Source organism: Paenibacillus glucanolyticus NBRC 15330, assembly GCF_004000885.1.
Taxonomy (GTDB): domain Bacteria; phylum Bacillota; class Bacilli; order Paenibacillales; family Paenibacillaceae; genus Paenibacillus_AQ; species Paenibacillus_AQ glucanolyticus.
Genome location: NZ_BIMC01000003.1, coordinates 288,357 through 346,027 on the forward strand (window position 1 = coordinate 288,357; position 57,671 = coordinate 346,027).

Below are 57,671 nucleotides of genomic sequence, written 5' to 3' on the forward strand. Positions count from 1 at the left end.
GAGCTGGACGCGAATTACATCAACAAGAACGGCTACGTTCGATATTGGGACGAGGAAGCCTGTGCGCCGTACCTGTTTAACGGGTCCAGCCTGATTTCTTATGATGATGAAGAATCGATCCGGTGCAAATGCGATTATGTGAAGGATCAAGGCCTGGCCGGGATCATGTTCTGGGAATACGGCTGCGACCCGACTCGCCGCCTGCTGGGTGCAGTGCATCAAGGACTTCAAGGCATCCCTGCTGCAAAATAGAAGGAGCTTGGCGTACGACGTAGTTTGGCTGGCTCGAAAAGTGACCGTTAAAATATACGAAAACCTCCCCTTAACTGTACGGCTAAGAGGAGGTTTTTGATTTATTGGGCGAATCGCTTACCCGATGGGATCTTCGTCGCCGTCGTTCGAAGCCGTTACCCGATGCGCTCTTCGTTGCTGTCGTTCGAAGCTGTTATCAGATGCACTCTCCATCGCGGTCGGCCGAACCCGTTACCCATCACCCGATACACTCCTCTTCGTCATCATCCGAGGAATCGGCCGAGCCGTTGGGACTGTGCATCTTGCGGTATTGTCCGGGCGTATAACCCGTCTCTTTCTTGAATTTACGGATGAAGTTCGGTGTATCCAGGTAACCGACACGCGTGATGATATCCTTTAACGGGTCGGTGGTATGCAGCAGCAGCCGGATGACCTCATCCATCCGTTTCTGCCAGATGTATTGAGTGAAATTCATGCCGATTTTCTCTTTAAAGGAGCGGCTGAAATACGATGAAGAGATGGTGAATTTGGATGAGATCGTGCCCAGGCTGAGGTCGTAATCCGTGAAATTGGCATCGATATAAGCAACGATTTCGTCCATCAACGAGCTTTCTTCCGTCTCGCTCTTCGCCTCGACATGGGCGCAGATTTCGGCGGCCAGGCCTGCCAGTTTCTTCTCCAGATCCTCCAGCGAGTCGTAGGAGGTAACCCTTGGAAGCTGATGAACCACATGATGGATGCCAAGCTCCGAGGCCGTTTTTAGCATCGTATTCAGAATATCGAAGCAGATGCAGCGGAGCAGCGGTACGGACGGCATTTCCGCTTTCAGGTTATTCAGCGCGGTGGATACCATCTGAACCGCCACATCGTAACTGCCCTGTTTCAAGCTCTGAACCAGCTTCAGCAGTACATCCTTGGGAACCCAGAAGGAGGAATCCTGTGTGCCGGAACCGGAAAGGGCGTTGAAGAAGGTGCTGCTGCCCTGTCCGTGCAGCATGGACGACTCCAGAGCGGTCGACGCCTCGATGTAGGACTGATTCAGCTGCTCGGGATAACTGTAGCGGTTGCCTATCCCGATTGCGGGTGCAGCGCCGGTATGCTCTGCCGCCATCGATTGCAGTGCTTCGACGATGGGCTCCATACGGGCATTCAGACTGGCTTCATGCCCGGTTTCGGCATCAAACCCGACAATAAGGGCCAGTTGATCTGGCTGTGGCAGCTCCACACCATAGGCATAGGCGGAAAACTCCGGCAGTTCCACATCGTTCATCAGCTGCATGACAGGTCTCCGCTCAGGGTTATCCCCGATGGGGAAGGCATGCGTTTCCCAGCCCATGGTCACCACAAAATAATGGGACCTGCTGAAGCGGATGCCGAGCTTCTCCGTAAACTCTGAGGGGAATTCTCCGGTATGACCATGCTTCAGCAGCATGAGCAGTATATGATTGCGAGCGTAGGGCTCCTGAAGATCCACGCGCTGGCTGTAATCGTGCAGCGTTTTCTTGATCCATTCCAGCTCGTTGCTGGATGTGGATGGTTCCGGGTTGTTCTTCAGTCGGATGAACTCCATCAGGTCTGATATCGGATGGTATTGTCGCCGGGCCAGCATAATGGCCAGAATGGTGCCCATCACCACCACGAAGGAGAACACCAGAATAATAAAGGTGCGAATATGGACGATCCGGCTGAAAAACTGGTTGCTCGGCATCGCGGTTACATAAGTCCAGCCAGCTTCAGATTTGACGGATACCACCGAATGCGGTTCTTGATTTAGTGAGAGGCTGTGCGTGCCGGGCTCAAGCGCAAACAACGCATTGACTTCCTCTTCGGTAATGGTTTCCCCTTTGTAATTGGCGGCCAGCACCTGCCCGTAATTATCGAAGATATAAGTCATCCCATGGTAGTCGCTGAGAATGGAATCAATCAATCCGGTGAGGTTGGATTCGTGAATCAAGTACATGACGGTTCCGTGGGCGGGCGTGTTGTTAGGTGCAATCGGTACAAGGTAGGCCAGCATGGAATTCTGGATTTTGGTGCCTTGCACGACCTGCTCCGCCGGGCGCATGGTGGGGAATTGCACGTTATTCAGATCGCGGACCATGTCCGCTTCGTTCCAGGTATTGAATTTGTAGCGGCCTGTGAATACATCCAGGTTCTCGAAGCCCTGAGAGGAGTAGATGCTATCATCTCCGCGGAAGAACAGGAATAGTTCATCGATAATGGAACTGTTGGCTTTGTATTTGACCAGGGCTCCAATCGATTCCCGGCTGTAGTAGGGATGGTGGGTCCAATACCGCGTTAACTGCTCGTCATAGGCAATGCGAAAGGCGATGTCCTGCAATTCTTTCATGCGGTCATCAATGACGGTTTTTGCCTGGGTCAGCTGATTGACATTGGTTTGTTCGATCTCTGATCGGAGGGTATTGACGGCATTATGATAAATAATGATGGTTAATATAACAAGAGGTATAAGGAAAATGGAGATATAGGACAGCGTGTATTTAAGCAGAAGCTTGGACTTGAAGTGATTCCATTTCATATCTGCAACCCCCCGTATTTTAAACAGCAGCAGCGATAGCGCTCTCATAAAGACAGCGAAGCTATTGCCATAGTGCCAAGCCGCTAGATGTTCCTACTAAAAATACTAGGAGAACTTCTCTAATAAATCAATGGATCAATGCTAAATTTCAGAGGAATCATGCCAAAAGTCTCAGACCAGGTACGGATGCACATGAGCATTCGGATGTACCTTACAGAAGCAGCTAGGGGTGGAATCCGAGGACATCTGTCAGACATATCATTGCCAAAAAAACCGGAGCCGTCCATGGCTCCGGTTGGTCTGTATAAGCTTGATATAGACAGCGATTAAGGTTTTGCGAGAAGCGTTGGTGCAACGCGGTGCTTCGTTGCCTGTTCATAGTCGTAGGCCAATCCGAGCAGATCGGCCTCGCTCCACATTTTGCCGACAAAAGCGATGGCAAACGGGGAGCCGCTCTTATAATATCCTGCAGGTACTGTAACCAGAGGAACCCCCGCAATGTTAATCTCGGGAACGGTGGTATCCGCGATTTTGTCTTCGCTGTGAAGAAGCGGCGTTTCTTTGTACATTTGAGGAAATACGAGTGCGTCCAAGCGATGTTGATCCATTACACCGTTAAAAATATGAAGATACTTTGTTCTGGCCTCTGTGAATTTGGATAAATCGGGAATGGCATCTGGATTTTTCAGGGCTTCCTCGTATTTAGCGAGTGCCGAAGGGGTCTCGCCGGTCTTCTTGATCAGTTCGTGAACTGATTTAATTGCTGCATTTGGCCCTAAACGCTTTAGATACTGTTCCATGTCATACACGATCGATTCAATGCCAATGGAGCCGGCCGATTTGGCGAATTCGGCAAATTCCGTATCGGCAAATGGATCGGTAACCACGATGGCCCCCTGGCTCTCCAGCTCCTTCACGGCACGGTCATACAGCTGCTGCGTTTCCGCTGTCAGTTCCTCGCCGAGCCATCCCGGTCCATAGAGACCGATGCGCTTGTTCTTGAGCGCGAGCGAGTTGAGCTTGGATGTGTAGCCTTTGCGGGGGATGTTGCCGATCGAGGCCACGGTCTTGGCATCTTCGGCCGTGTAGCCGGCAATGACGTCCAGCATCACGGCTGCATCATGGACCGTTCGGGCATGCGGACCGACAACGTCCCTGGTGCTTCCGGCGAGAGGAACAACTCCGGCATTTGGCACCAATCCGAAGGTTGGCTTGATGCCAACCAGCGCTTGGGCCGCCGCCGGATTCTGGATCGATCCGCCGGTTTCCTCCGCAATGCCGAGCACGGCAAAATTGCCCGAGATGGACATGGCTGTGCCGGAACTGCTGGCGCCCGGCACCAGCTTCCGGTCTACGGCATTATAGGTGTCGCCAGCCCAGCTGGAGCTGGCGCGCGTGCCGTCGGAGCTGAATGCCGGGATATTGGTCTTGCCCAATATAATCGCACCGGCTGCTTTCAGCCGGGCAACGACAGGGGCATCCTTCTCCGGAATCAGCTCGATCCCTCCGAGCTCTTTGCTGAGCGGAGCCCAGCCGAAGGTGGACGGAAAGCCGGCGACGTCAACGGCTTCCTTAATGACAATCGGAACACCGGCAAGGGGGCCGAGCTTCTCGCCAGCCGTCCGGCGGCGGTCAATCTCGCGAGCTTCCTGGAGCGCATTGACATTCATCATGGTAAACGCATTGTAATTGGATTCATAGATGTTGATGCGGTCAAGGTATGCCTTCACGATCTCTTCGGTCTTGAACGCTCCTGCGGCGTAACCCTGCTCTAGTTCCTTCAATGTAATTTCCTCATAGGTAAACCGCTCGGCCGCCGCCGCGGTAATGTTGTTCATCACCAATCCAAGCAGAAGTGTCATGGTCATCGCGCGTTTGAACAGCTTGGTTTGTTTTCTTAACATCAATGGCTTCCCCCATTCGTAGTTTTTTTCGCATCTCCCGTTCGATCGTAGGTGACTCGGAAAAATGGAACATATCGCATATGTTATTATTCATAACATATGTTAATGATCCAGACTCTCGCCACTCGTTTTCACCTCCTGTATCTAACATAATAATGACAATAAAGTAGATAATTCCTTTATTACTAAGTAAAGCTAATGCAATTTCTTGAAGGTGTCAATCATTTTAGAGCAAATTCAGTATAAATTATGTAAGATAATCTTACATTTGGTTCATAAAAAAGAACCCGTGAATATGACACCCTATTCGCATAGGCGTCTGTTCACGGGTTATAAAAGGTTCCGTCCTATTTCGGGGGAAACGAACGGTTTTAGGATATGCTGCCTTCCGCTTGCGACAGCAGCTGCTGCTTCCGGTAGATGAGTTTGGAGATAGAAACGCTGATCTCGTACAGCAGGAACAGCGGAACGATCACAATCAGGTCGGACATGATATCCGGCGGTGTGATGGTGACAGCTACGATACAGAGCAGGAAGTAGGCCGATTTACGTATTTTGGCCAGACGATGCGGATTCACGATGCCAAGCTTTGTCAGAAATACGACGATTGCGGGCATTTCGAACAGGAATCCGAACGGAACGGTCATATGAATCATGAACGTAAAATACTTTTGCGCCGTGTACATGGTCTGGAATTGTCCCTCGGCCATACGTTGCATGAACTGGAGCACCATGGGAAAGAGCACAAAGTATCCAAAGCATATGCCTGCAATAAATAACAGGCTGATTACGGGAATGAGCTGCATGGCAGAGCGGTGTGTCCCATCAGGCAATGCCGGCTGCACGAACCGCCATATTTGATAAGCGGCAATCGGAAGTGTAACGGTAACGGCAACCACACCGGCAATGATCATATACACCCACATTACCTCGGAGGGACCAAGCAGAACGAGCTGCTCGTCCATGCCTCGTACCAGCCAATGGTAGATCTTCTCAACATAGATGAAGGCGGCCGTCATCGCTACGAGAAACGCAATCAGCGTGCGGATCAGGCGCTTCCGCATTTCTTCCAGATGCTCGACCGCGCTCTGGTCGTTTGGATCAGCTGTGCTGCTTACTGGCTGCTGCCGTAGTTTGCGTAGCATCGTCTTTCTTCTCATTCTCATCGTCTCCGTTCATCAAGTTGCGGGTTGCGCCCTTGAATTCACTTAGAGTTCGCCCGAAAGCGCGACCGAGCTCGGGAAGTTTGGAGGGACCGAATATAATGAGTGCAATAATCAAAATGAGAACCAGGCCACCGATTCCGATATTTCCAAACGGCATGATGTTAACCCCTTTCTATGCTGGATTATGATTCTAATTTGAATCCGCTAATCGCCACGACGGCACAGCGCGCCATGTTCTCGCCGGAGCGGTGAGGCCATGTGCTGCTTGGCTTGCTGAGGTCCTCCGTATTCTCACCTGGGTGTTGAACGGACAGGAAGAGCGTCTGCTCATCGGGTGTGAAGAAGGGACCGGTAAGCTCCGACTCTACCGGACCAGAAGCAAATTGCAGCGCAGCTCCTTGATCCGGTCCGCTTGTTGGAATGACGAACAGTCCGTTATTCATAAAGGGTTTGTGAACACCTTTGTTCTGGCTGCTGCTGGAGATGTCCGTCACGACCCACAGATCGCCGTTCGAGTCGAAGGCCAGGTTGTCTGGTGAGCTGAAGCCGGATTGGCGTCCGCCCGCAGCAAAGATTTCAAAGTCGAATTCCATGGCCGCCAAATCGTTGCCCGCTTCAAAAATGCGCGTGATATGGCCGTGGATATTGCCGTGATTGTCGTTGTTTGTATGGCAGATAAACACCGTGTTATCGAACGGAGAAATTTCGATGTCTTCCGGACGGTCTGTCGGCGTTCCACCAACAAAACGCGCAGCTTCCTGACAGTAAGTCACGACGTCGCCCTGGGACTTGAATTTGGCGTGTGCCTCTTTGTCCTCTGCAATGGCTTTTGTTACAGCTTCCAGAGTGACCGGCTGCCATTTGCCCGACTTCAGGTTGGCAACATACAGGGTTCCCTCTTCCAGAAGTGCGGAGTTGGCGCGGCCTTTGCTTTTGTCATATTTGTTCTTGCTGATAAATTTATAGACACAGGCATCCTTCTTGTCGTCGCCCATATAGACAACGATCCGGCCGTCTGCGGCAAGGCCCATGGCCGTATTTTCATGATTGAATCTGCCGAGAGCGGTGTGTTTTTTCAAGAAGGATTTGTCGAACGGATCGACCTCAACGACCCAACCGTAATGGGTATCCGGCAGCTTCGAGACCGCTGCGGTTTCCTCAAAATTCTCTTCACAAGACAAAACCGTGTCCCACAGCGTTACGCCGCCGGAGCAGTTGGCAAATGTGCCTGTTGCGGTTGTGGCGCCTTTCAAGGCTGGAATGCCTTTGGCAGGGCCGGTAATGTCGAATTTAGTGAAGCCGTTGATGCGGCGGGCATGGGTGGAGGTGGTGTCCATTTTCCATACACCCTTCTCGTCGCGGTATACTTCGATCACTGACATGCCTTGGTAATACAGATTTTTATGGATTTGATCCGCGGACATTTTACCGTCCTTCACCGGTCCGATCGAGAATATGGTCGAGTACTCGTGATTGTTGACCAGCAGGCCGCGGACATTGGAGCCCTTAATCGGGAAGAAGGCGTTGTAGTCACAGCCGGAGCCGAATTTTTCGCCAGCGGGATTAATCACATCGTCGAAAGCTGCAATGACATCGTATTTAAAATTTTTAGGCAGGACGAGTTGATCTGCTTTGGTTGGCTCGATAGGCTCGAAATAGCCGCTGACCCGATTCGTTTTGAATCCGAACAGATGATTTGCGGTTCCGGACATAGCGGAAGCCTTGCCTTCTAATACGCCCAAGCCAGCGGATGCGGCTGCCAATGCGGTTGCGCCGGTACCCAGATAAGACAGAAACGTTTTGCGGTCCATTGTTTTACTCAAGCTTATCCACCCCTAATATAAATTGCCATCAGGACAAGTGTATAGGGGAAGTGTTAAGAGAGTATCATCCATTATTGGTGCAATTGTAAAAATAAAGTAATCTGAGGGGGTGTTATACCTTAAAGGGGCGGTCAGAACAGGTTGTTAGCGGCGCCCCCGTACATTTCTGGATTTACGGGATTTGGGGATAGTGCCAGGGGGAGTCTTGCGGATCCAGCGGATGAAGGATTGCATGGCAGGATTGAGCTGCAGAGCTGATATCGTAGTTAGCTCCAGATCAATGAGCTGTTTGTTTGTAAAAAGATGATGAATGTGTCTGTGACATGGGATACACAGCAGGGCCGTAGGAAGGTTAACGCCGCCATATTCCTTGGGTGTCAGATGGTGAATCGTTGTTTCTACACCTGACCTGCCGCAGCATTCACACCGATCTTCCGATGGGTCCACCGGATCTTCACCTCACCTTTATGGTTGCGGGAACCTTGATACTAATGGCATACCCCAGATGGGGGTGCCATTATACCTTTCCGCGGCTCCTGTTGATGGGCCATTCAGTGGCTTGCCCCGAACGGTGCTCTCACAGCGCGCGGGGCGGTGTGGGATGGAGGAGATGAACCGCACGCAACGCAGGCGGTTACATGGAGCCAATTGATTAGCGACCACACGCGGCAAGCAGCTACTAATATCGGTAACTACGTGAGCCGGGTCAACAAGCACTATCATCCCCAAGCATTAGCGACTGCGTGCATGTCACCGCATGAATCCGCCAGCCACATGCAGTGGCATTCCCACCCTTATATCTACTTGTTGTTATATCGCTGCCGCATCTGGTCAGCCATCATCCGGATTTCCTCGGTTGTTGGCATAACGAATCTGGAGGCGACTCCTGTTAAATCTTTGTCCGACTGCCCATTGCGGATAACCTCTCTTACCGCTGTTATAAACTGCTGTACCGCTGCTGCGCCGCTCCCGATATTTGTCAGTTCCTCGAGACTGGCCGTGCTGGTAGTTTCTACGATAGGGTACTGCTTCGGATCTGCTGTTTCCGCTGCAATATCATAGAAAGAACGAACGAGGCGGGCGCGTTCGCTGCCTGAGCCTTGGGCGATGATAAAAGCTTGAATGATAAAAGCTTTTCGCTGCCTGCGCTGGGCTATGCCGCAAAATTTAAGACCTCGAATGCTCAAATCGAATGTCCCGGGGCAGAATGCTCCGGCAATCTCGCCGGTATCGACCCTTTGCCCGGTGCTGTGCAGCGCTTCCCGGATCAGCTCCACCATGATCTCAAAGTCCTGATGAAAATCAGGCGCAGGTCCCTTGGATGCAAACGGAAGAATAAGGGACAGGTTTACGACCCCGGAGTCCAAGGGAACCGCAGCCCCGCCTGAATGACGGACGGCGGTATCATAGCCGAGTGAGCGAAGCAGGGCTTCCCCCTGTGCAGCTTGGGGCAGTCTGCTGTCGCGCACACCCATGACAAAAGCGCGCGGATGCCGCCATATATGGCAGATCGCGGGTCCGCCCTCTCCGGTCAGTCTGCATAGGAGCTCGTCCAGCGCAAAATGGCACAGCACGTCCTGCTGTGTTAAATCATCGGTTCGGTCGAGCAGCAGTATGGGTTGATCTTCAGGTAGTAACAGCGGGATATTCACGCTTTTCTTGCGCCTCCTTTATGAGTCCAGATATAAGTTTATAGATTCATGAATGGATTTGAAGGTAGGGGATTTAAGGAGAATGAAACCTTGTTCTTGTAGAAGAAGTACCTTAGCATAGGGTTTGTCTTCTTCATGCAGATCGAAGGGAATTTTCCTTAAAACAGCATACCATAAAGTCATGGTGGAGCGGCGAGCCATGCTCTTGCCGAGCCAAAGATTTTGCAGCGAGCAAAGGACGTAACACCTGGTGCGTTGTCATCCTGACAGAGTTTGGCGGCATGCTGAGCTTCATTGACAATAGGGGAGGAACTTGCATATAATCCGAGTAAGTTTATTGTCTTTGTTAGAGATTTGGTGGGGAGTTCCTTCACTTCATATATAAAGGAGAACGTCATGGAGATTTATAATAGCATTGTTGATATGATCGGTCAGACGCCAATGGTAAAACTTCAGCGGCTGGCGTCTGCAGAGGCCGCCGATGTTTATGTAAAGCTGGAGAGATTCAATCCTTCGGGAAGCGTGAAGGACCGCGCAGCCTACAATCTAATTCATACCGCGGAGGAGCAGGGCCTGCTCCAGCCGGGCGGCACGATCATAGAGCCGACCAGCGGTAACACGGGCATTGGCCTGGCGATGATTGCGGCAGCTAAGGGCTACCGGGCCATATTGATTATGCCGGATAACATGTCCAAGGAGCGGATTAACATATTAAAGGCATACGGGGCGGAGGTCGTGCTGACGCCGAGCAGCGAGCGTATGCCGGGCTCAATTGCCAAAGCGCTTGAGCTTCGAGAGCGGATTCCGGGAAGTTTCATCCCGCAGCAGTTCGAGAATGCCGCTAACCCGGATATTCACCGGGTGACTACAGCACCGGAAATATTGGAGCAGATGGAAGGGCGGCTGGATGCTTTTGTTGCGACTGCTGGAACGGGCGGTACGGTAACCGGAACCGGAGAGGAGCTGCGAAAGTCTCTGCCGAGCCTGCATATCGCGGTGGTCGAGCCGAAGGGCTCGCCTGTGCTTTCCGGCGGACAACCGGGACCGCACAAGCTGGTTGGCACAAGTCCGGGCTTCGTGCCGAAGATCCTGAACACGAGTGTGTATGATGAGATCATACAGATCGCTGACGAGGATGCGCTGCAAACTGTTCGGGATTTGGCACGCAAGGAAGGAATTCTGGTCGGACCGTCCTCCGGCGCTTCGGTATTCGCAGCCCTTCGCGTGGCAGAACGGCTGGGGGAAGGGAAGCGAGTCGTCTGCATTGCGCCGGATACGGGAGAACGGTATTTGAGTATGGATATTTTCTGAATGATGAACAAGCTGCCCAGGAGCTGCAGAGTACGGAGATGCTCAACCGGTTAGCGGCTGAGTTCGGAACTCCTGAATCGGTGAAACGGAGGCTGGATGGTGACACAAACCGGTAAGCAATTACGCTCCCAGCATACGGAAGCCGGGAAGCCTTTGTTGCGGGCGGGGTGCATGATTGCCCTGGTTTGAATCTCTAATGGACCCAGCGGACGTTATTTACCGTAAAAACGCACAATCCCAAATGTAACGGACACCACAGTCGTTATAAAGAGTTTTCGCTGTTCAAACACCTGTGATATTACGAATTAAGGTACCTCAGGTCCGTTGCGATTTTAAAAGGAGCTTTTTACCTCCAATAGCGTCAACTGTGTCTGTTAGCAGTAGAGGACCTCCGTTAGGAGGTCCTCTTGTGTCTTCTTGTGTCTGCCCATGATCAACGGCCACGCTCTCGAGAGCCGACGTACTGCCCATGATCAACGGCTACGCTCTCGAGAGCCGACGTACTGCCCATCATCAACTCCCATGCTCCCGAGAGCCGAAGTACTGCCCATCAACGGCCATGCTCTCGAGAGCCGAAGTACTGCCCATCAACGGCCATGCTCTCGAGAGCCGAAGTACTGCCTATTAGCAACGGTCATGCTCTCGATATGCCTGCTATGCTGCCCTCACCAATGACCATGTTCTCGAGAGGGCCAAAGCTACCGCCACTAACGGCCACGCTCTTGAAGGGCCGCCTGCCCTGATGCTTCTCTATGTCACGCACAATTCGAAATCGGTACTTTGCGTTCCGGTAGTAAGCATGGTTCCGTTAAGCTATGCCTGCTATGCTGCCCATTTCATCCGCATCTTCTAAGCTCCGTTTTCTAACTTGATCTCTGCGACCGGGTTGTTTCCTCCGGTTGGAGGTGACCACAGCTCCAGCTGCTGCATGAGCTGTTTATGGTTTTTCACAATGAGCACTTTATCGGGATAGCTCCTAAGCGTGTGCTGGATCCGGTGCCTGCCCTCGCGCTGAAAAGACGCGCTCCATTTGAACATGTTCAGGAGCATGATCCAGACGGGTTTATAGTGCGCCTGTTCCAGTCCAAGCCGCTGTTTGATGAATCTGGTGATGATCCGGTAGGTTCTTGTGGAGTAGGGAGGATTCAGGAAAACGATGAGATCCGCCTGCTGGAAGCTGGGGCTGACCCATTCAAGATGGGCGCCTTCAATGATCCAGCGTTCCGTCTTCACGATGTCCAGCAGCAGCGCATCCCGGTCCGCCTCGCTCCTTCGGATATCGTCAGGGTTGGCTCGCTCCCAGACCACATTGTCGAGCTCGTAATAGGGGATGCCATGCCGGGCGGAGAGCGCCCTGGCAAGCGTCGTTTTGCCGCTGCCGACCGAGCCGATGATATGTATTCGATTCGGAATCATACTGTTCATGGAGATCACCGCATTCAAGAGAATTAGTAGCTAATCCTTTCTGCATCGAGACAGCAATCTCCTGTTTCTAACATTCGAGGGAGTTACCGTACCTCGTGAGAATTACCTTAGCGCATCGAAGAACGCCACGATTTGCTGGGCAACCGATGCGGGTTGTTCAGCCGCAATAAAGTGCCCGCCCGAATTCAGATCCTTCCAGCGGATCACATTCGGAAATATTCGCTCCACGTATTCTCTCGGCGGACGCTCGTTTCGCTGTGCATTTAAGGTGACCGCATGCGGTACAGGCGAGGTTTCTCCCGGTCCCGGCCATCTCGTATGCGTGCCTTCATAATAGTAGCGGTTCGAGGCATTGATGGTCTCGGACACCCAATAGATGGAGACGTTGGAGATGAGCAGCTCTTTGCTGAAATGCTGCAATACGTTGTTATCTTCGGGGGATGTCCAATAATGCCATTTTTCAAGAATGAAAGCGGCCAGTGCCACAGGAGAATCATGCAGGCCGTAGGCTGCCGTTTGCGGTTTTGTACCTAGAATATGGGCGTAGCCGCCTTCTTCACGGTACCATTGCTGCTGATATTGGAGGAACGCCCTCTCCTCATCCGAAAGCGGGGAAGTCGAGTCCACGCAGGGGCTCGGGTTGCCGGGGGATGTGGTGTGATAACCGATGAACCGGTCGGGATGGTCAAGACACATGAGCCCAAGAATGCTGGCTCCGATATCATATCCATGGGCACCGAATCGCTCATAACCGAGCCCCGTCATTAATTTCATAAGCAGTTCTCCTGCCTGCCGGTCCTCAAAGCCTGGACGCAAGGGAATACCCGAGAAGCCGTGACCCGGCAGGGAAGGAATGATGAGGTCGAAGGAAATATCCGCACGACCCCCGATTGGCCCAGGATTCGTAAGGCAAGGGATCAGCTCCAGCATTTCATAGAAGGAGCTGGGCCATCCGTGGGCGATGAGGAGCGGGACGCGGTTGTCACCGCTGCCCTTAATATGTATATAGTGAATGTCTACCCCATCGATTTCAGCGACATAACTCGGATAAGCATGAATGGAGCGACGGAAGGCTTCCCAATCGAACTCATGCCTCCAGTAAGCGATTATATCCTTCATGAAATCAAGCGGGATTCCGTAATTCCAGCGGCCACCCGGGATTTCGTCAGGCCACCGGGTCATATCAAGGCGTTGGTACAGGTCATCAATCGCAGCGGGTTCAATTGGATAAGAAAAGGGTCTGATCTTCATTCACTTCACCTCTTAGGAAGATTGGAGTCTGCTATACTGATAACAACATACTTGCAGTGGATAGATATAAACAGGTAACAGGGAGTTCAACAACACGTGATGACTGTTAAAATAAAATTAATGGTTAGCTAACCGATAAATTCATTTTACTGGTTTGTCATGAAAACATCAATAGGAGGTTTGTTTGTTGTGGGAGCAGAATTGGAGCAGCTGGAAATCATAGCAGACTATATTAATACCCATGATAGACGGATGAGATATGAGGGCGATCCGGGCGTGGAGATTCTTAAAGGCGTAAATGACCTACGATCCTGGCTCTTGGAGTATGGCTTTATTCATGATTTGGACAGCGTAACCGAAGTGGATTTGACGTTGGCTCGTGAACTGCGCAGCAGCTTAAGGGCAGCCATTCCATATAACCCGCATGATCCTAAGGACGACGATTTCCAGACGTTGAATCGTATCGCGGGCCAATTCCGTTTCTTCTATCGTTTCGGTGAAATGTCCGATGTGATGGAGTCCGTGGAGGAACAGGGAAAGGGAGGTTTGGCACGGTTGTTGATTCTGGTGTTCCGACTTCGTGAAAACAATCTGTGGAGCAGATTGAGGGTGTGCACGGCGGCGGATTGCCAGTGGGTATTCGTCGACCGTTCCCGGCCGGGGACGGGCAAATGGTGCTCGATGAAAGCCTGCGGCAATCGCGCGAAGAATAAAACGTACCGGGAACGAGCCAAGTCCATGGGATGAATGCATTACAGGAATTCGTGAAGAATCATAGCCTTACAAAGGCCAATCAAGCGATGTACTTGGTTGGTCTTTTTTTCATGGAATCGAATCACGTAAACAGGAATATGTGATCCCATAACGAAATGGTTGTTACTTAATTATTTTTGTTGCTGCTTATTATTTAGGAAGAATGAAGATTTATGAAATGCATGTCGATTAGGCAATTCTCCATTCGTTGTATAAGTATAGAACGGGAATGCAAGGTTCCTATAACAGGAGGGAATATACCATGAGATTTATGATGATTGTAAGGGCAACCGAGGATTCGGAGGCAGGTGTGCTGCCAAGTGCAGAGCAATTGGATGCCATGATGAGGTACAACATGGAGCTGGCCAGAGCCGGTGTGCTGCTTGCTGCGGACGGACTGCATCCAAGCTCCGGTGCCATCCGGATTTCCTATCCGGAGCCTGGAGGCAAGGCGAAGATTACCGACGGGCCTTTTACGGAAGCCAAGGAATTGATTGCGGGTTATACCTTGATTGAAGTGAAGACGAGGGAAGAAGCGATTGAATGGGCCAAGCGCATGCCGGACCCTCACGGCTTCGGTGCAGGCCAGATCGAGCTCCGGCAGGTGTTTGAACCCACGGATCTGACGCAGGATCCACAAGCCCAGGCCAAACAATATGAGATGCGCGAACATATCCAAAGGCAGAATCCCTAATGCCGGCTGCAGATACACATCGTGCGATCGAGGCGATATGGAGAATCGAATCCTCCAAGATTATCGCCTATCTCACGCGAATGGTTCGTGATATCGGTCTCGCCGAGGATCTGGCGCAAGATGCGTTGATCACTGCGCTCGAGCGATGGCCAAAGGAAGGAATACCGGATAATCCTGGCGGATGGCTGATGACCGCCGCGAAGCGAAAAGCACTTGATGTGCTGCGCCGAAATAAAGTGCGCGATCAGAAGTACGCATTATTGGGCCGCGAGCTGGATGTCCGGATGGATTCGGACATGGAGGTACCGGAGCCGGGGGAAGTGAATGACGATCTGCTGCGGCTCATCTTTATGACCTGTCATCCGGTTCTTTCCCCCGAAGCCCGTGTGGCGCTAACACTCCGCCTGCTTGGCGGATTAACGACAGTGGAGATCGCCCATGCTTATCTTGTCCCTGAAGCTACGATAGCGCAGCGCATTGTTCGTGCCAAGCGGACGCTGTCGGCAACGAGGGTCGCGTTTGAGATTCCGCAAGGAACGGAGCTCAAACCGAGATTGTCATCGGTGCTTGAGGTCGTTTATCTCATGTTTAATGAAGGCTATGCAGCATCGTCCGGCAGTCAGTGGATTCGCCCGCTGTTGTGTCAGGAAGCGCTTCGGATCGGGCGGGTGCTGGCTGAGATTGCCCCACTGGAGCCCGAGGTGCACGGGTTGGTTGCGTTAATGGAATTTCAATCTTCCCGATTCAAATCCCGCGTCAATACGGGCGGTCAGCCTGTTCTGCTCCTGGACCAGAATCGGGCGTTATGGGATTATCTATTGATCCGCCGAGGCTTTGCCGCTCTCGATCGAATCGAGCAACTGGGAGGCATGACGGGACCTTATGCCCTTCAGGCCGCAATCTCCGCATGTCATGCCGGAGCGGCCAGTGCCGCAGAGACGAATTGGATTCGCATCTCCGCGCTATATGAAGCGTTAGCCCAGGTTTCTCCCTCCCCTATTGTGGAATTAAACCGTGCCGTTGCCCTCTCCATGGCTTTCGGTCCGGAGATTGGGCTTGAGATCGTGGATGCTCTGCAATCCGTGCCTGCCTTGAAGGGATATCACCTGCTCCCGAGCGTAAGGGGAGACCTGCTCTTTAAGCTGGGACGGCTCGAAGAAGCCTGTGCCGAGTTCAAACGGGCAGCATCGCTGACGGACAATCAGAGGGAACGGGAGCTGCTGCTCGATCGAGCGGCGGAATGCTTGACTGGTGAACCTTGAATATGAGCGCAAAAAAAGATCTGAAATTTTTTTGATAAATATTTAAAAATGTGTCGATTACGCCGAATCCTGTTCGTCATCTATATGTAAAACCATTAAACGAATAGAGAGGAAGACGAACATGCAAGCACAGATGGTACCGTTTATTATTTCCGAGGATGCAAGAGGACAGGCGGATTTTTACATACAGGCGTTGGGAGGAGAAATCGGCATACTGACTACTTTCGGGAGCATGCCGGGCATGCCGGAAGCCCATCAGGATAAGGTCATGCACATGTCGTTGACCCTGGCTGGCGGCAATCGACTCATTCTGACGGATGCTTTTCAGGAGACTCCCAAGGGCTCGAATATGGGGCTGGCTTTAACGTTTAGTCATGAGGAGGACGCCCGCGCCGCCTATCGTAATCTCAGCCAAGGGGGTACAGAGAAGTATCCTTTTGAGCTGCAGCCATGGGGGGCTTATTACGGAGAAGTCATTGATCGATACGGCATGACCTGGCAGATGGTTTTTCAGGGTTGATCATCAACAATGAGAATTGAATGAATAATAGGTTGGACACTATGATACGAAAGGGAGTTAAATCAGATGAATCAAGAAGTGACGGACTACATTGCGGCAGTGAATGATTCTTGGAAGGTTGAGGTCAGTGAGCGGCTTCGGGAACTCGTGCACAGCACAATCCCGGGCGTTGCGGAACGGCTTCAATATAAAAAGCCCCATTTTCTGAAAAATGGGAAATATGCGGCGGTGATCAGCATCTCCAAGACGGCCGTGAGCTTTACGATATTTAATGCGACGGGCCTGGATTGGCCGCAGCCGCTATTCGAAGGTCCACCTGAGCGGAAAACGATCAAAATCACGGCTGGGCAGCAGGTGGATTATGATGCGTTGGCATCTTTACTGAAGCAGGCGTCGGAAGGTTTGTAATCCATATGTAATAGGGGAGACGGTGGTCATGAGATTCCGAACAACCTGATCAAATAACCGCGATCCGTATGGATCGCGGTAAGTTCATTTTATTTCTTGGTGCTGTGTTGTTTGCCCGGGAGCTTGTCGCTAGGCGTACCTTTGCCGTGATTCTCTTTGTTGTGGCGGGCTTTTTCCGCGTTCTCGTTCATTTTTTTCACAAAATCATGCGTGCTTTCCATGGGATGTCAGCTCCTTTGATTCTGAATGTATGGCATTTTGCCTGATCGTGCTTAATATAACCATTTCTTTGTTATTGTATTTTATAATGTGGTTATAGGAGTTTAAGTCTGCCTCTCTTTGCAGAAGGAGGAATACATATGTTGTTCAAGTACGGATTCATCTCGCTGCTGTTGGCAGCCGCCTGTTTGCTCGTGATCGCGGGCTGCAAAGGCTCAATCCAGGATACAGCTGACGACGAAATCAGCCTGGTATCCGTTCCATCGTTAATCGGTCTGAAATCGGCGGAGGTTGATGCCATCCAGGTTTTTTTTGGGGACGGCACGCGTTTGACCCTGGATAAGGAGGAGGAGCTTGATCAGATCATGCAATGGGTGAATTCGCTTCAAGCCTATAAAATAGAAGGAGCTCGGGGCCCGGGGTTCCTGTATGCCATGGACATGGTGCAGGGGAATCAGAAACTTCGACTTGCCAATGAATTCGAGGTGGAGGGTCAGTGGTACGCGCTCTCAGGGCCGGAACAAGAGTTGCTGAGTCGTTATCTGATCGAGCAAGGGCGGGCGCACAATCCGGAGTTGCTGCCGGGGATCACCATGGAAACGCCAGAGGCATCCGGATACAACTACATGGATTACGCGCAGAGCGTTAAGTGAGAATGCCACGCTTCATGAACAGATCATCCTATTTCTCAAGTCGCTCCATTCCACCCCCCATCATAAAAAAAGATTCAGCCCGGCTAAACGCCCCCTGGCTGAATCTTGGATATGAAGCGGTACTTCGAGTCCGGTGCTATAAAGCGCCAGGGCATTGTTCCATTACTTGGTATGGCTGATCAGCAGCTCATATTTGTTCAAGGATGCGCCCAAAATATTCTCGTTGCGGCCCTGACCATGGGATTGCCGGAATGACTCGCTGGATGTCCAGCGTTTGAATGCTTCCTCATCCTCCCACACCGTGGAGACCTTCAATTCCTCAGCCTCTGCGCCTTCCTTTGCCTCATGCCATAATTCCATCCGCACGAAACCTTCAATCTCCTGTACACCCTTCGCTTCAGCGAATCGCTGCGCAATCTCTTTACCGAAGCCCGGTTTGACCTTAATCGAGTTTGTAACAACCAGCATATGCGTGATTCCTCCTTCGGTTGATGACCGGAAAAATTCCAGAAATGTCTAGCACCTTGCATGTATGTCCATTATACATGAAGGAACCGACTGATTTCATCTCGGGCTTGGGAGGAACCGGCTTCTGCATGCAAAAGAAGCATACGGAACGCTTAAGTAGCCGGAGGGCCATCCCCCGGAAACTCTGCTGCAGGTACGGCTGCAACCGGAGCTGCTTCCTTGGGTTTAGCCCTTCCGCTCCAAGACCAGTAGGTGCCCATGCGGAGCAGTCTCTCCACCGGACCGCTGCGGAACCTTTTTAGCCAGAGCAGGCTGCCCGCTGCCAGCACGCTATAGATCAGAACCGCCAGCAGCGTTCCTTGCAGCACGCCCAGCTTGCCGAACCATCCCAGCCCGAATCCGTAAAAGATCAATACGCATACAACACTCTGCGACAGATAATTGGTCAGCGACATGCGTCCCACCGCTTCAAAAGCCCGAATTACAATGGATTGCTGAGACGAGAACGCGTACAGGGAGGCGAAGAGGTACAGATAACCCAGCGCCAGCAGAGGACCGCCAAGCATGGTGAACACGCCGCTCCAGCTATGGGTTGTGCCGAGCATGACCGCTGCAGTTTTTAATCCAAGCCCGGCCGGAACGAGCAGAGCCCATCTAAGATACAGCTTGATTTCCATGGAAGGATGGAGAAAGCGCCCGCGTTTCGCGGCCACCATGCCAAACAGGAACATCGGTGCACTCATCAGCGGAGCAATCAAGATGACCAGCAGCATCAACCAGTCGGGCAGATCGATGGGCATCTCCTCCGTTGATCTGAAATTCAGAATTTCGCTGTAAGTGCCGTTGCCGTAGACTTCAATCGACTGCTTCACATAACTCTCCATGCGCTCTGTTTCACCTGCAACCGGCTCGACGGAGCCGTATCCAAAGAGGGATACCAGTGTGAGCAGGAGAACACCCCAGATCATAATGGTTTTGACCTTTCTTTTCACGAACAGCACAAGGAAGAGACCGATCGCACCGTAAAACAGCAGAATGTCGCCTTCCCATATGAATATCGAATGCAGCAGACCCAGAACGATTAACAGAACCGATCTGCGGAAGAAACTTCGACCGTACTTGAGCCCTTTGTTGATCAGGCTTTCCCTCATTTTGATCATGCTGTAGCCGAACAGAAACGTAAAGATCGGCATAAAGCTGCCCTCGACGAATACTTTCAGCATGTCATGGCTGATCTGATCCAGCGTGGAAGGCTGGAAGTAATGCAGCTCGTCTTTGCCGAACATGCCGTACTGAAAAATAAGCATATTGGCCATCAGAATACCGAGCAAGCTTAATCCGCGAATGGCATCGACCGCCGTTGAACGTTTGTTTGAATTCATGTATGTCACCTCTAACCCCAAGTATAAAACTTGAACATAAATAACGCGGAAACGGCTTCCTAACTTTTTCTTAACACTTCCAGCATTTGTTTAACTCCTGTTAAGGTTGCTGTGCTAGCATAAATAGCGGGTGAGGATAAAATGGATACACGAATTTTAATTGTTGATGATGAACCTTCCATCGTAAAAATGCTGCAGATGGTGCTGCGCAAGGAAGGCTTTAACCGCATATATACAGCTTCAAGCTGCAAGGAAGCCCTGAGCGAGATCGCCGCTCATGGAGCGGATATCGTGCTGCTGGATGTCATGCTGCCCGACGGCACGGGGTTTGATCTTTGTCCGCAAATCCGTTCGTATGGCAGTCCGCACATTCTGTTTCTGACGGCCAAAGCGTCCGATCTGGATGTGCTGACAGGCTTTGCAATGGGCGGGGACGATTATGTCACCAAGCCGTTTAATCCGCTGGAGATTGCCGCAAGGATCAAAGCGCGTCTGCGCCGGGGCGGCTTCGGGATGATGCCATCGGCCGAGCAGCCGGTTATTCAGCGTGCATGGGACTTCGGCCGGTTCAGGGTCGATGAATCCGCTGGCGAGCTGACGGTGCTGGGAGAGCCTGTGCCTTGTCCGGCACAGGTCTTTCAGCTGCTGCTTTATTTTTGCAAGCACCCGGGGGTAGTGTTCTCGAAGTCCCAGCTGTATGAAGCCGTATGGGGCATCGATGGCATGGGTGAGGACAACACCGTTATGGTGCATATCCGGCGCATTCGGGAACGAATTGAGGAGGACCCTAGCAACCCGCAGTATTTGCTAACGGTTCGAGGACTCGGTTACAAGCTGGTTAAGGAGAAAGGGCGATGAGACTGCGCAGAAGGCTGGCCTTTCATTTTACATACCAACTGATTGCGTTCTCAGCATTTATGTTCTGCTTTCTCATCGTTCTCTTATTCTTCCTGATCAAGCATATCAGTGATGAAGAGATGAGGCGCAACTTCCCGACCGGCGTCTTGAACAGCATTGTAACGGAGACGGTGACGGAGAACGGGAAGGTTCTGCTGGATGACCATTGGAAGCAGCTGCTCCAGGACAAAGAGATGTGGCTGCAGGTGGTGGATATGAAAGGGAATGTGATTCACGCCACCAATACCGCGCCGGATGTTCCCTCGGAATACTCGGTTAGCAGCCTGCTTGAGATCAAGGAGAAGCGGCGTCTTGGGGAGTACACAATGGACTGGCAGATGGATCTGACATACAAGGACCCGCTGCTGTATCTAGCAGGGCGAATTGACGAGAGCTCGGATCATCTTCGCGAGTGGTATGCACGGTATCAAGCGGGCGGCAGGGTGGACCCGGCGTATGCAGCTGAATTAAAGCACGACTTGGTAAGTCTGGGCGGATATCTGCATGTCATTGACCGGGATGGCCAGATTGTGCAAGCGATTGGAAAGGGAAGCGAGTATAAGGCAAGCTACCATCCGCTGGAGATCATTACGATGCAGGAGCAGCCCGGTACTTACTCCACGCATATTGCGGTTTATCGCGACCCGGCTACCGGCAGCACCTGGGTGTACCATACACCGCAGGATGAGACGCTGGAGAAGCAGCCTATTATGAATGAGCTGATCCGTGTGGCGCTGTGGACCTTGCTGAGTGTACTGATCTTGTCGCTGGCAGTAGCGATTTGGCATGGATACCGGTACAGTCGGCCATTGCTGCTGTTTACCGGATGGTTTGAGCGCATGGGGAGCGGAGCTTATGAGGAAGTGCTGACGCCCAAGGACCGGAAGCGCGTATTTCGCAAGAACGGGAAGCTGCGCATGCGCTTCAAGCTGTATAAGGAAGTGATTCACTCCTTCTACAGGATGGCCGAGAAGCTTGCCGAGACCGAACGGGAGCGCGAGCGGCTGGACCGGAATCGGGAAGAATGGATGTCGGGAATATCGCATGATTTGCGTACGCCGCTGTCCTCGATCCAGGGATATGGTTATATGCTGGAGAACGCGCCGCAGGACTGGAGTCAGGAGGAGCTGCGTGAGATGGGAACCGTCATTCGGGAAAAAGGCGATTACATGCTGGAGTTGATCGATGACTTCTCGCTTGTCTTTCGTCTTAAGAGCGAGATCCGGCCGCAGGAACTGGCACGGCTTGATCTGAATGAACTGGTGCGGCGCTGCGTGCTTAAATACGTGAATGATGTCACGCTGGATGCGAATTTTTCCTATATCGGAGGCGAAGAGCCGCTGCTCATTGATGGCAATGCCAAATGGCTGAAGCGGTTGATGGATAACCTGCTTACGAATGCCGTGAAGCACAATCCCGAGGGAGTTCATGTTGAAGTACGGGTAGAGAGACGTCCCGGCGGCGCAGCGATCGTGGTCGCGGATCAAGGCGTAGGGATGGACGAAGAGACTCGCCGCAACCTGTTTGAACGCTACTACCGGGGGACAAATACCGAGGAGAGTATGGATGGCTCAGGGCTTGGAATGAGCATTGCCAAAGCGATTGTCGAAGCACATCGAGGCCGGGTGGGCCTGTGGTCGGAAGTCGGCCGCGGAACAACTATCACCGTTCTATTGCCTGAGGTTTCCGTGCAAGATGGTGCGGATTGCACGGCACATGGTAAGGATGATTGACGTCATTACACGATTTCTTTCATTCCCATTGCAATTTGGTTAGTGTTCACTTATGATATGATTATGAAAAAGAAACCGCATTTCGATAGCAAGAAGAAGGAAATATTGCAGGCGGCCATGAAACTCTTTGCCGAGAAGGGCGTTGACGGGGTATCGGTGAAGGAGATCGGCGCGGCAGCCGGTGTGACGGATGCAGCGATCTATAAGCATTTTACGAATAAGGATGCCGTTGCTGCGGAGGCATTCGAGGAATACTGCGGCAGTTACACACGTTTGGTGGATGATTACGCTTCCCAAACCGGACTGTTCGCAGAGAAGTTGTCCGCCTTGGTCACCCGTGTATTGGAGTCTTATGACGAGGATAAATACGGCTTGCTGCTGTTGTCCCAGCATCACGAGCTGTTTACGGAGGTGCTCAAGAGCAGGGGGCGTCAGCCGCTCGATGCATTATGCGATCTGCTCGATCAAGCGGTGTTGCAGCGGGATATTCCGCCGCAGAATATACGCTTAACCGCGGTGTTGATCATCGGTGCATTCAATCAGCTGGCCGTTTCAACGATGCAAGGGGAGCTTGAGGAACCGCTCTCGGCGCTGGCGCCTGAGGTGACGGCACATCTACTGGCTTTGACAGGTTTAGGGAAGGGTCCGGTGTGACCTTTTCTTTTTACCTTAAGGTTAGTGTTTATTAACCAAATTAACAGGGGGAACGTGTATGAAAAAGATTTTGATTATTCAGGGCAATCCGATTGAGAACAGTTATGGAAGTCATTTGGCCAAGGGATATGCGCAGGGGGCAGCCGAATCAGGGGCAGAGGTGCGTGAGCTGGTGCTTGGAGAGATGGATTTTGATCTGAGCCTGTCCGGCGGCTATAAGGGGGATCAAGCTCTGGAGCCCGATCTGCAAGAAGCGCAGAAGCTCATCGCATGGGCGGATCATCTGGTATTTGTGTACCCGAACTGGTGGGGCGGCATGCCGGCACTGCTGAAGGGGTTTATCGACCGAGTCTTTTTGCCGGGCTTTGCGTTTAAGTACCGCCGGAACTCTCCATTGCCGGAGCAGCTGCTCAAAGGGAAAACCGCCCGATTGATTGTCACGATGGATTCGCCCTACGTTTACTATCGCTTCTATCTGGGTCAGCCCGGGCATCAAATGATGAAGCATTCCATTCTGAAGTTCTGCGGCGTGAGCTCGGTTCGTGCCACGAACATCACGCAGCTTCGCAAAATGCCTGAGAGCGCAAAAAAGCAATGGCTTGAGCGCGTACAGAACATGGGGAGGAAACTGGCGTAGAGGCCGTTGCCGCCGATGTGCAGTTCTTTCCAAACACTTGACTTCTCGGGCAAGAAGATTATAATTCATACAACAAATGAAACAAAAGAGAATTGAAGGGTAAACAGGATCAAAATCAAATCTTAATGTATATGCCGGGGAATAGGGCCCAGGCGTTTCTACCAGGTTACCGTAAATGACTTGACTACATGAAGGATGAGAGCCAGAGTCCAGCGCCCGGCTTCGAATGGAATGGAGAGGCGGGCGGTAAGATCACCTTGGAATCCGGGTACCGGCAGGTTTTAACGGATGGGGTGTTGTGCAGACTATTAGCAATGCATTGCTGATGCACCGGGCTTCTCTTCCTCTATGGATATAGTTAGTTCAGGCAACCCGGGCAGATACGCTGTCCGGGTTGTTTTACGTGCTTGCGCGTAGAATTGATTTTGTACTTTTACCGTTTCATCATAAGAAAAACGTCTATCGACGTACTTTCACAGATGACAGATCGAAGTTAGAAGAAGTCTTTATTGCAATATCAGGAAGTCACAAGCTTTGAAGTTTATACTTTCTGATATCTAAAAAAAGGGGAGCGTGCATTCATCATGAGTTCAAGCAAGAGACAGAAACGATACGAGGTCAGCCGGGAGCTGGGGAAAGTGGCGTTAGGACAGGCACCGGCCGACCTGGTTATCAAGAACGGCACGCTGGTCAATGTGTTTACAGGCGAGCTTCAGGAGCAGGTGGACGTGGCGATGGCATTCGGACGCATCGCTTATATCGGCAGCGCCGATCATACGATCGGGGAAGGTACCCGGGTCATCGAGGCGAATGGCCGTTACATCTCGCCGGGTCTGCTTGACGGCCATATGCATGTGGAGAGCACGATGCTGACCGTGACCGAGTTTGCGAAAGCGGCCATCGTTAGCGGAACCACCGGGATCTATATGGACCCTCATGAGATCGCCAATGTATTCGGTATGGAAGGTGTGCGGTGGATGCACGAGGAAGGACAGCAGCTGCCGCTTAAGGTATTCACTACCATCCCTTCCTGCGTGCCGGCGACGTTTGATCTGGAGGATGCAGGAGCCCAGCTTGGCGTGGAAGATATCGAAGAAGGGCTGACCTGGCCTGGAGTTGCCGGGCTTGGCGAAGTCATGAACTTCCCGGGCGTGGTATATGGCGATCCGACGATGAGCGGTGAGATCGAAGCCACGCTGCGTGCCGGCAAGACGGTGACGGGACATTTTCCCGCAGAGGACGACCGGATGCTTCAGGCGTATCTGGCAACCGGGGTAAGCTCCGATCATGAAACGGTGACGAGAGAGCAGGCGCTAGAGAAGGTTCGCCTCGGGATGCACCTGATGATCCGTGAAGGATCGGCTTGGCAGGACGTGAAGGAAGTCATCAAGGTGGTGACGGAAGACAAGGTGCGTACGGACAATATCTCCTTGGTGACGGATGACGTGTATCCGCAGACGCTGCTGAGGCTTGGCCATATGAACCATGTGGTGCGCCGCGCGATCGAAGAGGGTGTGGATCCGGTGACGGCCATCCAGATGGGTACGATCAACGTGGCTCGGTACTTCGGGATGGATCTCGAACTCGGGAGCATCTCGCCAGGTAAAACGGCAGACATTCTGCTGCTTGATGATCTGAACAGCATGGTGCCGTCGATTGTGATCACCGATGGTGAGGTGGTTGCGGAGAACGGCCAAGTTGTGAAGCCATTCCCTGTATATCAATATCCGGAAAAAGCGTTCCATTCGGTTCGCCTGCAGCGTCCGTTGACAGCGGAGGATTTCCTGCTCCGCAGCAAGTGGGATACCGCACGCACGGAAGTCAACGTGGTGCGGGTCATCGAGAACAGTGCCCGCACAGCCAAAATGACAGCGGTGCTCCCCGTGCAGCAGGGCATCATTCAGCCTGACCTTAACCAAGACGTGGTTCAGCTTGCGTGCATCGAGCGCCATGGCGCAACCGGACAAATCTCGCTTGGCTTTGCGAGCGGCTTCGGATTGAAATCCGGTGCGGTCGCTTCCACGGTGGCGCATGACAGCCATAATCTGCTGGTGATGGGCACGAGTGCCGAGGATATGGCGCTAGCGGCGAATGAGCTGGCAGCTTGCGGCGGCGGGATGATCGTGGTGCGTGACGGTCAGGTGCTCGCGAAGGTGGCCATGCCCATTGCCGGCTTGCTGGCGGATCGTCCAGTGGAGATCGTAGCGGAAGAAGTTGCTGCACTGGAGGAAGCCTGGAAGGAGCTGGGGTGCTTCATCCATGCGCCGTTCATGACCTTCTCCCTGATCGCGCTGCCGGTGATTCCCGAAATCCGCATTACCAATCGCGGCATCGCGGACGTGACGGAGTTCAAGCTCATCGAGACGGAGATTCGCGCGGTTCAATAAGGTGGTGGTATACATTAAAGCAGGTTGGCCTACATGGCGAACCTGCTTTTTTTGGTGCGTAAATACCGGGCTTGACCTGTGAGGGGATGCGGCAAGTCATGCTCCAATGGATAAACCTCACATAATTCCATTCGCACTTAGTGATTTTCGTCACAAGTTTATAACTTTTTGCCCCTAATCCTTCCTAATATTGTGATATTGATCACAATCCTTTCTGCCGCAGTCTGCGAAAATACAAAAAGAATCAAATTTAAAGTGATCACGTGAGCTAAAGGAAGGGGTATCTTTATGGATCCGGTTATGCTGGCGCGAATTCAGTTCGCATCGACAACCATTTTTCACTTTATTTTCGTACCGTTGTCTATCGGATTAGCGTTTTTGATTGCCATCATGGAGACGATGTATGTTGTCAAAGGCCAGGAAGTATACAAGAAAATGGCCAAGTTCTGGGGGAAGCTGTTCCTGATTAATTTTGCGGTCGGGGTAGTGACAGGAATTCTGCAGGAGTTCCAGTTCGGCATGAACTGGTCGGATTATTCGCGATTTGTTGGGGATGTGTTTGGCGCGCCGCTTGCCATCGAGGCCTTGTTGGCCTTTTTCCTCGAGTCAACATTTATCGGACTATGGATATTCGGTTGGGACCGATTATCGAAGAAGGTCCATCTGCTCAGTATCTGGCTGGTGTCCTTCGGCACCCTGATGTCGGCCTTCTGGATTCTGGCGGCCAATTCGTTCATGCAGCGTCCCGTTGGGTTCGAGATGAATAATGGACGGGCGGAGATGAATGATTTCCTGGCATTGATCACCAATGGGCAGCTGCTGGTAGAATTCCCGCACACGATCTTTGGGGCACTGGCCACCGGGGCGTTCCTGGTAGCAGGCGTGAGTGCCTACAAGCTGATGAAGAAGCAGGATCTGGATTTCTTCAAAAAATCATTCCACATCGCCATCGTGGTGGGGCTCACCACCTCCATTCTGGTTGCGGTCTTCGGTCACCAGCAGGCGCAGTATCTGGTGGATACGCAGCCGATGAAGATGGCTGCTGCCGAGAGCCTGTGGGAGACGAGTGACGATCCTGCGGCTTGGACGGTCATTGCGTCCATCGATCCGGAGAAGCAGGAGAACAAGATGGAGCTTAAAATTCCGTATTTGCTCAGCTTTCTGTCTTATAGCAAATTCTCCGGCGAAGTGATCGGAATGAAGGAGCTGCAAGCCCAGTACGAGCAGCAATACGGTCCCGGCGATTATATACCTCCGGTGCGGACCACCTTCTGGAGCTTCCGGATTATGGTGGCCGCAGGCAGCGTGATGATTCTGCTCGGATTGTACGGAGCCTGGCTGATGCTGCGCAAGAAGGTCGAGCACGCTGGCAGATGGTTCCTGAGATTGATGCTGTTTGGCATTTCATTGCCGTTCATCGCCAACTCGTCGGGGTGGATCATGACGGAGATCGGCCGGCAGCCTTGGACGGTATTCGGACTGATCACCACGGAGAATAGTATATCTCCGAACGTAAGTGCAGGCTCCATCCTGTTCTCGCTCATTACGTTTACAGCCATCTATGCGGTGCTCGCTGCCGTTATGGCGTACTTGTTCATTAAAGTCATTAAGAAAGGGCCGTATGCGGCGGAGGAAGAAGACCGCCCCGCAAGCGATCCGTTTAATAAGGAGGGCTACCATGCTGTCTCTTAATGAACTGTGGTTTGTGCTCGTTGCCGTGTTGTTTATCGGGTTCTTCTTCTTGGAGGGCTTTGATTTCGGAGTCGGGATGTCCACACAGCTGCTCGCCAAAAGCGACACCCAGCGCCGGGTGCTGATCAACTCGATCGGCCCGTTCTGGGATGCCAATGAGGTCTGGCTGCTGACAGCGGGCGGCGCGATGTTCGCCGCCTTCCCGAACTGGTATGCCACGCTGTTCAGCGGATTCTATATTCCGCTTGTCTTTCTTCTGTTGGCCTTGATTGGACGGGGAGTGGCCTTTGAATTCCGCGGCAAGGTAGGCGACGTTCGCTGGAAAAGGGTGTGGGACGGTGCAATCTTCATCGGCAGCGTGCTTCCTCCGTTCCTCCTGGGTGTTGTTTTTTCCTGCCTCATTCAGGGGCTTCCGATTAATGAAGAGATGCAGATGTATGCCGGATTCTTCGATGTCGTGAATGCCTATACCGTTGTTGGCGGGCTGACGATGGTGATGCTCTGTCTGCTGCATGGGTTAATGTTTACGACGCTGCGCACCATAGGGGATCTTCAGGAGCGTGCGCGCCGCATGGCCCGGAGATTGCTGCTCCCGGTGGCGGCACTGTTCGTGGCATTCGGGGTCATGACCTATTTCATGACGGATATCTTCGAGAAGCGTGGTGCGGTGTTAACCGTGCTGCTCGTGCTGGCTCTGCTTGCATTCCTGCTGGGCGGGTATTTCATGAACGTCAAGCGGGACGGCTGGGCTTTCGGAATGACCGGGGCCGTCATTGCTCTGCTGGTTACATCCGTGTTCGTGGGATTGTTCCCTCGCGTAATGGTCAGCTCCATCCATTCGGCGTTTGATCTGACTATCTATAATGCGGCCTCCGGACCGTATTCCTTAAAAATCATGACCATTGTGGCTGTATCGCTGCTGCCATTCGTATTGGGATATCAAATTTGGAGTTACTTCGTTTTCCACAAACGGGTACATGAGAAGGAGCATCTGGAGTACTGATGGGAAAAGATCTGCTGGGATACAAGGGCGCCAAGATCGTATTTTTCCTTGTCGCCGTATGTACTCTGGCACAGAGCATGGCCATCCTCCTGCAAGCCAAATGGCTGGCGGAAGCCATATCCGCCCTGTTCGCGGGATCCACGCTGCAGGAGCAGGGGGAGACCATTGCCTTGTTCCTGCTTGCTTTTCTGGCACGCCACGGCATTTTCACCGTGCAGCAAGGAATTGCACAGCGTTTTGCCGAGGAGACGGGCACGAGCCTGAGGAAGCAGCTTCTGGAGGAGCTGTTTCGGAACGGGCCGTCCTTTGTCCGGTCGGAAGGAACAGGCCATGTGGTTACGCTTGTGCTGGAGGGCATCGGCAAGTTCCGCAAATATGCGGAGCTGACCATACCTCGCATGATGGGGGCGGGCATTACCCCTGCGCTGGTATGGCTGTACGTATTCATGACGGACCGGATCTCGGGCATTATTCTGCTGGTGACCATGCCGATCCTGATCGTGTTTCTCATCCTCGTGGGACTTGCCGCGAGAAAGCAGACCGAGCAGCAGCTGGATTCCTACCAGATGCTCTCCAATCATTTCGTGGATTCGCTGCGTGGTTTGACCACTCTGAAGTTCCTGGGACAGAGCCGCAAGCACAGCGGGAGCATAGGGCAGGTCAGCGAGGGATATAGGGCTGCGACCATGCGGACCCTGCGCGTTGCGTTTCTGTCGTCCTTTGCACTGGATTTCTTCACGATGCTGTCGGTAGCGTCCGTAGCGGTAAACCTGGGCTTGCGCCTCATTAACGGCAGCCTGGAGCTGCTGCCTGCACTCCTCATCCTGATCCTGGCACCGGAGTATTTTCTTCCGGTGCGCATGGTCGGGGCTGACTTTCATGCAACGCTGGACGGCAAGCAGGCAGGGGAAGCGATGCAATTCATCGTCCGGGAGGCCCGGAAAGAGCGCTCGGAGGCTCAAACCGGTGCAACATTTAAAATTAAAGATAATATCCCGGCATCTACTGGCTCCAAGCCGCGGTTCCAATGGGAGAAGAGCAGCGTACTTGAGCTGTCCGGCATCGGACTGCAGCATGCAGGGGCGGGTCCTGCCTCCTTGGAGGACGTCAGCTTCCGAATATCGGGTCAAGGCCGGATCGGCATCGTCGGAGAGAGCGGGGCGGGTAAATCCACGCTGATCGAACTATTAGGCGGGTTTATGACGCCTACATCCGGTGAGATGAAGCTGAGCGGCGTGAAGCTGGGGCATTCCAGCCGGCGCGAGTGGCGAAGTGAGGTCACCTATATGCCGCAGCAGCCGTATTTGTTCAGCGCCAGCTTGGAGGACAATGTGCGCTTCTATGCGCCGGACGCTTCAAGGGCTCAGGTTGAAGCGGCAGTTGAAGCGGCCGGCCTGGCCGAGCTGGTGAACAGCCTGCCTGGCGGTCTGGCCGAGATGATCGGCGGAGGCGGGCGGACTTTAAGCGGCGGTCAGGCACAGCGCGTTGCCCTTGCCCGAGCGCTGCTCGGCGGTCGGCAGGTTCTTCTGCTCGATGAACCGACGGCACATCTGGACATTGAGACCGAGTATGAGCTGAAGGAGACGATGCTGTCCCTTTTTCAGGATAAATGGGTATTTCTTGCAACGCACAGGCTGCACTGGATGCGGGATATGGATTACATCATCGTTCTGCATCAGGGGCGCGTAGCCGAAACAGGAACCCATGACGAGCTTATGGCAAGGCGGGGCGTATATCATGGATTGATTACATCGCAGATGGAGGGAGTACAATGAAGCAGGAATCGTGGTTTCGGCCTTATGTGACGGCAAACTTCTGGCGTTTTCTGCTGATTGTCGTACTGGGCGTGCTCACCATCCTGTTTGCGGGGATGCTGATGTTCACGTCCGGGTATTTGATCTCGAAATCGGCACTCCGTCCGGAAAACATCCTGATGGTGTACGTGCCGACGGTAGGGGTTCGCACCTTCGGCATCGGACGCGCGGTCGTCCATTACGTGGAGCGGCTGGTGGGCCATGACACCATTCTTCGCATCCTGTCCCAGATGCGCCTGCGGCTGTATCGCATTCTGGAGCCGCAAGCCCTCCGCTTATCCTCCCGATACCGCACCGGGGATCTGCTGGGCGTGCTTTCCGATGATATCGAGTATTTGCAGGATGTATACATCCGAACGGTCTTCCCATCCATCGTTGCGCTTGTGTTGTATGCCGGAATCATTCTGGCCGTCGGCCTGTTCGACCCGGCATTCGCCCTGCTGCTTGCGCTGTATGTTGCGGTGCTGATTCTGGCGCTGCCGCTGATATCCCTGCTGCTTACCAAACGGAAGAACCGGGAGATGAAGCAGGCACGGAACAACCTGTACCAGAAGCTGACCGATGCGGTGCTGGGCATCCATGAATGGTATGTCAGCGGCAGACAGACAGAATTCCTGGCTGGTTATGAGGCGGATGAAGCCGAGGTAGACCGGACGGACAGATCGCTGAAGCGATGGTCGCGCCTTCGGGGCTGGATCGGCCAATGCATCGTTGCCGTAACGGTGGTGTCGATGGTGTATTGGTCAGGACGGCAGTACGCGGATGGATCCATGGATGTTACACTGATTGCGGCTTTTGTGCTGGTTGTGTTCCCGTTAATGGACGCATTCCTGCCCGTATCCGAAGCCGTGGAACGGATTCCGCAGTATGGCCAATCGGTGGCGAGGCTTAAGGGCATCGAAAGCGCCGATGAATCCGATGAGAAGCAGGCACCGCTGCAGCTGCTGAATAACGAAGAGACCGAGGCGGTTATACGCGGCGGTGTTCATGTGAAGGCGGATGGCATCATGTTCAGCTATGATAGGGCAGCCGCTGGCTCATTTGCCTTGGAGCCTGTCGGTGCGGGAGAGGCAGGACACACCTTAACCGAGGTATCGCTGGACATTCCCCCTAGGGCCAAAGTGGCCGTTATCGGCCGTTCAGGTGCCGGGAAGTCCACCCTGCTGCAGCTGATACAGGGGGTGCTGGCGCCATCGTCGGGAAGTCTTACCCTGGGTGGTGTGGAGGCGGCGCGGTTTGGGGACGAGATCTCTTCCGTTATTGCCGTACTGAATCAGAGCCCGCACTTGTTCGATACGACACTTGCGAACAACATTCGGCTTGGCCGGCCGGAAGCCACGGAGGAAGAGATACGCGATGCTGCTGCCATGGCGCGGCTGGAGCCGCTGGTGGCTTCTCTCCCGGGTGGACTCGACACCCGCATGCAGGAAGCAGGTCAGCGATTCTCTGGCGGTGAACGCCAACGCGTGGCTTTAGCCCGAATCCTGCTGCAGGACACGCCCATTGTTATTCTGGACGAACCTACGGTCGGACTGGATCCCATAACCGAGCGGGAGCTCCTGTCCACCATCTTCTCCAGCTTGCAGAACCGGACATTGATCTGGGTGACCCATCATCTGGTGGGCGTGGAGCAGATGGATGAGATCATATTCATGGAACACGGCCGAATCGCCATGCGTGGCACGCATGATGAACTGATGCGGCACTATCCGCGATATCAACAATTGTACCGGCTGGATTCTCCGGAACTATAGAAGGTCCATGGGAAGAACCGCCCCTTTTTTCACAGGGGCGGTTCTTTTTGTTCCCATCTTATTTTTCTTATAAGTCTGATAAAAGATCGGAATCCACGTTCCTTCTGGAAAGATGTAACATAGTTGTAGCCGATATAAAGGGTTAATTCTCTATTAGGGGTGTGGCGTATGGTGGATTTAGAGCGGTTAACCAGCGTGTTCTATCATTTTGCTGAACGGGAATGTCAGGGCTCCAGCGATTTATATGAGTATTTGGCGAGGCATATCGCTGATGATGAAGAGGTGCTGCGAGTGGCCTCGTTTGTTCGGTCAGGTCAGCCGGTACCCAATATGCTGTTCGGGGCTGTTCAATATTTGCTGCTCCAAGGCGAGGGGGCCGAGCTGAGGTCGTATTATCCCGGCCTGGTAGAGCAGCCGCAAGCGATGAAATCGTGTTACCCCCATTTTCGCTCGTTTGTGCTGAAGCACGAAGGGGTACTCATCGAGATTCTGGAGAGCAAGCGGGTTCAGACGAATGAAGTCCGCCGCTGTGCTTACTTGTATCCGGCGTTCTGCTCGATCTACGACAAAGTCCGCAAGCCGCTTGCCTTGGTAGAGCTTGGCTGCAGTGCCGGATTGCAGCTGTTATGGGATCAATACAGCTATTCCTATGGTGATGGAGCGAGTTATGGTCATAACGGCTCAAAGGTTCGCATGACTTCAGAGATCAGGGGGGATCGCCTGCCGCTTCTGCTGCCTTCCAGCCCTCCGGTGGTCTACCGGATGGGGATTGATCTGCATGTGAATGATGTACGGAACGCGGAGGATTTCTTGTGGCTGCGCGCCTTAATCTGGCCGGGCTATCATGATCGGGTGACGATGCTGGAGCAGGCTGTGGAGGTGCTCAAACATCAATCGGGGATACAGTTTCGGGAAGGGGACGGGACCGAGCTGCTGCCTGAAATTGTGAGGGTCATCCCGGAGGAGGCCGTTATCTGCGTATTTCACACGCATGTGGCCAATCAGATTCCGGAGACGTCCAAACGCCGCCTGCTGCAGCATCTGAGCGAGATCGGGAAGACGCGTGATATTGTACATGTCTACAACAATATGTGGGATGGCGATCTCCATGCCGATTATATTCTTGGGGGCGTGCTAAGCGAGTATACGATCGCGCGGACGGATGGGCATGCACGCTGGTTCGAGTGGTTGTTATAAAGCGCATGAATCTATATTTTTTCTTGGGCAAGTCTGTGTCATAATAGGAGAGATGGAATATAAAGCGTTTACGTTATTTCATGGAGCGGAAGACAGCGCGGCTTCAACGACAAGCGGCGGAAGCTTGCCCATGAAGTCTGGTTTCCAGGTTGTTTTTGACAAGAGCCATCATGTTATCTTAGAGAACTTGGAAATGAGGGCAAGACGGAGTTCAATCTGCCGATTTCGAGAGTGAGGACTGGCAATAAGCTCCCGTTCCATGGATAGCCTAAACTAAAGATGCCAAAGGAGGAAGTTGGGATGGATTACCGTATTGAGAAGGATACCTTAGGTGAGGTTAGAGTGCCTGCGGACAAGCTGTGGGCGGCACAGACGCAGCGCAGCTCCGAGAATTTCCGGATTGGAACCGAAACGATGCCGAAGGAGATTATTTCGGCGTTTGCAATATTGAAGAAAAGCGCGGCGATTGTGAATGGCAAGCTGGGCAAGCTGGACGCGGACAAAGTGGATGCCATTACGACCGCAGCCGATGAGATTGTGGCCGGCAAGTGGGATGCGCATTTCCCGTTGGTCGTTTGGCAGACAGGCAGCGGCACGCAGTCCAATATGAATGTGAACGAGGTCATTGCGAATCGGGCCAACCAGCTGCTGGAGCAAAAGGGCAGCGCCCTGCGTGTTCATCCCAACGATGACGTCAATAAATCCCAAAGCTCCAATGATACCTTCCCGACGGCGATGCATATGGCATCCGTTGTCGCTGTAGAAGAGCATGTACTGCCTGCGCTTCGCCGCTTGAAGAAAACACTTGAGAAGAAAAGCGAGGAGTACAAAGACCTGATCAAAATCGGCCGCACGCATCTTCAGGATGCCACCCCGCTGACGCTTGGACAGGAGATCAGCGGATGGCATCGGATGCTGGAGAAATGTGAATTGATGCTGTCCTCATCCGTAGAACCGATGCGCGAGCTGGCGATTGGCGGCACGGCCGTTGGTACCGGGATTAATGCCCATCCGAAATTCGGAGAAATGACGGCAGCCGAAATCAGCATGCAGATCGGAAAAAGCTACACCTCTGCCAGCAACAAGTTCCATTCGCTGACAAGCCATGATGAGATCGTATTTGCACACGGGGCGCTGAAGGCACTGGCTGCCGATTTGATGAAGATTGCCAACGACGTTCGCTGGCTGGCAAGCGGTCCTCGTTCCGGCATCGGCGAGCTGACCATTCCTGCCAATGAGCCTGGCAGCTCCATTATGCCGGGCAAAGTGAATCCGACCCAGAGTGAAGCACTCACGATGGTGGTCTGCCAAGTGATGGGCAATGATGCAACCATCGGCTTTGCGGCAAGCCAGGGTAATTTTGAGCTGAACGTATTCAAGCCGGTTATCATCTATAACTTCCTGCAGTCCGTACGCCTGCTGGCAGATGCCATGGATTCGTTCGACCAGAACTGTGCGATCGGCATTGAAGCCAACCTGGATGTCATCCGGGGGAACATGGAACGGTCGCTGATGCTGGTGACGGCGCTGAATCCGCATATCGGATATGAGAATGCAGCAGCCATTGCAAAACAAGCGCACAAAGAAGGCACAACGCTCCGTGAAGCGGCTCTGGCCAGCGGACTGTTAAGCGCGGAGGATTTCGACCGGATTGTCCGTCCGGAAGAAATGATTCATCCGAAGGAATAGGCGCCGAGCTTTCGCGAGGCATCTGTTTGACTACGAGCCCATTTCACTGCGGTGAAGTGGGCTTATTGTTTATCCATCGGCCGAAGGCGGTTATAATTAGGGTGTCAGATTTTACAATCATACATAAATCATGGGGATAAAGGATGGATGATAACTTGAGGAAACATCAGTGGTTTGCAGCATTGCTCTCCCTGATCTGCACCGGGCTCGGGATGTTTTATATCGGGACACCGGGCATGATCATCGGCGGGGTGCTGCTTATGGCGCTTCAGGGAGCGGCTCTTTATATTTTTTTCATCACATTAGGTTTCTTGGGCTTGATTATTGGCCCGCTGGTCATTGTCCTTCATATTGTAGGACTCATTATACCCATCGTTTACTTCAACTACCGATCGCCGAAGAAACCGATGTTCGACGAGAAGCGGCGGCGCCAGCTCTCCTCACCTTGGAAAATCATCCTGAGGACGTTAATCGGACTGGCCCTGTTCGCCGGGTCCATATATGGCGGGTACACCTGGGGATCTTCCCCTTTCATGAAGACGGCAGCGGAGAAACGGGTGGTTCAGGAAGCGGCTGAGTCTTATCTGGAACAGAAGTACAGCGAGCCCTTCAAGGTAACGGAAGTAAGTTATACCTGGGCTGTCAGTTCGTATAATCTTAGAGCCCATTCTGAGCAGGCGCCTGATCTGGAGTTTACCCTAAACAGTGATGATGGCAGCCCGCCTACCCTATCGAATGATACTTATCTGAACTTGCTCTGGGGGAAGCAGCTTGAAGAGCAATTGAAGCCACTGCTGGACGAGCTGTATCCAAACCAGGCTTTTGCGCAAGCCTACGTATTCTCGGATTCCGAGACGCTTGAGCGCAATTATAACAGCCTTGGCCAGGGGGCGGATGGAGCAGTTCGTCAGAATGTAAGTTTAATCGTATTTGCGGATCTCACCGCGGCTAATCTTCCAGAGGAGCAGGAGCGTGTGCTGGAGCTGATACGAAAGCTGCCTTCCGTGACCGTAAAGGGGGAAACGGACCTTCAGATCAATTACTATCCTTCGGATTTGAATACGCCCGATACTGCGAAGAAGATAGGGCAGGATTTTGATTATATGAGAGGGTTGCCGAGTACCCATTTTTTCAGAGAGTTCGATATTTCGAAAATGGCGTCTGCGGATGATATCGAGATCAGAGAGATGTAATCAAGATGACGGAGTTCAGCTCTTCTTATGATAAGAAGCCTGGCAGAGTCTATGACTCGGCTTGGCTTCTTTTTTTGATTGTGTGAGTCATCATCGTACCGTTAGTTCCTGGACAGATCAATTACGTGTTCTTTCTTTGTTCGTGAAATGGTCAGTTTCAGGTTGAAGGCCTTGGCCATGTCGCGTACAGGGACGTACAGGGTGTTTTTTGTGAAAACAGGTCCTTCGTATTTGCTCTCATCCAGCTTGCAAGAGTCCGATGCTTCCGGGCACAGCAGCTCCGGTTCATAGATGTTGATGTCATTGACACTCATCTCTTGGGTTGCCTTCCGCACGATCGTATACCCCCGGCTTGCGTTGCCCCATACCGATATGTGGGGAGCGCTTGGAGCCTTCAGATCATATTGATGGAAGTGGTCCAGTTCCGCTTGCAGAGAATAGGAAATCTCGTACCCGAGTGCCTCAGCTAACCCTTGGAGAGGAACATAGGCCTTGCCTTGGCGAATATATACGTCATTCATGAGTGTGCCTGCTACGTTTACGGAATAGCTCGGAGCGGCGGCGGCGGCGTCAACGTCCGCTTGCTCGCTGCTCCAGATGAGCGAAGTTGCTAACAGGACGCTTGTGAGGGCAAATAGAGATATTTTTCTGAATGTCACGGCAGTGATAACCTCCTTGAATACGGGATGAATTCAGGCATTCGGTAAGCTGCCAGTATAGGGCAGCCAGCTCCTACTATAATAGACGCTCCTTCTGGCTGATTGGTTAGCTGTCATATCGGAAAAAAAGGTATGTTTGTAAGGTATGCTTGTTTTATTCTGCGAAGGAGAAGATGAGAGAGGATGCTGTGGTTTGCCGTAGTTGCTAGATTCATTTCAATAGGCACAGATTTATATGTTATATAATATAACATATTATTTATGATAGGAGATGTTTGTTTATGCTATTTAGAGTATAATGTTATTTTAATTAACATATATATCCTTCTTTCATTATACTATACGAATCTATAAAAAGAGGAAATTGTTTAATAAATGAATGAAAATAAGTGATAATCACCGATATGTATATAATAATGCGCTTACATTATCGAATTCAAAGATTGTTAGGTTAATTTACATGATCTATGATAGTCACTAACTACCTAACAACATCGATAGATTGGAGCGTGCGTCAATGCGTAAAATGACCTCATGGAAATTAAAAGGGAGTGCGGCACTGCTTAGTGCCTCATTGCTGGCCGGATCGTTCATCCTTACTGGTACACCTGCGGAAGCTAGTTCCAGCACGAGCACGAACGCTGGACAAGTGAGCAGCATCCAGAAGAGCAGCTTAACGTCACCTATTACGGTTCAGGAATTCTCCAAACTGCTGAACGCGGTTGCGAAGGGGAATGGACTTGAATTCAAAGGCCTGGACGGAACCGGAACCATCAAGCGCAAAGACGCTGCAGCTGCCATCTATGAATGGATTGAATTGCCGGAGAGCACAAGCGAATATACAGATTTGTCAGAGGCTGAATCCGAGATTGCAGGTGCCTTGCTGAAGGCAGGGATTATGAACGGTTATAGCAGTACGGTATTTGCGCCCAATCAGCCGGTGACGATTTCCGATGCTCATGTGCTGATCGATCGGATCGAAGCCTATTTAACTCCTTTTGACATTACCGAGGCAACGATTGCAGAGATGCAAACGGCGATGGAACAGGGGAAGGTGACTTCCGTCACACTGGTTCAGCTCTATCTGGCAAGAATCCATCGCTACGATGATCAGCTCCATGCCATCCTGACCGTGAACGACAAGGCGGTGGAGGCGGCTAGAAAGCTGGATGAGGAACGCAGAGCGACAGGCCCGCGAGGTCCGCTGCATGGCATCCCGATCATTGTGAAGGATAATTATGATACAGCGGACATGCCGACAACGGCAGGCTGCGTGTGTCTGAAGGACTCCATCCCGGATAACGATTCGGAGCAGGTCGCCCGATTGAAGGCTGCCGGAGCGATTATCATTGCCAAGGCGAATCTGGACGAATTCGCTTTTAATATTACCACGTCCAGTTCACTTGGCGGACAGACGCTAAACCCTTATAATCTGGGGCATTATCCTGGCGGCTCCAGCGGTGGAACCGGGGCGGCGATTGCAGCCAACTTTGCAGCGGCCGGCCTTGGCACGGATACAGGCGGCTCCATTCGGATTCCCTCCTCCTTAAACAGCCTGGTAGGCATCCGGCCTACCATTGGACTGTCCAGCCGTGACGGGATTATACCGCTGGCGTTAACACAGGATGTGGGGGGACCGATGGCCCGGACCGTAGCGGACGCGGCAGCCGTTCTTGAAGCTACCGCAGGTTATGATGCAAAGGATCTGGTGACCACGCAGAGCGTAGGTCGTGTTCCAGACAGTTATTTGAGTTATCTGGACAAGGAAGGTCTTCAAGGTGCGCGGATTGGGGTTGTCACGCAGCTTCTGTCAGGCACGAAGGCCGAGCAGAACGAAGTGAATGATATCACTTTGAAAGCCGTGAAGGATATGGAGAAGTTAGGCGCGACTGCCGTTCATATCGAAATTCCGAATTATGAGGCTATCATGAAATTCCCAAGCCTCAGCGGTTGGGAGTTCAAATTCCAGCTGAATGATTACCTGGAGAGTCTGGGTGAGGATGCACCTTACCATTCCCTGGAGGAGATTATTGCTTCCGGTGAATATCTGGAATCGCATAAGAGCTCCATGGAAGCCAGACAAGCTCGCGAGACCCTGGACGACAACGAGTACCGCAAAATTGTGCTGGACCGTACAAAGCTGACGCAGGAATCGCTGCTGAAGGTGATGGCCGAGCACAATCTGGATGCGCTGGTCTATCCAGCCTCGGCCGAACCGGCTGGCAAACTCGGCGAGGGTCAGAACTCGGGTGTGAACAACAGGCTCAGCCCGTTCTCCGGCTTCCCGGCAATTACAGTTCCAGCGGGCTTTACGGATGGCGGGCTTCCCGTTGGCGTGGAGTTCCTCGGGAAGGCATTTGATGAAGGCACATTGATCAAGCTGGCATACAGTTATGAGCAAGGCACCCTGCATCGCAAATCGCCAACCCTGACTCCGTAAGGCTGATGGGGCAAATATCATGAGGGAAACGGACGGATCAAGAGGATAAACCTTGATCCGTCCGTTTGTTGTTATGGGCTCCTGGAAGAGGAGTCCTCACATTTTACATACTCATTGTATTCTTAGCTTCACGGTACCCGGACAGCTTGTTTACGAAGAAGGTAATCAGGAACGAGCAGAGCATGCTGGCTGCCATGGAGACCAGGAAGCCGACGGTGTTATTCGATGTGATCGGACCAATGAAAGAGGGGACGTATGCGGTGCCACGAACCCCGAATATGCCGACAAGCATGCCGCCAAGTCCAGCGGAAGCAATGGCGCCCGCAAATACAAATTTATTCGAGAACATGAATGGATAGGCAGCTTCAACAAAGGTGCCAAAACCCATATTGATGGCAAATCCGGGAGCGGCTACAGCGGCCTCCCCTTTGTCGCGGGGTGCAATGATGTTGGCCAGCGTAATTCCTGCGGATACCATGACCAAGCCGACCATATCCACCGCGCCGAGGAAGCTGTTGCTCGTGGTTTCCATCTCAAGCAGTACGATCGGCAGAATTGCCGCATGATAGACGCCGCCAATGATCGCAGGCCAGATCAGCAGTCCTGCAATCAATCCGGCAATGGCCGGGCTCCAGGAGACCAGCGTTTCGATCAGCATGCGGATGCCCTCGCCAGCACTCAGCGCAATCGGTGCGATGAGAAAGTAGACCAGCAGACCGGCAATCAGCCCTGAGACGCCGCCTGCAACGATGTTGACCGTCGTAGCCGGGAAACGCCACTCCACACATTGACGGAATATGTAATGGACAATGATGCCTGCGCCAATTCCGCCGATGATACCCCCGATAATGCCGCCTTCAACGGACAGGACACCGGCCACGATCCCGGCGACAATGGAGACCTCGTCCAGCTCGGATACCTGCTTGGCTGCAATAACGGCAACGATGACCGGCAGCGCCTTGATCATCAGATCAAACACCTCGGTCAGTGCCGATAAGCCCGGGATTTTGCTGACCGCGAGGATCAGAGCCATACCGATGAAGCCGGGAAGCGAGGCCATCATAATGCCTCGAATATTGATGCGGCGCCATGGAGATGAGCTTCCGGCTGCCGCGTGGATGCTCGCTGCTGCGTTCCCGATGACCGGCCGATACGGAAGCCGCCAATGCTTGCTGAGGGAAGTAGCAAACGTGACCGCTCGGGTGCGGTTGGTGGTGCCGGTTGTGCCGGATGCGGCAATGACGTATGCGCCTTTGGTCTGAATGATGGCCATGGACGTTCCTCCCGTACCGGTCACCGGCAGACGGAACTTGGCGGCAGCCTCAATGGCGTGTCGGTTGCTGCCCTCCGGGTCGGCACTCATTACAATGAGACCGTCAATCTCGCCGAGTTCAATCTGCTCGGCAATTTCCCGGTCAAGCCGCTCGGCAGCCTGATTCACTTGCTGAAGGGTGCCTTCAGCGATAATGACCGGCTCGCCTTGACTAGAATTCCAGCCGTAAAGTGCAGCGGGCGTTGAGTCCTTAGCTGCATCCATGGAGACCTGGGCTGCGATGAACTGTAGAGCCCCGCATGACAGACCGGCGCTCTCCATCTGCACCAATATCTCATCCAGCAGCTTGAGCGGGTCCCTGCCGCCCAGATTGTACAGATTGCCGCCGCTGCTTCCTATAATAGCTATTTGACGATTCATGTCTTGCTGCCCCCCATACGATAACAGATTGTAATTTCTATATTACAGCAGAGTTATAACTTGTTAAAGTGCTAAAATGTCGGCAAAGCATGCAAAAAGCCGCCGTGCATCACCCCGTAAGGGCTGCATGGCGGCTATGGTTCATGGTTCGCTTACTCGTTATGTTCCGTTGTTGCTGCCACGGCAGATGTTTCTTCAGCCGTATTTTCTTCCGTTTCCTTGACGATTTGCAGCTTCGTATAACGGTGGGTTTTCTTCTCGATGACGGTAAACGTCAGATCACGGTAGCTCCATGTATCGCCTTTGGCGAGCTCGGAGTTGTGTCCGTACAGCCAGCCGCCGATGGTATCCAGGTCATCCGTGCTCAGATCGGTATGCAGCAGATCATTGATCCGATTGATGGACACCTTGCCGTCAGCGATGATGCGGTTCGGCTCAGGCTGGGTCAGCTCGCGTTCCTCATCCTCGTCGAATTCATCGCGGATCTCCCCGACGATCTCCTCCAGAATATCCTCAATGGTGATCATGCCGGACGTACCGCCATACTCGTCGATCAGGATGGCCATATGCGTGCCTTCCTGCTGCATTTTGCGAAGTAATTTCTTGATCGGAATCGCTTCGGATACTGTCATGGCCGGATGAATCAGCTTGGACAGATCGATGCTGGCATTGTCATCAAACTCCAGGAAGAAATGCTTGGTGTTAACTATACCGACGATCTGATCCTTGTCGCCGCGTACAACCGGGAAACGGGTGTACTGCTCACGCTTGATAATCTGCAGGTTCGCTGCAAGCGGCTTGTCAACATACAGGCAGATCATATCGGTACGTGGCACCATGATCTCCTTGGCAAGCATATCATCAAAAGCAAAAATTCGGCTTACATAACCATACTCGGCTTGGTTGATCTTCCCGCTCTCATAACTGTCACTCAGGATCATGCGAAGTTCCTCTTCCGAGTGAGCTTCCTCATGTTCACTTGCCGGATGCATGCCGAACAGACGAACGATTTTGTTGGCGGATCCGTTAAGCAGCCAGATGAACGGGTACATAATGCGGTTGAACCATATAATAGGCGTCGCGCATAAGAACGACACAGCTTCAGCTTTATTGATAGCAATCGTTTTCGGTGCAAGTTCACCGATAACAACGTGGATATAAGTCATAATAATAAAAGCAAGCAGGAATGAGATCAGCGAAGCTACAGCTGACGGGATGGAAAAGTTATCAAACACCGGATGAAGAATCTTCTCGATGGTCGGTTCCCCGAGCCAGCCGAGACCGAGTGCCGTGATGGTAATCCCAAGCTGACACGCAGACAGGTAACCATCCAGATTCGAAGTTACCTTTTTAACGGCAAGAGCGCCTTTACGCCCTTCCATAACCAATTGGTCTACTCGACTGGGACGAAGTCTTATGATAGCAAATTCCGTCATAACGAAAAAAGCGGTAGCTGCAATAAGTACAGCGACTAAAAATAAATTTACGCCTATACTGTCATCCAAACAAAACACATCCTTTTTTTATCTGATCTGAATTAGTTTTTAAATAACCATGGTTTACTATGCATGGCTGTCAACATAATTCGACCTGAATTTCAAAGGTTCCAGCAGCATGTGCTTGAGGATCAGAAACATATCGGTTTCAGTACAGCATGTAACGTTATTCAAGGAAAGCAGAGACACATGGCGCTTATCTTCCAGCTTCAACCGAACAGGCTCCGGCGTTTTGGGGACCGGCGTCGACTCAGGCAGATTGCCTTCGGAAGCTTCCATTCCGTGCGTAGCCGCAGCGGAATCGGTTATGTCCACTAGAGGGACGGGCGTAACGGAAGCGATCAGCAGAAGGCCAAGTGTTGAACATATAATTCTGATTATCCTTCGTATGGGGTCCAAGTCGGATCGTCACTCCTACAATTCGTAATCGAGTTGCTCTAAAAAAATATATGGCTAAAATGTCATCCTATGAATGCGTAATTTGAGTTGTTGTACGTAATTTCACCACGAATGCGGTTTTCAAAACAAGGTATATTGTTAAGATTATAAAATTTATAGTTTTCAGCGAAGCTGAACAAATTCGATGATCGCAAGAAAAAATCCCTCTAAACGCGGTCTGTCTACTGAAAGTAAGTCGATAGAGTTTTTCTTATTAATCATAAGAAAAAGTAAGCCACTATGTCAAATGCCAGTTGCTTTCTGTTGTGTAATCCCATAGGGAGCAAGGATTGCAGGGTGAGCTGTCTATGAAAAAAGGACAACTCTCTATGAACCTGGAGAGTTGTCCTGTCATGAAACGAATTATTTATGGAGTGGCAGCTGTCTGACATAGCTGTCGGACAGGTGGAGCAGCTGCAGCGCCCGTTCGAACTCCTCCTGGGAAGCCTGTGTCGACTTCTCATCTGAGCTCGGCAGCGGGTGCTTGGTTCCATCCTCAAAGCCGATTCCCGGGATGTACAGGGTGGTATTGTTGATAAACGTCCCGGAAGGAAGGTAATACCGTTCCGGCAGCAAGTTGTTATCGGTGTTGTTCAGCAAATCCTGACCAAAATGAAGCTGTTGGTCCAACGATACGCCGAGCAGGTTAGAGACCGTTGGCAAGAGGTCGATCTGCCCGCCGACTTGCTCTTTCACTTCCGGTTGAAGGCCTTCGCCATGGATGATGAGCGGAATGTTGATCATATCGCCTGAATTATAGTCCCGGCCATAAATTTCGTGCATCAGCTCTTTATCTTTGTTATCCAGTGAGTAGATCGGCAGTCCAAGGTGATCTCCATAGACAACAACCATGCTGTTATCCCATATCCCGTCCTTCTTCAACTGCTCAATGAATTTGCCGAGCGCGTCATCTGCATAGTTCTGGGAGCGGATATAATCGCCGACAAACGTACCATCATACCGCTCTGGGAGCGTCATCCGGTACTTCACTTCAGGAATGGTATAAGGATGATGTGCAGACATCGATATGACCTGAGCATAAAACGGCTTTCCTGTATCGTGCATCTTTTTCAGCTCGGCGGCTGTCTTGGAATACAGGGCATCATCCGAGGCGCCGAAGAACAGCTTATCATCCTCACCGAAAAAGGCTTTATCATAATAACGGTTAAAACCGAGCGCTTTATACAGCTCTCCGCGGTTCCAGAACTCCACCACATTGGTATGGAAGGTGGCCGTATCGTAGCCTTCCGCTTGCAGCAATTTCGGCAAGCTAGGGAGGACCCTGTCCGCATAATGCTGCGTTGCCGCCCCCCGCGGCGGGATGTAGAAGGAGGTATTTACAACAAACTCGGCATCGGAGGTATTACCCTGCCCGACATTCTGGAAGAAGTTCGGGAAGTACAGGCTTTCACGAGCCAGCTTGTTCATGTTGGGCGTAATTTCCTTGCCGTCAATCTTCAGATTCATCAAGAACTGCTGGTAAGATTCCATCTGGATGATGATCAGATTCTTGCCCTGGGCTACACCGGAGAGCAGTGCTTCCTGATCCGATGCTCCAAGTCCCTTCAGTTCATTGATTTTATCCTGCGTGATGGTCTTGGCATCTGCAAGCTCGGTGTTTTCCTGTTGGAAAATCGTGTAGGCTTCGTAATTGAGAATTCCCATCTCCTGCGCCTTTACGATTTCGTTCATGCTTGCGCGGTTAGGCATAATCTGGAACAGGCACAGCATCAGGGAGAACACAAACACGATGGGAACGAATTTGCGCTTCTCTTTTTTGGCATGCCGAATCTTCCACTTCTTCACGCGGTCACTGCGCCACAGCAGCACGAACATGACAATGATATCCGTAAAAATCAACAAATAATAAGGGTCCATTAAGGAGAATACGCTGTTGCTGACTGCGGTTACCTGGTTGACTTGCTCAAGGGCGTGATACGTCACGATGACGCCATAGTATTTATAATACATAATAGCTGCAAAGAATATGGCGGTCAGCAGTAGGTTAACGCTCATATAGGCAGCAAGTTTCCGCTTGGAGGCAAACCATTCAATCAAGCTGAACACAAGCCAGATAAAAGGGATTTCTGTAATGAGTGGTTTCCAAGGCATCACATCATCAAAAATGACCATCCAGGCTAAGTAGCTTTTGAGCAGCATAATGACAGAGAAAAATATAAAAGGCTTCGTCATCGTTAACCGAAACCGCGAGGTGGAGAGCACCTGTATCGCCTTCCTTTCAATGCCGCCCAATATTAGGTTCAGGAGCTTTCAGCGGCTATTCGTTTTTTTACCATCGACAGACGTTATTCTTACGGTTCGTTTACATTAGACATGACATTAATTTAACAAAACTTATGAACAGAACTTATTATGACCTCTTCCGCGGAGGTTGTCAAAGAGTTAAAGTAAGTTCCGGAAATGCGCATAACAACACAAAAAAGACAACGAAAAAACCGGTCATCGCCGGTTTAGTCAGAGTCATGCCAATATTAGTGCAGAAATGCCATGATTAGTGGTGCGGTCCCGAGGGTGAAGAGGGCAGCAACAATCATCGAGATGCTGGAGATTGTGCCGGAGAGGGAGCTGAATTCGAATGCTTTGGATGTGCCGGTTCCGTGGGCGCTGGTCCCGAACAGAACGCCTCTTGCGATATCACCCCGAATCCGGAAAATTCGCATGACGGCCGGTCCGATCATGGAGCCCAGAATGCCGGTCATGATGACAAAGACAGCGGTCATGTTGGGCACCCCCCCGATGACCTCAGATACGTTCATGGCAATGGGCGTAGTAATGGAGCGCGGCACAAGGCTGGTGGCCAGAGAGCTGTTCAGGTGCATCCATTTTGCAAGAAACGCAGAGGATACCATCGCCAGCACCGACCCGGTCAGCACGCTGAGCATAATCTCGGCAGCATGCTTCTTAAGGGTTTGAAAGTTCTTGTACAGCGGAACGGCAAAGGCGATCGTTGCCGGTCCCAGCAGCTTGCTTATCCACTGCGCACCTTCATTGTATGTTTCATAGGATACGCCCGTTTGTGTCAATATCACAACAAGGAGCACCGGAGTAATCAGGAGCGGAGACAAATAGACCTTGGGAAAGCGGCGGTACAGCCTTTTGGCGCCCGCATAGATACCGATCGTTAACAGCAGCCCAACGAATGCAGACAGCAGGATGTTCATGGCGTTCTCCGCTCCTTTCGAGTGGAGATGAAGCCGGCTGTCAGCCCCGAACTCACCATCACGATAACGGTGCTGAACAGAACGACAACTAGAATCTGGAGCCCTTCGGCTTCCAGCATCGGGAAATATTTCATGATACCGACTGCAGCAGGGATAAAGAACAGCAGCAATTCGGCGAGCAGCCAATTAGCGCCAAGCTCAATCCACTCCAGACGCAGGATCTTGGCTTCGAGCAGAATAAACACCACGGCAATGCCGAGTATGCTTCCGGGTATCCCCAGATGCAGCCATTCGGCCAGTTTATCCATTCCGATGGAAAGAAGCATGAAACCGGCCACTTGCAGAGTTCCTTTCAATATGTTGATCATGACCGGCCTCCTATGTTTTCAGTATTAATGAAATTTTACAACGATAATTTTCATAGGTAAAATGCATATATCGAATGATAACTATTCCATTTATCTATACATAGAAGAATCAGGAGGGTGGATCGGATGGACATACGGCATCTGGAGTATTTTCTTGAGGTCGCCAGGAATCAGAGCTTCACCAAGGCGGCGGAGAAGCTTTATATTACGCAGCCGACAATCAGCAAGACCATTCGCAACATGGAGGATGAATGGGGCGTCACCTTGTTCTACCGGCAGGGCAAGCGAATCGAGCTGACGGATGCGGGCCATATCATGTACCAGCAGGCACAGCAGATGGTGGATTCCTTCCAGCGCGTATCCGCCGAGCTGGAGGATCTAATGAACCTGAAGCGCGGACATCTCCGAATTGGTCTTCCGCCTATGGTGGGCTCAAGCTTTTTCCCTGAGGTGATCGGGCATTTCCACCAGGAATACCCAAAGATTACCATTCAGCTTATTGAGGATGGCGCCAAGAAGGTGGAGGCTGATGTGGAGAGCGGCCAGACGGACATCGGGGTTGCCGTGCTGCCGGTTAACGAAGACGTGTTTCACTATTATTCCTTTGTGAAAGAGAAGTTGAATCTGCTTGTACATCCGTCCCATCGGCTTGCAGGCAGAGATCATGTGAACCTGAATGAGCTTGCGGAGGAAGCGTTTGTGTTGTTCCGCGAGGATTTCACGCTCCATGACCGGATCATCCGGGAATGCATAAGCGCAGGCTTCGAGCCTAGAGTGGTCTACGAAAGCTCGCAGTGGGACCTCATCAGCGGCATGGTGGCAGCGAATCTGGGGATAGCCCTGCTGCCGGAAACGATTTGCAAAGAAATCGATTCTTCGCGCGTTACGATTCTGCCGCTGGATAATCCGGTGATTCCTTGGCAGCTCGGCATGATCTGGAGGAAGGACCGGTATCTGTCCTTTGCTGTCAGGGAATGGATCAGCTTTACACGCGGGCTGCTGGGAGAACGGGGATAAGTTTGTTTTGAATTGAGCTGCATTTCATACATTTTCACTCCTTGGACATAATATCCATAGTAAGAGAACCAATTACAAGCTATCTATCCAAGGAGGAATGACATTCGTGAGTGGCCAGGAACATGAGGGGAATAATGGGATTAACCAGGAGCGCACAGGTTTTGCACAAAACCGGGGTGAGACGGAGCGGGAGGATACACTGACTAATCGTCAGGGGCATCCGATATCAGACAATCAGAATGTGAGAACGGTTGGGAACCGGGGTCCGATGACACTGGAGAATTATCATTTTCTCGAGAAGATTACGCATTTTGACCGGGAACGCATTCCGGAACGCGTTGTGCATGCCAGGGGAGCAGGGGCCCACGGCTACTTTGAAACGTATGGAAAAGTGGGCGATGAGCCCGTCTCTAAGTATACGCGGGCAAAGCTGTTTCAGGTTGAAGGCAAGCGAACTCCGGTATTTGTGCGGTTCTCGACCGTAGTCCACGGCTCCGGCTCGCCTGAAACGCTACGTGACCCACGCGGATTTGCCGTCAAGTTCTACACGGAGGAAGGCAACTGGGATTTGGTGGGCAACAACCTGAAAATATTTTTCATCCGTGATCCGCTCAAATTCCCGGATATGGTGCATGCGTTCAAGCCTGATCCGGTATCCAACGTCCCGGGGCCAGTCGGCATGTTCGACTTCGTATCCCGTTCTCCGGAAGCGACGCATATGATTACGTTTCTGTGGTCCCCTTGGGGCATCCCGGCGAATTACCGCCAAATGCAGGGCTCTGGTGTGAATACATACAAATGGGTCAATGCAGATGGAGTTGGTGTGCTGGTGAAGTATCACTGGGAGCCGCTAAAGCAGGGGATCAAAAACCTGACGCAGGAAGAAGCAAACAAGATCCAGGGCATGAATGACAGCCACGCCACCCAGGATCTGTATGAGGCGATTGAGCGCGGAGAATATCCGGAGTGGGAACTGTGCGTTCAGATTATGAGCGACGGCGATCATCCGGAGCTGGAATTTGATCCGCTTGATCCGACCAAGCTGTGGCCGGAAGATCAGTTCCCGTTCTTAAAGGTTGGTAAAATGGTGCTGAACCGCAATCCGGAGAACTACTATAACGAGGTGGAGCAAGCGGCCTTCGGAACCGGCGTGCTTGTGGACGGACTCGACTTCTCGGACGACAAGCTGCTGCAGGGCCGTACCTTCTCTTACTCGGATACCCAGCGGCATCGCGTAGGCACAAACTATCTGCAGCTGCCAATCAACGCACCGAAGAAGCGGGTAGCGACCAATCAGCGCGGCGGACAAATGTCTTATTTTGTGGATAAGGCGCCAGGGCAGAGCCCACATGTGGATTATGAGCCTTCCATGACGGACGGCTTGGTGGAAGCCTCGCAGACAGCGAAGCCGCATCAGCCTCACTACGATGCGAATCTCGTGCGCCAGAAGCTTGACCGCACGCTGGACTTTAAGCAGGCTGGCGATACGTACCGAGCGTTCGAGGACTGGGAGCGCAATGAACTGATCAACAATCTGGTGGGTGCGCTAAGTCAATGCGATGTTCGCATTCAAGAGAAAATGGTGGAGCATTTCACGTACGCGGATGAGGATTACGGACGCCGCGTTAGGGAAGGCCTGGAGCAGGCGAAGAAGGGCTCGGATGGAGATTCACGTGAACAAGCGGTAGAGGATGCCAGCCGCATGGGGCATGAGGCTGATCCTTATTAATTGTATCGCTTGTGCTTGTACACAGCGTCACTTTGATAACGAGAGAATAGAGAAGCCGCCTGCAACAAAGTTAGCCGCAGGCGGCTTTTTTCCGGTTGTAAAATATTTGCGGGATGTTAAGATGTTGCAAGGAATCACAGCGATCCTTATAGAATCAACATAGAACCATGGGAAGAGGAGGCTTGCGTTATGGCAATACAAGCGGGGATCATCGGATACGGCCTGTCCGGATCGGTGTTTCATGCACCGATCCTGAGAAGCGTGCCGGATTATAAGGTACACACGGTTGTGTCATCGGATCCGGACAAGGTTCACAAGGATTTGCCGGATACGGCTGTTGTCGACAGTGTGGATGAACTCTTGTCGGTTTCGGAGATTGACGTTGTCATCATTACGAGTCCTAATACAACACATTATGAATATTCCCGATTGGCCCTTGAGGCTGGCAAGCACGTGGTTGTAGAGAAACCGTTCACCGTAACCGCTGCCGAAGCGGACGAGCTGATTGAGCTTGCCAAGCAGAAGGGCGTCCTGCTTACGGTATACCATAACCGCCGCTGGGACAATGACTTTCTGACCGTCCGCAACCTGCTGGAAACGGGAGCGCTCGGCAAGCTTTCCATTTATCAATCACAGTTCAGCCGCTACCGTCCTGAGGTGCAATCCGAGCGGTGGAGAGAGCAGGCAGCTCCCGGTTCAGGCATATTATACGATCTGGGCTCGCACCTGATTGATCAGGCTCTGTTCCTGTTTGGTCTGCCGGAGACGTTATGGGCAGATTTAAGAATAGAGCGCAAAGGTTCCAAAGCGCATGATTATTTTCATCTGGTGCTGGGTTACGCAACGTTCCGCGTCATTCTGCACTCCGGCTCACTGGTACGGCAAGCCGGCCCGAAATTCGAGCTGCATGGCGATAAGGGAAGTTTCCTGAAATATGGGATGGACCCTCAAGAAGGCCAGTTGAAGCAGGGCATGCGCCCAGGGGATGCAGGCTGGGGGGAAGACTCGCCGGATCAATACGGAGAGCTCGCTACCGAGCTGAGCGGGCTGGCAGTCCAAGGTGAGATTGAGACGCTGCCAGGACGTTATCAGGCATTCTATCAGGGACTTGCTGAAGCCGTTCTTAAAGGGGGGGCTTTACCCGTCCAAGCGGAGGAAGCCCGCAACGTGATCCGGATGATCGAGTATGCGCTGCAAAGTCATCAGGAGGGACGTACCATCCAAATCACGTAGCACGGGATCTCTCTTGTGTCAGATTAACGTTGGTTTACACATAGTTTGCTCCGATTTGTGGGATATTAGGTGATGCAACCCTGGGCACGTCTTTCATAGGGGCGATTGATCCATATCACTACAAAGAAGGAGAGAGGCGGATATGAAGAAACGTGGAGTCCTTCGGTCGGCGCTTGTGCTTCTGATGAGTTTGGCGATAGTGCTGACCATCTCTGGAGCAGCCTTGGCGGCCGGAAGCGGTCCGTTTCACTTTGGATTTAAGAAAAGCGTCAATGGCCAGCTGCCCTCGATCAATGAGGAAGGCTTTAAGGAGCTTCTGCAAAAATACGATGCCATCTTCATGGGCGATGCCGAGCAGAAGGAGCTTTATCTCACGTTTGATAACGGCTATGAGAACGGTTATACCTCCCGTATCCTGGATACGCTCAAAGAGAAAAAGGTGCCCGCCACCTTCTTCGTGACCGGACATTACGTGAAGACACAGGCGGATCTGCTGAAGCGGATGACGGCGGAAGGCCATATTATCGGCAACCATTCCTGGAATCACCCCGATGTTACCACGATTTCGGCAGAGAAGCTGACCGAGGAGCTGGAGCGGGTGAAGAAGGAGGTCATGAGCATAACCGGCCAGCCGGACATGAAGTATTTGCGTACACCGCGCGGCATATTCGACGAGAAGTCCCTGGCAACCAGCAAACAATTGGGATATACCAATGTCTTCTGGTCGCTAGCGTATATGGACTGGGATGTGAAGTCACAGCGCGGCGCACAGTATGCTTACGACAAGGTGACCGCACAGCTGCACCCGGGTGCAGTCATCCTGCTTCATTCGATCTCCAAGGACAATACAGAGGCGCTGGGGCGAATCATTGATGAAGCGAAGAACCGGGGCTACGAGTTTAAGAGTTTGGATCAGATGCAGAAAAAAGCTCCATAAGTGACCGTTTCGCATAGCGTGCAGATGGTATCCTCGAGGATAACCGTCCGCACGCTTTTTTCTGTATCGATCTGCGCGGATGCTTCGCATTCAGGAACGAATGTTTGGTATAATACGCTTCATAAGAACATGAACGATAGGAGACCATCATGCCTCATACTATCCAAATATCCGTAAGGCCGCTGGTGGAATACGTCTTTCGCAGCGGCAGCATTACCTCGGGCTTTCGCACGGCGACCTCCCTCACCGAGGGTACCCGCGCGCATCAGCAAGTACAGCGCGATTATGGCGAGAACGATCAGAAGGAAGTGCAGCTTGAAGTCGAGATTCCGTACGAGGATCTGCTGTTTGTGGTGGAGGGTCGCTGTGACGGCCTGATTCGGGAGGAAGAACGGATCATGATTGATGAGATCAAGTCGACCTCCGGAGATTTGGGCGAGATTACCGAGCACACCTACCCGGTTCACTGGGCGCAAGCCAAAATGTATGCCTATATGTATGCGAAGTTGCATGAGATGCCAAGGATGGCAGTCAGATTGACCTATTTCCAGGTGCCGAGCGGAGAGCGGAAGCAGTTCGTGCAGGAATGGAGTTTGCCTCAGCTGGAATCCTTTGTGCTTGAGGTCGTGGGGGCATATGCTCCCTATGCGAACCTGTTAAGAGAGCATGCCGAGCGGAGAGATCGGAGCATCCGCGAGCTTAAATTCCCGTTTCCTGCCTACCGGGAGGGACAGCGGAAGCTTGCTGGTGCCGTATATAAAAGCATCGGTGAAGGACGGAGATTGTTCGCCAAAGCGCCGACCGGCATAGGCAAAACCATATCCACGCTGTTTCCTTCGGTTAAAGCGATCGGTGAAGGACTGCTATCGCGGATCTTTTACCTGACAGCCAAAACGATTACCCGAACCACCGCGGAGGAAGCCATGGCGCGCATGGAGCGTCAAGGGCTCTGTATGCACGCAGTCACGCTGACGGCGAAGGACAAGATCTGTTTCAGCGAAGCGGAAGGCTGCAGTCAGATGGGCTGTGCGTTCTCGGAGGGCTACTATGACCGGATCAATGACGCCATACTGGATCTGCTCTCGAATGAAACGTTGATCACGAGGCCCGTCATTGAGGATTATGCCCGCAAGCATATGGTCTGTCCGTTTGAGTTCTCGCTGGACGCCGCTTATGCGGCTGATGCCGTCATCTGTGATTACAACTATGTGTTTGACCCGCGTGTATCCTTCAAGCGTATGCCGGAGGAAGTGAAGAAGCGCAGCGTGCTGCTCGTTGATGAGGCGCATAATCTGGTGGACCGCGCGCGAGGGATGTTCTCGGCTGAACTGAATAAATCTGCGTTCTTAGAGCTGCAGAGGGCTTATAAAGAGAGCAATCCCACGCTGTACAATACGGCTAAACGGGTCAATAACCGCTTTAAGATTCTGCGTAAGGCCGGTGAAGAGGAAGAGCGGATTGTAGGCTCCCAGCAGCCGGAGATGATGGTCGAACTATTGGAGGATTTTGCCCTCCAGGCGGAAGCCGAACTGATGACAGGCAAAAGCGGGGATGAGGCCGATGCGCTTTTGGAGTGCTATTTTGCCGTACAGGGCTATCTGCGTATCTCCAAGCTGTATGACGACCGGTTTGTCACCTATGCAGAGATGAGTCAGAGCGAGGTGTTTCTCAAGCTGTTTTGTCTGGATCCCTCTTATTTGCTTCAGCAAGCGGCCAAGAATTATCGGTCCAGCGTGTTTTTCTCGGCCACCCTGATGCCGCTCGGCTATTATTGCGATATGCTGGGAGCGGAGGAAGAGGACTACAGCCTCTCGATTCCGTCCCCATTCTCGGCCGAGCAGCTGGATGTGCGAGTTCTGCCGTTGTCGACGCGGTTCAAGGATCGGGAGCGGAGCCGTGAGGCCATCGTGCGGATGCTGAGTGCTCTGGTTCAGGAGCAGCCGGTGAATACCTTGATTTTTCTGCCGTCCTACCCCTACATGCAGGATATTCATGAAGACTTCGCCCGAATGAATCCCGGGGCACGCACGCTGCTTCAGGGACACGGGATGAGCGAGGGGGAGCGGGAGGCGTTCCTGAATGCATTTCAGGCGGATGCAGCCGATCCGCTGATCGGCTTTGCGGTAATGGGCGGCATTTTCTCGGAGGGTATTGATCTGAAGGGAGAACGGCTCTCCAGTGTCGTAGTGATCGGCGTAGGATTGCCGCAGTTGTCTTTCGAGAATGACATCATCAAGGATTATTTCGACCGTACCGGTAAGAGGGGATACGATTACGCTTACGTGTACCCGGGGATGAACAAAGTGCTGCAGGCCGGAGGACGCCTGATTCGGTCAGAGCAAGACAGCGGTACGCTCACACTTGTTGATGACCGTTTTCTGAATCGCCAATACGGGATGCTGCTGCCAGAGGAGTGGAGGCATTTTAGGCGAATCTAAATTTTTCATGGGATGTTGACACTTGGAAATTGGAACTCTATAATACGGATATATTAATTAAGCAGAAGGAGGCTGATGTCAAATGGTTATGATGCATAGTGGATGGGTCGCTTTGACGTTGGTCTCTTTGGACGGGAAATTCTAATGGTAACGAAGAAGTGAGGCTTCAGATCGAGCCCTCACTTCCATACCTGGAACCCGCAGGAGACCGTGTTTGGTATCCTGCGGGTTCTTTGTGTCTATACTCGGGGTTTGGTATTGTCTTCACGGGGTAACCGTAGGGCATGATGCCTTCTTCTGGTGTATATTCAGATCAGCCGCAGATACAAATCTGCGGTTTTTTTGTGTTTTGATATAACAACCAAATTGATAATGATAAGGGGATATAACGAATTTGACTAAACAAGAAATGACACCGTTACACACATATGGATGGAATGAACACTGGAGCTTGATGGCTGAGCAGATGCCGAAGCAGGACAAAGAGCTCGTGCCGGCGCGCGTGACAGCCCAGTTCTCAAAGCAATACCGCATTATAACCCAAGAGGGTGAGCAGACGGCTGTTGTCACAGGGAAGTATGAATACGAAGCGGGCAGCAAAAGCGATTTCCCGGCTGTCGGCGATTGGGTGCTGGTCGAGCCGCTACAGGGCGAATCGCGGGCCGTCATTCATAAGCTGCTGCCCCGCAAGTCCGCTGTCACGCGCAGGGAAGCAGGCAGCGTGCCGGATGAGCAGGTTATCGCCGCGAACATGGATACCGTGTTTATCATTAATGCGCTGAATAAGGATTTTAATGTCCGCAGAATTGAACGCTATTTAATTGCTGTCTGGGAGAGCGGAGCTGCACCGGTCATCCTGCTCACCAAGGCGGATCTATGTGAATCGCCTGAAACATATGTCTCGCTGGTGGAAGAGGTCGCTCTCGGTGTGCCGGTGTTTGTGGTGAGCTCCTTAAAGGACCAAGGGAAGGAGCAGCTTCAAGATTACTTGGTGCAAGGGAAGACAGTGGCAATAACGGGCACTTCCGGGGCGGGCAAATCCACGTTATTGAACTGGCTGTCCGGTCAGGAGATGCAGCGTGTTCAAGGGATTCGGGAAGAGGATGCAAGGGGACGCCATACCACGACACACCGGGAGCTGTTCGTGCTGCCGGGAGGTGCTATCATGGTGGATACCCCGGGCATGAGGGAGCTGCAGCTGTGGGATTCAGAGGAGGGGTTTGAGACTGCCTTTGCGGACATCTCCACGCTCTCGCAGCAGTGTCGATTCCATGATTGCCGACATGAGACCGAAGCAGGCTGCGCGGTCCGGGAAGCATTGCAGGACGGGACGCTGGATGCAAAGCGTTATGCGAATTACAAGAAAACAGAGCGCGAGCTCGCTCATATCGCCCGTAAAGAAAAGGCAAGCACCCGGCGGCAGAACAAGAGCTCTGGCAAGTCGTCACGCAAGAGCGGCAAAGTGCAACGAGGGGCTTATCAGCAGCTTCTATACGACGAGGAATTATAGTGTTACGGGAAGACCGAAGTCGATTTGACTTCGGTCTTCCCCAGGTATATAGTTAGGTAACCAAATAGATTGGCAAACTATCTATTTAAGGAGAAATGCTCTGTACCATGTCAATTCAAGCTTTAGTGCTGTAGAGAAGAGGTGGCCCATGACACAGGATAAACACCCAGATTCACATAATGGAGATACCGTTGACGAGGAAAGACAGTCACAAGAAGGAAGGTGCATGAAGGGGGGCATGCGGGAAGACAGCATAGCCAGCAGGCTCCTGTACAGCATCCGTATGTTTCATAAGCAGGAATGGGATCAGCACATGATTTCCGGTTATACCCCTGGTGAAATTCGAGTTCTAATGGGACTCAGACATCATATCGAGCCTAACGGACCCGGTATGAAGGTGTCGGAGATTAGCAGCATGATGAACGTTACGTCCCCAACGATCACGCAATTCATCAACGGCTTGGAGAGTAAAGGCCTGGTGGAGCGGGTGATGGATGCACAGGACCGACGCGCGGTTCGTGTACAGCTTACGGAGGCAGGGAACCGTATTGTCCAGCAAACCTACCTGAAAGTCAAAAACAACTTTAACGAGCTGGTTGATTTTCTCGGTGAAGAGGACAGCGTCAAGCTGACGGAGCTGCTGACGAAGATTTACCAATTCCAAGAACATAAGCGCAATTCGAATGAAACAACATCAGACAACGAGTAGGGGTGGGGGATTTGTTAAAGCTGTTTCAATACATGAAACCATACCGGACAGCGGTCATTTTTGTTCTGCTGTTCACATTTTTCCAATGTCTGTCTGATCTTTACTTGCCGACCTTGATGGCTGACATTGTGGATATCGGCATCGTGAAGGGAGACGTTCCTTACATTTGGAGTGTGGGAGGTTTTATGCTCCTGGTTACAGCAGGCGGCATGGTCTGCTCCATTGCGGCAAGTTATTTGGCATCCAAATCGGCAACCGGTTTTGGCCGGATTCTGCGTGGTCGCGTATTCTCCCATGTCGAGAATTTTACGCTGCAGGAATTTGACAAGATCGGAACAGCTTCCCTGATAACCCGTACCACCAACGATATCACACAGGTGCAGCAGGTCACGATCATGATTCTTCGCATGATGGCCATCGCGCCGATGATGTGTATCGGGGGCATCGTGATGGCGATATCGAGAGATCCGGGACTGACAACGGTGCTTCTGATCGTCCTGCCGATTCTCGCGTTGGCTATTTTCATCATTGCCAAAAAAGGGATTCCGCTCTTCAAGGCCATACAGATCAAGATTGATACACTCAGCCGCGTGCTGCGTGAGAATCTGACCGGAATGCGGGTCATCCGTTCGTTTAACCGCATGGACCATGAGACGGTCCGGTTTAATGATGCCAATGAGGATCTGACAGCCACCTCGATCAAGGTTAACAAAATCATGGGTGCCATGATGCCCGTCATGATGCTTGTCATGAACTTCGCCACGCTGGCGATTGTTTGGTTCGGAGCCCACCGCATAGAAGCCGAACACATGAAGGTCGGGGACCTCATGGCCTTCCTTCAATACGCGATGATGATCATGTTCTCACTGATCATGCTGTCCGTCATGTTTGTCATGATTCCGCGCGCGCAGGCATCGGCAGTCCGGATCAATGAGGTATTGAACATGATACCGGAGATCCACGATCCGAAGCAGCCGCGGAATACCGGCATTCAGACGGGTTCCATTGAATTTCAGGACGTCACCTTCTATTATCCGGGCGCAGAGGAGCCGGCCATATCCGATATTTCCTTCCAGGCAGGCCCGGGTGAAATTACCGCGATTATTGGAGGAACAGGTTCAGGCAAATCAACGCTGATCAGCTTGATTCCGCGTTTCTATGACGTGACCTCCGGGCGGATTCTCGTCAACGGGACGGATATTCGGGACTTGATGCAGGAAGATCTGCGGAACCGGATCGGATTTGTGCCGCAGAAGGCGCTGCTGTTCACCGGTACCATTGCAGAGAATATCCGCTACGGCAAGGAAGACGCAACGGACGAGGAGATTCAGCATGCCGCGAAAGTTGCCCAGGCGGCTGATTTCATCTCTTCAATGGAAGGCGGTTATGATGCCGAGATTTCCCAAGGCGGTAGCAACGTATCCGGAGGTCAGAAGCAGCGGCTCTCCATTGCCAGGGCGCTGGTCCGGAGACCTGAAATCTACGTGTTC

48 protein-coding genes and 1 riboswitch (2 of these 49 cut by a window edge) are annotated in these 57,671 nt (G+C 52.2%); of the genes, 29 read left to right on the plus strand and 19 right to left on the minus strand.

The features are described 5' to 3' along the window. Positions 1 to 252 carry the 3' portion of a glycoside hydrolase family 18 protein gene (locus PGL02S_RS07395; RefSeq protein WP_036640166.1) on the plus strand. Its footprint begins 795 nt before the window's first position, so 252 of the gene's 1,047 nt are visible here — the last part of the coding sequence; its start codon lies off the left edge, out of view; it ends in the stop codon at positions 250 to 252. A 238-nt stretch (positions 253 to 490) separates the two neighbouring features. Here the strand turns inward: PGL02S_RS07395 and PGL02S_RS07400 are convergent, their stop codons facing one another. The 7 genes from PGL02S_RS07400 to PGL02S_RS07430 form a co-directional block, all read right to left on the minus strand. Next, a complete protein-coding gene (locus PGL02S_RS07400; RefSeq protein ID WP_036640164.1) occupies positions 491 to 2,791 on the minus strand; it encodes a helix-turn-helix domain-containing protein in 2,301 nt (766 codons plus the stop codon). Between the two features lie 326 nt (positions 2,792 to 3,117). After that, complete coding sequence (locus PGL02S_RS07405; RefSeq protein ID WP_036640160.1) at positions 3,118 to 4,695, minus strand: amidase; 1,578 nt, start codon at positions 4,693 to 4,695, stop codon at positions 3,118 to 3,120. 371 nt (positions 4,696 to 5,066) lie between these two features. Next, on the minus strand, positions 5,067 to 5,840 hold the full coding sequence (tatC, locus tag PGL02S_RS07410; protein WP_081742769.1) for a twin-arginine translocase subunit TatC: 774 nt from the start codon (positions 5,838 to 5,840) through the stop codon (positions 5,067 to 5,069). Beyond that, positions 5,797 to 6,018: a twin-arginine translocase TatA/TatE family subunit gene (locus PGL02S_RS07415; RefSeq protein ID WP_006207066.1), complete on the minus strand. Its 222-nt coding sequence runs from the start codon at positions 6,016 to 6,018 to the stop codon at positions 5,797 to 5,799. Before PGL02S_RS07415 ends, tatC begins: the two co-directional genes overlap by 44 nt. 25 nt (positions 6,019 to 6,043) lie before the next feature. Further along, on the minus strand, positions 6,044 to 7,672 hold the full coding sequence (locus PGL02S_RS07420) for a PhoX family protein (RefSeq protein WP_036640597.1): 1,629 nt from the start codon (positions 7,670 to 7,672) through the stop codon (positions 6,044 to 6,046). A gap of 156 nt (positions 7,673 to 7,828) precedes the next feature. Next, complete coding sequence (locus PGL02S_RS07425) at positions 7,829 to 8,131, minus strand: HNH endonuclease (protein WP_081742768.1); 303 nt, start codon at positions 8,129 to 8,131, stop codon at positions 7,829 to 7,831. Positions 8,132 to 8,484: 353 nt separating this feature from the next. Continuing rightward, a complete protein-coding gene (locus tag PGL02S_RS07430; protein WP_006207063.1) occupies positions 8,485 to 9,336 on the minus strand; it encodes a lipoate--protein ligase family protein in 852 nt (283 codons plus the stop codon). Positions 9,337 to 9,732: 396 nt separating this feature from the next. Here PGL02S_RS07430 and cysK point away from each other — a divergent pair, with 396 nt between their 5' ends. Continuing rightward, positions 9,733 to 10,647 (plus strand): cysteine synthase A, encoded by a 915-nt coding sequence (gene cysK / locus PGL02S_RS07435; protein ID WP_006207062.1) that lies wholly within the window; start codon positions 9,733 to 9,735, stop codon positions 10,645 to 10,647. A gap of 849 nt (positions 10,648 to 11,496) precedes the next feature. Here cysK and PGL02S_RS07440 read toward each other — a convergent pair. Both PGL02S_RS07440 and PGL02S_RS07445 read right to left on the minus strand, forming a co-directional pair. Then, positions 11,497 to 12,072 carry an AAA family ATPase gene (locus PGL02S_RS07440; RefSeq protein ID WP_036640594.1) on the minus strand — a complete coding sequence of 192 codons (576 nt, stop codon included), beginning with the start codon at positions 12,070 to 12,072 and terminating at the stop codon, positions 11,497 to 11,499. Between the two features lie 102 nt (positions 12,073 to 12,174). After that, entirely contained in the window at positions 12,175 to 13,323 is a 1,149-nt protein-coding gene (locus PGL02S_RS07445) for an epoxide hydrolase family protein (RefSeq protein ID WP_006207060.1), read from the minus strand. Positions 13,324 to 13,512: 189 nt separating this feature from the next. On the opposite strand from PGL02S_RS07445, the gene PGL02S_RS07450 reads away from it, so the two are divergent. The 5 genes from PGL02S_RS07450 to PGL02S_RS07470 all read left to right on the plus strand — a co-directional run bounded on the left by PGL02S_RS07450 (position 13,513) and on the right by PGL02S_RS07470 (position 16,960). Further along, positions 13,513 to 14,070 (plus strand): CGNR zinc finger domain-containing protein, encoded by a 558-nt coding sequence (locus PGL02S_RS07450; RefSeq protein WP_036640157.1) that lies wholly within the window; start codon positions 13,513 to 13,515, stop codon positions 14,068 to 14,070. A 268-nt stretch (positions 14,071 to 14,338) separates the two neighbouring features. Next, on the plus strand, positions 14,339 to 14,770 hold the full coding sequence (locus PGL02S_RS07455) for a YciI family protein (RefSeq protein WP_006207058.1): 432 nt from the start codon (positions 14,339 to 14,341) through the stop codon (positions 14,768 to 14,770). Further along, a complete protein-coding gene (locus PGL02S_RS07460; RefSeq protein WP_036640154.1) occupies positions 14,770 to 16,032 on the plus strand; it encodes an RNA polymerase sigma factor in 1,263 nt (420 codons plus the stop codon). The genes PGL02S_RS07455 and PGL02S_RS07460 overlap by 1 nt, the downstream gene beginning before the upstream one ends. A 121-nt stretch (positions 16,033 to 16,153) precedes the next feature. Further along, a complete protein-coding gene (locus tag PGL02S_RS07465; protein WP_006207056.1) occupies positions 16,154 to 16,552 on the plus strand; it encodes a VOC family protein in 399 nt (132 codons plus the stop codon). A gap of 66 nt (positions 16,553 to 16,618) precedes the next feature. Beyond that, complete coding sequence (locus PGL02S_RS07470; protein WP_006207055.1) at positions 16,619 to 16,960, plus strand: DUF1801 domain-containing protein; 342 nt, start codon at positions 16,619 to 16,621, stop codon at positions 16,958 to 16,960. An 89-nt stretch (positions 16,961 to 17,049) separates the two neighbouring features. Here PGL02S_RS07470 and PGL02S_RS07475 read toward each other — a convergent pair whose 3' ends face one another. Further along, a complete protein-coding gene (locus tag PGL02S_RS07475; protein ID WP_006207054.1) occupies positions 17,050 to 17,181 on the minus strand; it encodes a DUF4023 domain-containing protein in 132 nt (43 codons plus the stop codon). Positions 17,182 to 17,319: 138 nt separating this feature from the next. Between PGL02S_RS07475 and PGL02S_RS07480 the strand changes: the two genes are divergently transcribed. After that, on the plus strand, positions 17,320 to 17,832 hold the full coding sequence (locus PGL02S_RS07480; RefSeq protein WP_036640151.1) for a hypothetical protein: 513 nt from the start codon (positions 17,320 to 17,322) through the stop codon (positions 17,830 to 17,832). A gap of 162 nt (positions 17,833 to 17,994) precedes the next feature. Here the strand turns inward: PGL02S_RS07480 and PGL02S_RS07485 are convergent, their stop codons facing one another. Together PGL02S_RS07485 and PGL02S_RS07490 are read right to left on the minus strand one after the other, a co-directional pair. Next, complete coding sequence (locus tag PGL02S_RS07485; protein WP_006207052.1) at positions 17,995 to 18,300, minus strand: antibiotic biosynthesis monooxygenase; 306 nt, start codon at positions 18,298 to 18,300, stop codon at positions 17,995 to 17,997. 152 nt (positions 18,301 to 18,452) lie between these two features. Continuing rightward, complete coding sequence (locus tag PGL02S_RS07490; protein WP_036640149.1) at positions 18,453 to 19,682, minus strand: DUF418 domain-containing protein; 1,230 nt, start codon at positions 19,680 to 19,682, stop codon at positions 18,453 to 18,455. Between the two features lie 141 nt (positions 19,683 to 19,823). On the opposite strand from PGL02S_RS07490, the gene PGL02S_RS07495 reads away from it, so the two are divergent. The 12 genes from PGL02S_RS07495 to PGL02S_RS07550 all read left to right on the plus strand — a co-directional run bounded on the left by PGL02S_RS07495 (position 19,824) and on the right by PGL02S_RS07550 (position 36,332). Next, a complete protein-coding gene (locus tag PGL02S_RS07495; protein ID WP_036640148.1) occupies positions 19,824 to 20,540 on the plus strand; it encodes a response regulator transcription factor in 717 nt (238 codons plus the stop codon). After that, the gene (locus tag PGL02S_RS07500; protein WP_036640147.1) at positions 20,537 to 22,312 is read left to right on the plus strand and encodes a sensor histidine kinase; all 1,776 of its coding nucleotides are present in this window, start codon (positions 20,537 to 20,539) and stop codon (positions 22,310 to 22,312) included. The genes PGL02S_RS07495 and PGL02S_RS07500 overlap by 4 nt, the downstream gene beginning before the upstream one ends. A 63-nt stretch (positions 22,313 to 22,375) precedes the next feature. Beyond that, positions 22,376 to 22,966, plus strand: a complete 591-nt coding sequence (locus tag PGL02S_RS07505; protein ID WP_172964016.1) for a TetR/AcrR family transcriptional regulator — start codon at positions 22,376 to 22,378, stop codon at positions 22,964 to 22,966. A 58-nt stretch (positions 22,967 to 23,024) separates the two neighbouring features. After that, positions 23,025 to 23,603 (plus strand): NAD(P)H-dependent oxidoreductase, encoded by a 579-nt coding sequence (locus PGL02S_RS07510; protein WP_036640143.1) that lies wholly within the window; start codon positions 23,025 to 23,027, stop codon positions 23,601 to 23,603. A gap of 105 nt (positions 23,604 to 23,708) precedes the next feature. Next, positions 23,709 to 23,810, plus strand: a riboswitch (purine riboswitch). Between the two features lie 377 nt (positions 23,811 to 24,187). After that, positions 24,188 to 25,990 carry an adenine deaminase gene (gene ade, locus PGL02S_RS07515; protein WP_036640141.1) on the plus strand — a complete coding sequence of 601 codons (1,803 nt, stop codon included), beginning with the start codon at positions 24,188 to 24,190 and terminating at the stop codon, positions 25,988 to 25,990. 288 nt (positions 25,991 to 26,278) lie between these two features. Further along, a complete protein-coding gene (locus PGL02S_RS07520; protein WP_036640139.1) occupies positions 26,279 to 27,682 on the plus strand; it encodes a cytochrome ubiquinol oxidase subunit I in 1,404 nt (467 codons plus the stop codon). Then, the gene (cydB, locus tag PGL02S_RS07525; protein WP_036640137.1) at positions 27,669 to 28,685 is read left to right on the plus strand and encodes a cytochrome d ubiquinol oxidase subunit II; all 1,017 of its coding nucleotides are present in this window, start codon (positions 27,669 to 27,671) and stop codon (positions 28,683 to 28,685) included. The genes PGL02S_RS07520 and cydB overlap by 14 nt, the downstream gene beginning before the upstream one ends. Then, the gene (gene cydD / locus PGL02S_RS07530; RefSeq protein ID WP_036640135.1) at positions 28,685 to 30,460 is read left to right on the plus strand and encodes a thiol reductant ABC exporter subunit CydD; all 1,776 of its coding nucleotides are present in this window, start codon (positions 28,685 to 28,687) and stop codon (positions 30,458 to 30,460) included. Before cydB ends, cydD begins: the two co-directional genes overlap by 1 nt. Next, entirely contained in the window at positions 30,457 to 32,253 is a 1,797-nt protein-coding gene (gene cydC / locus PGL02S_RS07535; protein ID WP_036640133.1) for a thiol reductant ABC exporter subunit CydC, read from the plus strand. Before cydD ends, cydC begins: the two co-directional genes overlap by 4 nt. 168 nt (positions 32,254 to 32,421) lie before the next feature. Continuing rightward, positions 32,422 to 33,450, plus strand: coding sequence for a DUF2332 domain-containing protein (locus PGL02S_RS07540; RefSeq protein WP_036640130.1), 1,029 nt, complete (start codon positions 32,422 to 32,424; stop codon positions 33,448 to 33,450). A gap of 300 nt (positions 33,451 to 33,750) precedes the next feature. Further along, a complete protein-coding gene (fumC, locus tag PGL02S_RS07545; protein ID WP_006207041.1) occupies positions 33,751 to 35,139 on the plus strand; it encodes a class II fumarate hydratase in 1,389 nt (462 codons plus the stop codon). Positions 35,140 to 35,294: 155 nt separating this feature from the next. Beyond that, a complete protein-coding gene (locus PGL02S_RS07550; protein ID WP_036640593.1) occupies positions 35,295 to 36,332 on the plus strand; it encodes a hypothetical protein in 1,038 nt (345 codons plus the stop codon). Positions 36,333 to 36,433: 101 nt separating this feature from the next. Here PGL02S_RS07550 and PGL02S_RS07555 read toward each other — a convergent pair whose 3' ends face one another. Then, positions 36,434 to 36,991 (minus strand): hypothetical protein, encoded by a 558-nt coding sequence (locus PGL02S_RS07555; protein ID WP_235187357.1) that lies wholly within the window; start codon positions 36,989 to 36,991, stop codon positions 36,434 to 36,436. Positions 36,992 to 37,508: 517 nt separating this feature from the next. Between PGL02S_RS07555 and PGL02S_RS07560 the strand changes: the two genes are divergently transcribed. Then, positions 37,509 to 39,431 (plus strand): amidase family protein, encoded by a 1,923-nt coding sequence (locus tag PGL02S_RS07560; protein ID WP_036640126.1) that lies wholly within the window; start codon positions 37,509 to 37,511, stop codon positions 39,429 to 39,431. A 103-nt stretch (positions 39,432 to 39,534) separates the two neighbouring features. Here PGL02S_RS07560 and PGL02S_RS07565 read toward each other — a convergent pair whose 3' ends face one another. From PGL02S_RS07565 to PGL02S_RS07590, 6 genes are all read right to left on the minus strand, one after another. Next, on the minus strand, positions 39,535 to 41,124 hold the full coding sequence (locus PGL02S_RS07565; RefSeq protein ID WP_006207037.1) for a hypothetical protein: 1,590 nt from the start codon (positions 41,122 to 41,124) through the stop codon (positions 39,535 to 39,537). A 152-nt stretch (positions 41,125 to 41,276) separates the two neighbouring features. Next, the gene (locus PGL02S_RS07570) at positions 41,277 to 42,629 is read right to left on the minus strand and encodes a hemolysin family protein (RefSeq protein WP_036640123.1); all 1,353 of its coding nucleotides are present in this window, start codon (positions 42,627 to 42,629) and stop codon (positions 41,277 to 41,279) included. Positions 42,630 to 42,686: 57 nt separating this feature from the next. Next, positions 42,687 to 42,935 carry a hypothetical protein gene (locus PGL02S_RS07575; RefSeq protein WP_231887955.1) on the minus strand — a complete coding sequence of 83 codons (249 nt, stop codon included), beginning with the start codon at positions 42,933 to 42,935 and terminating at the stop codon, positions 42,687 to 42,689. A 486-nt stretch (positions 42,936 to 43,421) separates the two neighbouring features. Beyond that, positions 43,422 to 45,281 (minus strand): LTA synthase family protein, encoded by a 1,860-nt coding sequence (locus PGL02S_RS07580; RefSeq protein WP_036640121.1) that lies wholly within the window; start codon positions 45,279 to 45,281, stop codon positions 43,422 to 43,424. A gap of 269 nt (positions 45,282 to 45,550) precedes the next feature. After that, entirely contained in the window at positions 45,551 to 46,240 is a 690-nt protein-coding gene (locus PGL02S_RS07585) for a CidB/LrgB family autolysis modulator (RefSeq protein ID WP_006207032.1), read from the minus strand. Next, positions 46,237 to 46,608: a CidA/LrgA family protein gene (locus tag PGL02S_RS07590; RefSeq protein WP_036640119.1), complete on the minus strand. Its 372-nt coding sequence runs from the start codon at positions 46,606 to 46,608 to the stop codon at positions 46,237 to 46,239. Before PGL02S_RS07590 ends, PGL02S_RS07585 begins: the two co-directional genes overlap by 4 nt. A gap of 126 nt (positions 46,609 to 46,734) precedes the next feature. On the opposite strand from PGL02S_RS07590, the gene cidR reads away from it, so the two are divergent. From cidR to PGL02S_RS07630, 8 genes are all read left to right on the plus strand, one after another. Further along, on the plus strand, positions 46,735 to 47,625 hold the full coding sequence (gene cidR / locus PGL02S_RS07595; RefSeq protein ID WP_036640116.1) for a cidABC operon transcriptional activator CidR: 891 nt from the start codon (positions 46,735 to 46,737) through the stop codon (positions 47,623 to 47,625). 106 nt (positions 47,626 to 47,731) lie between these two features. Further along, complete coding sequence (locus tag PGL02S_RS07600) at positions 47,732 to 49,354, plus strand: catalase (RefSeq protein ID WP_036640114.1); 1,623 nt, start codon at positions 47,732 to 47,734, stop codon at positions 49,352 to 49,354. Between the two features lie 189 nt (positions 49,355 to 49,543). Continuing rightward, positions 49,544 to 50,587 (plus strand): oxidoreductase, encoded by a 1,044-nt coding sequence (locus tag PGL02S_RS07605; protein ID WP_036640112.1) that lies wholly within the window; start codon positions 49,544 to 49,546, stop codon positions 50,585 to 50,587. A 142-nt stretch (positions 50,588 to 50,729) separates the two neighbouring features. After that, positions 50,730 to 51,524: a delta-lactam-biosynthetic de-N-acetylase gene (gene pdaA, locus PGL02S_RS07610; protein WP_036640110.1), complete on the plus strand. Its 795-nt coding sequence runs from the start codon at positions 50,730 to 50,732 to the stop codon at positions 51,522 to 51,524. 149 nt (positions 51,525 to 51,673) lie between these two features. After that, positions 51,674 to 53,962 (plus strand): ATP-dependent DNA helicase, encoded by a 2,289-nt coding sequence (locus PGL02S_RS07615; RefSeq protein ID WP_036640108.1) that lies wholly within the window; start codon positions 51,674 to 51,676, stop codon positions 53,960 to 53,962. Between the two features lie 394 nt (positions 53,963 to 54,356). Next, positions 54,357 to 55,472 carry a ribosome small subunit-dependent GTPase A gene (gene rsgA / locus PGL02S_RS07620; RefSeq protein ID WP_036640106.1) on the plus strand — a complete coding sequence of 372 codons (1,116 nt, stop codon included), beginning with the start codon at positions 54,357 to 54,359 and terminating at the stop codon, positions 55,470 to 55,472. A gap of 226 nt (positions 55,473 to 55,698) precedes the next feature. Then, a complete protein-coding gene (locus PGL02S_RS07625) occupies positions 55,699 to 56,181 on the plus strand; it encodes a MarR family winged helix-turn-helix transcriptional regulator (RefSeq protein ID WP_228030080.1) in 483 nt (160 codons plus the stop codon). Between the two features lie 11 nt (positions 56,182 to 56,192). Then, positions 56,193 to 57,671, plus strand: the 5' portion of a protein-coding gene (locus PGL02S_RS07630) for an ABC transporter ATP-binding protein (RefSeq protein ID WP_036640103.1). 249 nt of this gene lie beyond the right edge of the window; the window shows 1,479 of its 1,728 coding nt (coding positions 1-1,479); it begins with the start codon at positions 56,193 to 56,195; its stop codon lies off the right edge, out of view.

What these genes read in the sequence shown, in the direction of transcription:
- PGL02S_RS07400 (WP_036640164.1), bottom strand. Translation starts at nt 2,791, where the DNA reads ATGAAATGGAATCACTTCAAGTCCAAGCTTCTGCTTAAATACACGCTG.
- PGL02S_RS07405 (WP_036640160.1), bottom strand. Translation starts at nt 4,695, where the DNA reads ATGTTAAGAAAACAAACCAAGCTGTTCAAACGCGCGATGACCATGACA.
- tatC (WP_081742769.1), bottom strand. Translation starts at nt 5,840, where the DNA reads ATGCTACGCAAACTACGGCAGCAGCCAGTAAGCAGCACAGCTGATCCA.
- PGL02S_RS07415 (WP_006207066.1), bottom strand. Translation starts at nt 6,018, where the DNA reads ATGCCGTTTGGAAATATCGGAATCGGTGGCCTGGTTCTCATTTTGATT.
- PGL02S_RS07420 (WP_036640597.1), bottom strand. Translation starts at nt 7,672, where the DNA reads ATGGACCGCAAAACGTTTCTGTCTTATCTGGGTACCGGCGCAACCGCA.
- cysK (WP_006207062.1), top strand. Translation starts at nt 9,733, where the DNA reads ATGGAGATTTATAATAGCATTGTTGATATGATCGGTCAGACGCCAATG.
- PGL02S_RS07440 (WP_036640594.1), bottom strand. Translation starts at nt 12,072, where the DNA reads ATGAACAGTATGATTCCGAATCGAATACATATCATCGGCTCGGTCGGC.
- PGL02S_RS07445 (WP_006207060.1), bottom strand. Translation starts at nt 13,323, where the DNA reads ATGAAGATCAGACCCTTTTCTTATCCAATTGAACCCGCTGCGATTGAT.
- PGL02S_RS07455 (WP_006207058.1), top strand. Translation starts at nt 14,339, where the DNA reads ATGAGATTTATGATGATTGTAAGGGCAACCGAGGATTCGGAGGCAGGT.
- PGL02S_RS07460 (WP_036640154.1), top strand. Translation starts at nt 14,770, where the DNA reads ATGCCGGCTGCAGATACACATCGTGCGATCGAGGCGATATGGAGAATC.
- PGL02S_RS07465 (WP_006207056.1), top strand. Translation starts at nt 16,154, where the DNA reads ATGCAAGCACAGATGGTACCGTTTATTATTTCCGAGGATGCAAGAGGA.
- PGL02S_RS07470 (WP_006207055.1), top strand. Translation starts at nt 16,619, where the DNA reads ATGAATCAAGAAGTGACGGACTACATTGCGGCAGTGAATGATTCTTGG.
- PGL02S_RS07475 (WP_006207054.1), bottom strand. Translation starts at nt 17,181, where the DNA reads ATGGAAAGCACGCATGATTTTGTGAAAAAAATGAACGAGAACGCGGAA.
- PGL02S_RS07480 (WP_036640151.1), top strand. Translation starts at nt 17,320, where the DNA reads ATGTTGTTCAAGTACGGATTCATCTCGCTGCTGTTGGCAGCCGCCTGT.
- PGL02S_RS07485 (WP_006207052.1), bottom strand. Translation starts at nt 18,300, where the DNA reads ATGCTGGTTGTTACAAACTCGATTAAGGTCAAACCGGGCTTCGGTAAA.
- PGL02S_RS07490 (WP_036640149.1), bottom strand. Translation starts at nt 19,682, where the DNA reads ATGAATTCAAACAAACGTTCAACGGCGGTCGATGCCATTCGCGGATTA.
- PGL02S_RS07495 (WP_036640148.1), top strand. Translation starts at nt 19,824, where the DNA reads ATGGATACACGAATTTTAATTGTTGATGATGAACCTTCCATCGTAAAA.
- PGL02S_RS07500 (WP_036640147.1), top strand. Translation starts at nt 20,537, where the DNA reads ATGAGACTGCGCAGAAGGCTGGCCTTTCATTTTACATACCAACTGATT.
- PGL02S_RS07505 (WP_172964016.1), top strand. Translation starts at nt 22,376, where the DNA reads ATGAAAAAGAAACCGCATTTCGATAGCAAGAAGAAGGAAATATTGCAG.
- PGL02S_RS07510 (WP_036640143.1), top strand. Translation starts at nt 23,025, where the DNA reads ATGAAAAAGATTTTGATTATTCAGGGCAATCCGATTGAGAACAGTTAT.
- ade (WP_036640141.1), top strand. Translation starts at nt 24,188, where the DNA reads ATGAGTTCAAGCAAGAGACAGAAACGATACGAGGTCAGCCGGGAGCTG.
- PGL02S_RS07520 (WP_036640139.1), top strand. Translation starts at nt 26,279, where the DNA reads ATGGATCCGGTTATGCTGGCGCGAATTCAGTTCGCATCGACAACCATT.
- cydB (WP_036640137.1), top strand. Translation starts at nt 27,669, where the DNA reads ATGCTGTCTCTTAATGAACTGTGGTTTGTGCTCGTTGCCGTGTTGTTT.
- cydD (WP_036640135.1), top strand. Translation starts at nt 28,685, where the DNA reads ATGGGAAAAGATCTGCTGGGATACAAGGGCGCCAAGATCGTATTTTTC.
- cydC (WP_036640133.1), top strand. Translation starts at nt 30,457, where the DNA reads ATGAAGCAGGAATCGTGGTTTCGGCCTTATGTGACGGCAAACTTCTGG.
- PGL02S_RS07540 (WP_036640130.1), top strand. Translation starts at nt 32,422, where the DNA reads ATGGTGGATTTAGAGCGGTTAACCAGCGTGTTCTATCATTTTGCTGAA.
- fumC (WP_006207041.1), top strand. Translation starts at nt 33,751, where the DNA reads ATGGATTACCGTATTGAGAAGGATACCTTAGGTGAGGTTAGAGTGCCT.
- PGL02S_RS07560 (WP_036640126.1), top strand. Translation starts at nt 37,509, where the DNA reads ATGCGTAAAATGACCTCATGGAAATTAAAAGGGAGTGCGGCACTGCTT.
- PGL02S_RS07565 (WP_006207037.1), bottom strand. Translation starts at nt 41,124, where the DNA reads ATGAATCGTCAAATAGCTATTATAGGAAGCAGCGGCGGCAATCTGTAC.
- PGL02S_RS07585 (WP_006207032.1), bottom strand. Translation starts at nt 46,240, where the DNA reads ATGAACATCCTGCTGTCTGCATTCGTTGGGCTGCTGTTAACGATCGGT.
- PGL02S_RS07590 (WP_036640119.1), bottom strand. Translation starts at nt 46,608, where the DNA reads ATGATCAACATATTGAAAGGAACTCTGCAAGTGGCCGGTTTCATGCTT.
- cidR (WP_036640116.1), top strand. Translation starts at nt 46,735, where the DNA reads ATGGACATACGGCATCTGGAGTATTTTCTTGAGGTCGCCAGGAATCAG.
- PGL02S_RS07605 (WP_036640112.1), top strand. Translation starts at nt 49,544, where the DNA reads ATGGCAATACAAGCGGGGATCATCGGATACGGCCTGTCCGGATCGGTG.
- pdaA (WP_036640110.1), top strand. Translation starts at nt 50,730, where the DNA reads ATGAAGAAACGTGGAGTCCTTCGGTCGGCGCTTGTGCTTCTGATGAGT.
- PGL02S_RS07615 (WP_036640108.1), top strand. Translation starts at nt 51,674, where the DNA reads ATGCCTCATACTATCCAAATATCCGTAAGGCCGCTGGTGGAATACGTC.
- PGL02S_RS07625 (WP_228030080.1), top strand. Translation starts at nt 55,699, where the DNA reads ATGAAGGGGGGCATGCGGGAAGACAGCATAGCCAGCAGGCTCCTGTAC.